This window comes from Streptomyces sp. DvalAA-14, from assembly GCF_900091855.1.
Classification (GTDB): Bacteria; Actinomycetota; Actinomycetes; order Streptomycetales; family Streptomycetaceae; genus Actinacidiphila.
Map to the genome: position 1 here is coordinate 1 of NZ_FMCH01000490.1, position 43,747 is coordinate 43,747.

Below are 43,747 nucleotides of genomic sequence, written 5' to 3' on the forward strand. Positions count from 1 at the left end.
GCGGACGAGGACAGGGGTGCGGGCACGCCGGGGCCCGCGGTGGTCGGCCAGGCGCCGGGGCGGGGGGCGGCCGTGATGCGGCGCCGCGGGGTGCTCGGGTGCGGCGGAGTGGTCCGGTGTGGCGGTGGGCGGGGTGGTGGTCGGGGTCGGTGAGGGCGACGCTTCCGAGGAAATGGGGGAGGCCGGGGCTGAAGGGTTCGGCGCGGAGGAATGCGCACCGCCGCCCTGGGGCACCGGCCAGGCCCCCGGGCGAGCAGCGGCCGGGGCTTCGCCGACCGGCGGGGCGGCAGGGGGAGCCGGCGGTTGAAGGGGATTGTGCGGTGCCGGGGCCGGAGCCTGGACAGGAGCTGGGGCCGGGGCCTGGCCCGCGGCCGATGAGTGGCCTTCCACCCGGCCGGTATCCGGAGCCGTACGGCCCAGCGCCGCCCGTGCGGCTGCGGCCCCACCCGGTCCGGCGGGAATCCCGCCCATGTCCGCGCCGGCATGCGGCGGCGCGGTGAGCCCGATCGCGCCCGAGGCGATCCCACGCTCCAGCCGCTCCAGCCGTGCCTGCGTCGACCGCTCGTCGTCGTAGGCCGCCGGCAACAGCACGCGCGCACAGATCAGTTCCAGCTGGAGTCGTGGCGAGGTGGCGCCGCGCATCTCCGTCAAGCCGGTGTTGACCAGGTCGGCGGCCCGGCTCAGCTCCGCGGCCCCGAAGACCGAGGCCTGGACCGCCATCCGTTCCACCACTTCGCGCGGGGCATCGATGAGCCCCTTCTCCACGGCGTCGGGGACAGCCGCGATGATCACCAGATCCCGTAGCCGTTCCAGCAGGTCGGCGACGAACCGGCGCGGGTCGTGCCCGCCCTCGATCACCCGGTCCACCATTTCGAAGACCGCCGCCCCGTCGCCGGCCGCGAACCCGTCCACCACATCGTCCAGCAGTGCCGCGTCCGTATAACCGAGCAGCGCGGTGGCCATCGCGTACGTCACACCGTCGGCGCCCGCACCGGCCAGCAGCTGGTCCATGACGGACATGGAGTCCCGCACCGAACCGGCGCCGGCCCGCACCACCAGCGGATACACCCCGTCCTCGACCCGGATCGCCTCGCGCTCGCACACCGCCATGAGGTGATCACGGAGCGTACCGGGCGGGACCAGCCGGAAGGGATAGTGGTGGGTACGCGACCGGATGGTGCCGATGACCTTCTCGGGCTCGGTGGTGGCGAAGATGAACTTCAGGTGCTCGGGCGGCTCCTCGACCACCTTCAGCAGGGCGTTGAACCCCGCCGAGGTGACCATGTGCGCCTCGTCGATGATGTAGATCTTGTACCGGCTGCCGGCCGGTCCGAAGAACGCCTTCTCCCGCAGGTCACGGGCGTCGTCCACACCGCCGTGGGAGGCCGCGTCGATCTCGATCACATCGATCGAACCCGGGCCGTTCCTGGCCAGGTCCCGGCACGACTGGCACTCGCCGCACGGCGTCGGCGTCGGCCCCTGCTCGCAGTTCAGGCAGCGCGCCAGAATCCGCGCGCTCGTCGTCTTCCCGCACCCGCGCGGCCCGCTGAACAGGTACGCGTGATTGACCCGGTTGTTCCGCAGCGCCTGCTGCAGCGGGTCCGTGACGTGCTCCTGCCCGATGACCTCGGCGAAGGTCTCGGGACGATAGCGGCGATACAGAGCGAGGGACACGCCTACGACCATATCCGGGCCCACTGACATCCGACCCCGCGTCCGCCTCCCCCACCGCCCCCGGGGCCGCTCCCCCGCAGCCGCACCGCCGAAGCCTTCCTCCGCCCGCCCGGCCCTCCACCACCCTGGGTCGGGAGCGGCACGCACCTTCCCCCGAGCACGCAAAGACCCCTCACGCACCCGCCAGAGCCCACCTACCCTTGCTGCCTTCCGGCCCTGGGGGAGTTCAGCGAGATAGCGCCACGTGAGGGGCTGACGCCAACCCTACCCGATCCGATCACCCCGGATCGAGTTCGCACCCACCCCCTCCCGTCTTGTACTCTCTCCCACGGAGGATTCGCCTAGTGGCCTAGGGCGCACGCTTGGAAAGCGTGTTGGGGGCAACCCCTCACGAGTTCGAATCTCGTATCCTCCGCACCCGCCCACCAGGGCAGACGAAGCCCCCGACCGCAGCGCGGTTGGGGGCTTCGTTGTCCCATGGTCTCAGTTTTGGTCTCAATTCGAGCCTTGGGCCGCGCAGAACCCGCTCGGCACCACCCCGCGGTCGACGGAGCAGCGGGCAGGCCCAGGGCTGTCATTGGAATCTCCATCGCCCAGAGCAGCCCCATGCCTGCGTTGGCGGCAAGAGCGCGAAAGGCCGCAACGCTGTGGGCAAGGAGTTCGCGCACGTACAGGTGGCCCGCTCGCTCGAGCATGCCCCACGAGTCGAACTCAAGCGCCGGGAGCACCGCCGTTTGGGCACAGGGAGCTGACCAGCTCGCGCCTCAGCCCACCGCCTGCGGCGCCGCCGTCAGGCTGGCCTGCCCCACAGAGTGCACTGACGGGACTGCCATCTCCAGCTTCGGATCGCCGGGAAACGCAGGCGCCACGGCAAGTCCGGACGACTGGCGTGCCCCGCAGCCGCCTGCATGGAGTGCTGTTGGAGGCAGGCGCAACAAAAGCGTGCCGTGGCTGTTGATGTGTCGCGTCATACTGGCGCATCAGGCCGTCAGGCCGCCTGCTGAACGGCCAGGGCAACGTCGCCCAGGGAAGGAGCGCCCATGCTGGTGCTGTCCCTAGCCCTGCCAGTTGCGGGCACGAGGCCATCACCCGATTGGTGGCCACGCTGAAAGAGTTCGCCGACTCCGATCCCGACCGCGCCAAAGCAGCGCGTGTTCTCGAGACCCTGCCGCCGGATGCCCGGCTGCTCTCCGCGCTGCGCAGCGAGGCCCCCATGCGGCGGATCCCGGCCTGGCTGGCTGAGGCCGGCCACCGGACTCACGAGACTCTCGCCGCCGACCCTGTCGACTTCATCGACCCGGAGGTGGCCCACGCCCACCACACTCTGGTCGAAGCCCTCGATGAGCTGGGGGAACGCTTCGGTGACACTTTTCCGCCGTTGAGCGGGGACGACATCTCCTACACCGAGGTGCCACCGGAGTGGAGACGCAAGGATTCCGACCGGTACTACGAAACCCTGCGAAACCTGTCCACAGCACGGCAGGGTGTCCTGAACGCATACAAGGAGCTGATCAACGCCATGAACACAAGGGGCCACCTGCCCACCCCGTCGTCACCCGACGACCAGCCTTCCGGGCAGCACGTCCGCATCACCTCCGGGGACAACTCCCCGGTCACCGTCAACGCGTCCAGCGCACACGCGTCCGGCAGCTCAACGAGCACCGCGAACACGCACCAGCCCCCGCCTTTATCGCCGGCGCCATCTCCGAGCCCGCCCACGCCCTGGTACCGGAGCGCCACGTGGTGGACCGCCCTGGGTGCGATCGCCGCAGTCGCGGCAGCGGTCGCCGGCTTCCTGGCCCTGAAGTGAGCTGATCAGATGCGACGATCCCACCCCCTCGAGCGGCTGGAGCGCGACGTCCTGGACGACTCCGTGCCGCTCGCCTCGGTGCTGCGCCAGGTTCTCGTGATCGGCGGTCACGCTTCCTCGCAGCCCCTGCGCACATGGGCACTGCAGGAACTGCACGGCTACACCAACGCAGAGGTCGAGTTGCCCGACTACCGCAAGGGTTACGCGCCGATGCGTGCGGACGCCAGATCGGTTGCCTGGCAGATCAAGGGCGAGACGATCACCAAGTATGAACTCCCCGAGTTCGCGCGCGAGTACTACTCGGAGGAGGTGCCCATCCCATTCGGCGTAGGCAAGATCGAGGCCATGATCGCCCGCACGGCGCCGGATGAGCCGCTTCGGCTGAGCCCGCCCGGGGCGGCCGAGCTGGCGAGGTTCATGACCTACGACCGGCGGGACCGCAGGATCGTGATTGAGGCCGTGTACTGGGCAGTTGACGTCTCGGTTCTCCAAGATGTCCTTGATCAGGTCCGCACACGCCTGACGCAGTTCGTGGCCGAGCTCCGCGACGTGATGCCGGCGGGAGAGAGCGACCCCACGCCCGAACAGGTGCACAGAGCCGTCCAGAGCATCCACATCACAGCCGGCGACAACTCCCCCGTGAATCTCACGGCACCAATGGCCTACGCCGACGGCGACTCTTCTGCTACGGCCTCGGCAGGCGAGAAGAGGTCTCGGTGGTGGCGTCGGAAGTAGCAGTCCCCGACGGCTCCGCCAACGCCGCGGCTGTTGAGGCCGGTGCCCCTGTCGTGGCGGGACGGCTCCCGGTTGTCGCGGATGGCGGTGGGTGTTCGGTGAGCCAGCGGCGTTCGACTGTCAGGTGCGGGGGCAAAGTGGGGTACTCGAGCGCGTACATCGGGGCGGGGTGGTCTTTGCCGTCCCAGGGGGTGGGCTGACGGGGGCCGGATGGCTTCCAGTGGTGCCATGGGTCGTGCCGGGGGTGGTGGATGACCAAGGCGTCGGCCACGTCGTAGGCGACTTGCACAAGGGCGATTCCCACTGCCCCGCTGATCTTCATGCGGTGGTCAACGCGTTTGTTCGGGTCATCGGCCTGCAAGGTGCTGTTCGGCATGAAGAGCAGCCGGTGCGGGTCGAGCGGGAGCATGATGTTGTAGACATCGGCAGCTGCGAGTTGGTCGTCGGCATCATGACCGTTGAACAGCACCACGGGAACGTCACTGGTGAGCAGGCACATGTCCGTGAAAGCCAGTCCCCACGGACGCCTGTAGAGAATGCACGCGAGCGGCGACAGGTTCTCCGCGATGTACGCCACGTGTGGGTTGTTGGCCACGAACAGGGATAGTTCGTGGGGCACCTCCAGGCGATCGCCACTGCTGACATGCTCCAGACGCTTCCGTTGGCGCTTAGTCCGAAGAATCTGGGCGGCCATCCACCAGGCCATGATGATCCGCTCACGGGATGAAAGAGGCCATTGGGCAGGAAGCGCTCCCTCGGGCGCGTCCAACACAGCCTTCATCACAGGAGCCGCTGCGGTCTCAAGGGTTGTGAGCAGTTCCTCGGCGAGGTGGTGAGGGATGCCGTCGGAAGTCGTGCCCCAATAGAATCCTCGTTCGAGAAGTATGTTGTTGGGCGCGACGGGGAAGGTTTCGTCGACATCCGCGATTCGACGGGCAACGAGCTCGTAGTTCCGGCGACCGCGGTGTTCGGCGAAGTTCCGCAAGTACATCTGCGGCACGGTGTGGTCCCGGGTCCGGCCAGCCTCTCGTGCGTCCTTTTTTCCACGCGACGCCCTGCCCATACACCCTCCCGTGATCTTTACGTCACTGTAGAGGGCGAGCTCCGGGCGGAGGAGCGATTTTCCAGTACAGGGCGATCGTCCCCCATACCGTGGCCCTAAGACCCGCCAGGAGGTGCCGATGAGCGCACAGCCCGACCGCGTAGCCGTCACGCCCTACGCCCCCGCCGCGGGAGTTCCGGCCGAACTGCTCGCCCAGCTGCGCGCGGACCGGCGCGCGGGGTGCCGGCGTTCGAGCAGCAGTGGGCGGGAGCGCTGGAGGAATCCCGCGCCACGTTCTCCCTCGCGCCGCTGGTCGTCCAGGACTGGCAGGCCCGCCTAGCCCACGCCCCGGCGGTCGACGCGTTCATCGCCTCCGGCTACGACGACAGCGAGGCCACCAACATGGCGGAGCTGCGGGGAAGACGCCGGTGACCGCACAGCCGTACGCGGTCCGCTTCTCGCCGCCGGCCGCGAAGGTCCTTGACACCTTGCCCAAGCATGTCGAAGACACCGTGTGGGACGTCCTGGACGCCGCCGCCGGCGCCGTGGGGCTTCCGGCAGTGGAACGCCGACGACCCGAGGGCGAAGAGGTCCGCTACGCGGCTGTCAACCGGCCGCTGCGCCGCCTGACCGTCCGGAACATCGTCTGGCTCGGCTGAGCGTCGCATCTTAGCCACCTGGGCCGCAGAGCCGGGTAGCGTGCCGGAGACTGATCCGGACCCGGGGCTGGGAGTGGCGATGCGGTTTGCACAGTTCGATGAGCGCGGCCCGCTGACGACGACCGAGCTGGGGGCGATGCGGTCGTTGAACTCGGCGTTCTTGACCGCACGCTACGAGTTGCAGTCGGCGAGCGCTCTGTGGGACCGCCTCACAGGCGGGAGCGACTTGGCCGATGTGCACGAGGCGAGCACGACGTTCCCGTTCTACGGGCAGGCCGTCCAGGAGATCGCGCACGGCGCGACCGCGTACGAGCGCCACGTGGCACTGGTCGCCTGGCGCTACGCGGCCGCGGCGGTCGTCCTGGGCGTCACAGTTCAGCAGCGCGTCGCGGAGGCGAAGCCGCCCTTGACGGCTGCGGCGGTGGAGGAGCTGTGTCAGGAGCCGACGTTGGGCCGGCTGCACCAGGCGCTGTCGGTGCCGGTGGCCGACCTTCTGCCGGAGCGTGAACACGACCCCGGCGATGAGCGCACGCGTGCAGCACAGCGGTGGACCCAGGTGCGCGACGGCGTGGACGACGCGATCGACCTTGTCCTGGAGATCGCCGCGGACGTGGACGCCCCATTCCCCCGCACCAAGGAGGAAGCTGGCGACTGTCTGATGACCGAACACTGCCCGCCCTACACCGACCCCGTGTACGAGCACGTTCTGGAGCCGTTGTTCCACCTGGCGGAGGAAGTCCCGTTCGACATCAGCCGGATCATCACCAAGGGCTGAGCCCGATGCGGCTCAAGCCTGCGGCGGCGGCGCGCCGGGCAGCTGCCCGGCGAAGTCCCACCACTGCTGGATGGTCCACACGGCGAAGCTGGAGCGGTCGGTGGACATCCGCAGCCACACCTCATCACCGCCGGGCATCAGAGCCACCTCCAGGTGCGGCTGCTCCCACGTCCCGAGCGGGTACATCCACTCGATGCCATCGGGCCAGGTCCGCATCGCCACCGTCTGTACGCTCATCGCCGCGGCGAAGGCGTCCAGCGCGGCCCGCGGGATCCGCACCTCCGCCGGCTCACGTTCGATCCCCACTACCCGCGCCCCCTCCTGCGGCGACACACGGCAGGTCCCCGCGCACCCCAGCTTGCCAGGCCGCGAACGGCCGCAGGTGGAGGCGAGCAGCCGCAGCCTGTGAGGTCCTATCAGGCTCACGAGCCGTTTCCCCAGGTGGACGCTGTGGTCTGTGAAGGTGTGAGGCGGAGCTCGCGCACCGCGCTTCGTACGCCCTGGCTCCGCTCGTCGGCCCGGAGGACGAAGGAATCGGGGGCGAGCCCAACGAAGGCCAGGAGCAGGACCTGGCCGAGGCCGCCCGCGCCGCCGCGGTGAGCGCTTTCGACATCCGCGGCGCCGCCGACCTGGACGTACTGACCCGTCTGCCGCGGCCCTCGTCGACGCAGAGGGCCGGTCGACTCACTCGCTGATGAGCCGACCGGCTGTGAAGCGTCAGTCGTCGGTTACCGGTGGCGCTACCGTAAGTCCACTCCAGAGTAGGCCGTCGATCTTCCTCCCAACGTCGCTTAGCATCGGGTCCGTCACGTGCTGGTAGCGCTTAGCCATGGACGCCGAGGACCAGCCCATGATCGACATCACGATCCGCTCGGGGACGCCCAGGAGCAGGAGGACGGTGGAGGCGGTGTGGCGGGCGTCGTGGAGGCGGGCGTCGCGGACGCCGGCTTCCTGGAGCAGCTCCTTCCAGTGGTGGTAATCGGTGTTGGGGATCAGCGGCTCGCCGGTGGGTGAGGTGAAGACGTAGCCCTTTTCCGTCCAGAGCTGCCGGGCCGCCGCGCGCTCCCGCGCCTGGACTTCCCGGTGCTGGTGGAGCAGCTTGGTCAGCTCGTCCGGAAGGCCGATCGTGCGTTTGCCCGCGCGGGACTTGGTGTCCTTGGTCTCCCGGCGGATCTGGGTGCGCTGGCGGCAGTAGCCCGGCTTTCGGCCGCACTCCCCGCCGCAGCCGTGGGCGTACTTCGGGCGTAGCCGTCCGCGCCGGACACGGATCACGCCGCCGTCGAGGTTGACGTCCGTCCACTGGAGGCCGAGAACCTCGCCCTGCCGGAGGCCGAGCGCCAAGGCAATGACCCAGCGGGCCGCGTTGCGCCGCTTCCCGGCCGCCAGCAGGATGCGCTGCACCTCCTCCACCGAGTACGGCTCGATCTCCTCCTCTTCGAGACGGGGCGCCTTGGCGATCTTGGCAACGTTCACGGTGAGGTGGCCCCGTCGGACAGCTTCGCCCAGCGCCACCCGCAGGGTCCGGTGGGCCTGGTGGGCAGTGGCGGGCTTGCTGCCACTGTCCTGCATCTTCTTGTAGAAGCGCTCCAGATGCTCCGGCTCCAGCTTGATGAGCCGGTGGGCACCCAACCCAGGTACGAGGTGGACGCGGACGGCGACCTCGTAGCCGGCGATGGTGTTCTCGGAGACGCTGATCGGCGCGATGTTCTCGATCCAGTGGGTGAGCCACGCCCTGACCGTCCATGCCTGGCCAGGCTTGCGGACGGTGCCGGCGTCACGCTGCCTCTCCAGTTCGCGGACGAGCTTGGTGACCTCAGCTCGGGTCTTGCGGGAGACGTGGCGGCGGTCCGGGGTGCCGTCGTCCTTGATGCCGACGGTCACGCGACCGTGCCACCGGCCGTCGTTCCCCTGATAGATGGACGAGGCGCCGTTGGGCTGGCGGGAGTTGGCCATGTCCGTCTCCCTCAGGCGGCGGTGGTGAAGTCGGAGGCGCCGCCGCCCTGCCGGGCAAGGAAGGCTGCCAACGCCTCAGCAGGTATGCGGCGGAGGCTGCCGATCTTCACGGACGGGATCTGGCCCGAGGAGACGTACTCGTACATCTTGGTGCGGCTGATGCCGATGCGGCGGGCGGCTTCGGCGACGGTGAGGGCGACGAGGGTGGGGTCGCCGTGGGAGCCGTTGCGGGCGGCGATGAGCGTGCGCAGATCGTCCTCGGGGACGCCGAGGAGGCGGGCGATCTGGGCGACCGGAAGGTCGTTGGAGTGCAAGGCGGAAACCTCTCTTGGCGAGGTGTCGGGGCGGCAACCCCGGCCTCGCCGGTCATGATCGTTCGTGGGTACGGGCGGTTGTGCTGTTGGTGCGGGAGGGCGTAGCTGTTCCGCCGGTGTTCGTAGCACCGGCGGAGGCAGGGATCCTGCGGCTACGAGGCGCTGTCCTGGTCCGGGGCGCGGAGCCAGCTCTGCAGTTTGGGGCGGGCACCGAGGTGGTGGCGGAACTCGCCGTTGGACGCGACGGCCATCTCGTGGGTGAGCAGGGCCTTCACCAGGTCGTCCTGGTCGGGATGGGCCTCGGTGTACTCGCGGAGTTCGGCCTGGATGGCGTCCATGGCCTTGCCCAAGGCTCGCCACTGCTTCCACTGCTCGACGTACTCGCCGACGAGTCTGCGGACCTTCGGGTTGGCGACGTGGCCGGGCGCGGCGGTGAGGTCGTCGAGGGTGATGTCGAAGACCTTGCAGAAGCCCAGCGCCTCATCGAGGTTGACCCGGCGGCGGGGCTTGCCGCTCTCGATACGCCAGATCGCGGACTGGTTGATCGGGTGGCCGGCCGCGGTCATGCGCTCGGCCAGGGTGACCGTGCTCCAGCCCCGCACCTCGCGTTCGGTCTTGATGCGCTGCGCGACGTAATCCTCCGCGAGGGGGCGTTCGGGCCCGGCAGATCGGGCCGCTCCTTCCTCGGCCATCGCGTCCACCTCCTTCGTCTCGGGCCGTCGGGCGACGGCACGGGCGGGGCCTCAAGTAGTAAAGCTCATTCGGGAGCAGAATGCAAGTTAGTCATTCTGCAATGCGCCTGGTACACTCGTAAGGCCCCCGGACACCGACGAACACGCAGGAGAGAACGAAGAAGCCCCCGGCGCTACGAACGCCGGGGGCTGAAGCAGAAACCTCAACAACCGCCCGTACCCACGAACGATCAAGACCGGCTGGGCTGGGATTGCCGTCCCGCTGCCCGCCAGGTGAGGAGTTTCCGTGTATCAGCGTACGGCCTCGGAGCCGAATACGCCATCACGGCCGTCGGCAGCCGCCCCGGCCGTGAACGAACCCCCGAACGACCTCGTCGCCGAGCAGGCCGTCCTCGGCGCGGGCATGTTCCGGCACCAGGCCGTGGACGAGGTGCGCGCCGTCCTCGTCCCCGAGGACTTCTACCGCCCTGCGCACGAGACCATCTGGCGGGCGATCCTCGCCCTGCGCGCCGAAGACGCCCCGACCGACCCGATCGTGCTGGGCGACTACCTCCTCGGCCGTGGCGACCTCAACCGGGTCGGCGGTACGACCTACCTCCATGTGCTGGCCAGCGCGCCGCCGACCGTCGCCAACGCCGCGCACTACGCCGGGATCGTCCGCCGCAAGGCCGACCTGCGCCGCCTGCGGGAGAACGGCATCCGCACCGTGCAACTGGCCGGCGAACCGGGCGCCGACCCCGACGAGATACGCAGCGCCGCCGAGGCGGAACTGCGGGCCGAACGCGAACGAGCCCTGGCTTCCGGGAGCGGTCGGCTGTCCCGCTACCTGGTCGACGGCTGGCGCTTCGTCACCGAGACCGGCGCCGACACCGACCCGCTGTGGGGCACCCGCGAGCAGACCGCCTGGTCCTCAGGTGAGAGCCTGATGATCGTCGGCCCGCCCGGCGTCGGCAAGACCACGCTCGCCCACCAGGTGATCCTCGCGCGCCTCGGCCTCCAGGACACCGTCCTGGACATGCCCGTCTCCCCCAGCGAGCGGGTGCTGTACCTGGCCATGGACCGCCCCAAGCAGATCGCGCACGCCATGGCCCGCCGCGTCCAGCCGCAGCACGAAGCGGTCCTGCGCGACCGGCTCGCCGTCTGGCAGGGACCGCTGCCCGCCACCCTGGACAAGGAGCCCGACCTCCTGGCCGACCTCGCCGCCGCCCACCAGGCCGACACCATCGTGATCGACAGCCTGAAAGACGCGGTCAGCACCCTTGTGGACGATGCCCTCGCGGTCGCCTTCCACAACGCCCGGATGCGCGCGCTGCGCAACGGCGTCGAGATCATGGAGCTCCACCACCAGCGCAAGGCCCTCGCCGACACCCCGCGCGGCCAGCGACCCACGCTCGACCGCGTCTACGGCTCCACGTGGATCACCTCCGGTGCGGGCAGCGTCCTGTTCATCGCCGGAGAGGCGGGCGACCTCGCCGTCACGGTCCACCACCTCAAGACCCCGACCGGCGAGATCGGCCCGCTCCAGGTCATCCACGACCACGTGAACGGCACCACGACGATTGAGCCCACGTTCGACCCGGTCGCCATCCTGCGCGCCCATCCGGACGGGCTCACCACCCGCGACCTCGCCGCGATCCTCAGCGGACAGGCCAACCCGGACCGCGCGGCCGTGGAGAAGGCCAGGCGCCATCTGGACCGCCTCACCAAGGCCGGCATGGCCACGAAGACCGAAGGTGCGGCAGGCGGCACCGGAGGCGGCCAACAGGCCCACTACCGGGTCTCCCACCTGCATATCGCCGTCGGCTGACCGCCCCCTCGTCGCCGCGCCCGGACCGTACACGGGGGCGTACACGCGGCCCTGTCCGCGCCGGGCCACACGAACCGTGCCCAGGCGTCCACGCGCGACACGAACCCGCAGGTCAGACGATCACGCGACCGTACACGGCGCACACGCCGCCAGGCGTACACGCGCGGACCCCTCTTTAGAAGGGGGTTCGCGTGTACGCCCCGCCATGACGGCTGTGATCGCGCCCGCCATCACCCCTGGAGAACCCCCGCATGACCAAGCACACCGCCGAGCGGTACGCGCTCGCCGCCGCCGGAGCCGTCATCGTCGTCCTCACCGCCGGCGGATTCTGGCTCTCGTACGCACACCTCGCCGAGGTCGCCGGACAACACGGACTTCGGAACTCACCGCTCCGCCAATGGACCTGGCCCGCAACGCTGGACGCCTTCATCGTCGCCGGCGAACTGCTGATGCTCCGCGCGGGGCTGCGCAACGAGGCCGACTGGTGGGCCATCGGCCTGACCGCCGCCGGATCGGTCGGATCCATAGCGCTCAACGTCGCCGGGGTGAGCGGAACGGGCAATGCCGCCGCCGTCCCCCTCCTCGACTACATCGTCGCCGCGGTTCCCCCGACCGCCGCCCTCCTGGCCTTCGGCGTGCTGATGCGGCAGATCCACCGGCTCGTCACCGAGCCCGGCGGCACCGTTGCGTCGATATCCGCACAGCCGACGGAACCGCCGTCCGGAGATCCGGCGCCCCCAGCCCGCAAGGGCCGCCCGGCGGACGCCACGGTCGAGGAACTCGTCGAGATCGGGCGCATCGCCGTCGCCGAACAAGGACGCGCATCCCGCGCCGTCGTCCAGCAAGCCATCCGCGACGAGGGCCTCAAGGTCGGCGGCCAACGGCTGACCCAGGCCATGCACATCCTGCGGTCGGAACTCAGCACAGGCCAGGGCGACGAATGACCGTTCCGGTCACCGGAGCAGACCGGGGTGGTCGGAACCGTTCCGACCACCCCGACCCTGTGACCCCCGCCCTTTGCCCGCCGCCGCTCGGACCTGGCGACGAGCGTGAATCGCAACCACCGCCCGCCGACTGGTCGGCCGGCATTACGCCCACTCGTCCCGTAGCCTCCGGAGCGCTATCCGTGAACCACACCGAACACCCCGTCGAAGCCGCGTACGACGAGCCCGAACCCATGACGAAGTCGCATACGCTGAGGACCCGTTGGCAGCGCGCGTTCGGAAAGACGGCCCCTGGCGGAGCCAGTAGTACCCCGAGTCCGACTCGCGGCCGGTCTCGGGGGGTCTCCGCCCCGGGGGTGGCGGAGGAGGCCCGGCGCGAGGGCGCGCCGGACCGGGAAGGCGGGGCCGGCCCCGACCCGGACACCCTCCAAAACGCCCAGCGAGCCGTCCTCGACAACGTGTCCGCCGCTCCTGCCGTGCAGAGCGTCCAGCCGACGATCCGCCGCTTCACTGGCGACAAGCGCACCGTCCGCGTCGGCCCGCTGCGCTTCACCCCCGACGAGCACACCAGCCTCCAGGAAGCCGCCGCCGAACACGGCTACAAAGGCGAATCCGGCTTCGCCGCCGACATCGTCCTCGCCTTCATCACGGGCCGGTTCACCGCCAACCTGCCGCTGTCGGAAGACCGGCGCCGCTTGCACATGTTCCGCGCCCAGGTCCTGCGCGCCCTCAACCGCATCGGCGTCAACATCAACCAGATCGCCCGCGCCCTCAACAGCGCCTCCACCCCACCAGACATCCGCGAACGCCTCGACGAACTGCACCACCTGCTCACCACGATCGCCGAAGCCCTACGCCAGCCCACCGACCCGACGGAGGTCTGACGACCGTGATCGCCGCCATCAAACCCGCAGGCGCCAACACCCGCGGACTGCTCGGCTACCTCTACGGACCCGGCACCCACGACGAGCACCTCGACCCGCATATCGTGGCCGGCTTCGCCATGCTCGGCATGCCCGACCCGGGCCGCGACGAGAACGCCACCCTGAGCGAACTCGGCCACCACCTCGACGAGCCCGTCGCCTTGCGCAACAGCGAGTTCGGCAAACAGGTAACCGACCACGTCTGGCACTGCCCGGTCCGCGCCGCCCCCGAGGACCGCTATCTCTCCGACACCGAGTGGGCGCAGATCGCCCAGCGCATCGTCGCCGCGGCGGGCATCGCCCCCGAGGGCGACGACCTGGCCTGTCGGTGGATCGCGGTGCGCCACGCCGACGACCACATCCACATCCTCGCCACCACCGTCCGCGAAGACGGCCGCCGCCCCAAACTCCACGACAGCGGCATCCGCGTCGGCAACGAATGCCGCCAGATCGAAAAGGACTACGGCCTGCGCCGCCTCAACAAGGGCGACCGCACCGCCACCCGCGCCCCCACCCAGGCCGAGATGCACAAGGCGGCCCGCCTGGGCTGGGAGCAGACCAGCCGCGCCTGGCTCCAGGACCGCATCCGCGCTGCCATCCCCCATGCCACCACCGTGGACGGACTCCTCGCCTACCTCGAAGCCGACGGCGTCGAGGTAAAACCCCGGCGGGCACCCTCCGGCGACCTCACCGGCTATTCCGTCGGCCGTCCCGGCGACCTCAACAAGGACGGCGAGCAGATCTACCACCCCGGCGGGAAGATCGCCCCCGACCTCACCCTGCCGAAACTGCAAGCCCGCCTCGGTACCAGCACGCCCGAGGAACACCCCACCGCCCGCCGCAACCGCCCGGCCACCCCCTGGCAGCAGGCAACCGAAGCCCTCGACGCACTCCCCGGCCAGCTCATCGACACCGAAACGAACCGGGGCCGAGAGGGTGCGGGCCAGGCCCAGATCGCCGCGCTCGGCGAACTCATCGAAGCCACCGCCCAAACCGCCCCCGCAGAACTCCGCGCCGAACTCAAGGCGGCATCGCGGGCATTCGCCCGAGCCCAGCGCTCCCAGATCCGCGCCGAGCACAGCGCCGCCGCCGGCCTGCGCACCGCAGCCCGCGACCTCGTCAACGCGGGCACCGGCAACGACGGCAGCGCCCTCGCCGTCCTGATCGCCGCCCTCATCTGGTCCGCCATCCTCGCCGACCGCTGGCACCAGGCCCGGGGCCACGCCCAACAAGCAGCCGCCGCCCGCCAAGCCGTCCAGTACCTGGAAGCCGCCTACGACCAGGCCGCCGCCCCGCAGCTCGCCGCACTCACCCGGCGCCAGCCCAACCCGGACACCCGCGCCACCCTCGCCCACGACGTACAGGCCGCCGTCCCCGACCACGCCACCCGCATCCTCGCCGACCCGAACTGGCCCGCCCTCGCCACCGTCCTCGCCGACGCCGAAGCCGGCGGCCACCAGCCCGTCCAGCTCCTCAAAGAAGCCGCCGAGCAACGCGAACTCCACTCTGCTCGCAATCCCGCCCGCGTCCTCGTCGGCCGCATCCAGCACACCAGCCGCAACCCCGCACCCAACCGACGAGCCGAAGCAGCCCGCCTCCGCTCCCCCTCGGCCGGTAACCTCTCCGGCCGGCGGACGCCGTACAGTTCGCCCACCACCGGTCGAGCCGCCACCCCCACAACCGACCCCCAACAGGGTCACGGGCGCTGACGCAACGTCGCGCCCGAAGCAGTATCAGCTACCACCAGTGAGAGAACACAGGACCCGGTAGATTGCCGCTGGTGATACTGCCTACGGGAGCTGGGAAGGGGCGTGATGGCGGGCCGCATTAGGCGAAGCTACCGAAGAGTTAATGAGGATCGGGCAGTCCTCGCCGCGCTGGTTGCCGCCATCGGCACTGCAATCGTGGCTTCCACGCTTCCCGATTTCCTCATCATGATTCCAGGCGGCAGGCGTACTGAGATTTTCATTTCAGTCGTGGGATTTCTTATCCTCGCCGTTAGCTGGATTAGCCTTCACGGGCGCTCCGGAGTCGGAGTCGCCGTATTTCTGCAACCAGAACCAACTTCTGGGTGGTCAGACGCAAGGCTTCTGGAGTACGCCGCAGAGGCAAAAGGTAGACATATCAGCTTTTTCTATGTCAATGCCGACGAACTGCATCCAGGCCCTGGAGTAGACCGAAAGAGCCTAACGCAGAAAGTAATCGAGGCCCGACTAAAAGAGGAAAATCCTCGAAAGTCGAGCCAAATTTCCTTTTATCTCACCTGCGGCCTTGGGAACTCATTCCATCTCGGTCGGGAGATATTCAACAGCATGCAGGGGGCATCCCTGAGAGTTCGCGACTTTCAGGAGATCGCTGTACACCAGGTTTCCAACTCGGGCGCAGTAGGGACCCTTCCTCCTCTTCAACTCGTAGGCACGCCCGCAGGGCCACGTACATCGGAAGCCAACTACCCTCTGCCTGCTTCAGTGCGGATGCAGACCGTAGCCCTGAATCCCGGGCATATAAACAGGCACGCGCTCATAGTTTGCATCTCCCAAAATTCCGCAAGCCGCGCCGTAGACGCCCAAGATGCGGCCCAATCAGGTACTCATGCCCGCTACCAGGTGACAGCGCACGATGTCTGCAGTACAGCACTCGTAATCGAGTGTCCGAACTTCCCCAACGATCATCGCGCATACAACGAATTACTAAAACGCACCCTGCACACTTGGGCGGGTCACCTTTCCTCTATGAATGCGTCTCAGGGATCAATTCCGGAAGGACGACTATTTATTTCAGCCCCAACGTCGCTTGCCTTCGCGCTCGGCGCCCTCTTGCCCTCTACTCCAAGAACCCAAATTATTGACTACATATAGTTCGACAGCCCCCGAGCAATGGAGCCGCGTTGTCCTATTTGATCATAGACGGTGACGACATCGGGAATAGAGTAGAGGCACACCTTCTATCAAACGACGTCGACTCCTTCACAACATCATCTAAGGAGATCTCCTCATCGATTGACGAGCTGGTTGATTCACTGAATAAGATTCCAGGCGTCTACGTCGTATCGACAGGAGGCGATAGCATATTGGCGCGAATTGACAGCGCTCACATCGGTTCTATCGGTGATCTTCTTTCGAACCTCCAACGCCCAGGCCGATTTACATTCTCAGCCGGGATCGGCGATACGTTGCGTGAAAGTTTCGTCGCACTACGAATGGCCAAGGCCACAGGAAAGCGCCGCACGGTGACTTATCCGCGCGACTGCTGACAATTAGCTGAAAGCCATGGGCCTGCCCAGCGACCGAGGCCACTAGCGTTACAACTCGTAAACCTTTACGGCTGCGGGGCAGTCCTATTGGCTAGCAGCACGGAGTTCGTCGAACGCGGCGTTCACGCCGGAAGGTCCGTACGCGGCGAGTGCCCACAGCGCGGGCATCATCGCCACTACTGACCACAGGTCCATGAAGGGACGTCGGTCGAGTTATCGCATGCAGCCTGTGCCGTTGAGGTAGCCGATCCCACGCCCAGCCGCCGTAACCGCCGACCATCGGCCGAGCGAGTCCGCCCATGCCCTTGCAGGTACCGTCGGAGCCGTCGGCGTGAGCGCGCCGCCGCAGTACCGGCGTCGAGCAGCTGCCGACGGCGCGGCGTCGGATGAGCCTTGGGAGTGGTCGCGGAATGCCGTCGTCCGGTGCGGCGCCTGGGCGGGGAGGATTCACCTCTGCTCGCGCCTATCAGGTGATGGCTGAGGCATGTCGGGCGGTGGGCTTGGACGCCGACGGCGCGCGCATGATCCGGCTCGGTGAAAACGCGCTGTTCCGGCTGGAACGCCAGCCGGTGATCGTACGGATCGCCCGCTCGATGGAGTACCTGGACGCTGCGCGGTTGGAAGTCCGTGTCTCGCGGTGGCTCGCGGCCGAGGAGTTCCCCGCGTCGCGGGTCGTGGAGGAGATCGAACAGGCCGTCGTGGTGTCCGGCCACCCAGTGACGTTCTGGCACCTCATCGAGGAGGGCGACCGGGAGGCTACCTACGGTGAACTCGGCGCGGTGCTCCACGACCTGCACGCCCTGCGAATGCCAGACAGCCTGGATCTGCCCCCGTTCGACCCACTGAGCCGGTCAGCGCTGCGGATCGAGAAGGCGGTCGGCATCCCAGCGGAAGATCGGGCCTTCCTGCGCAAGCGCCACGCCGAATTGAGCGGCCGACTGCCGGAGTTGCGGTTCGCGCTGCCGCTCGGACCGGTCCACGGAGACGCCCACACGAACAACCTCATGGTCGACCGGCGGGGCCTGCTCCACTTGATCGACTTTGAGACCTTCTGCCGCGACCACGGGGAGTGGGACCTCATGGTGGCCGCTCACGAGTACGACCGGCTGGGGTGGGTTTCGGATGAGCAGTACGCGGCGTTCAGCGGCGCGTACGGTCGAGACCTGCGGGAGTGGACCGGCTTCGACACGTTGTGTGCCGTGCAGGAGTTCAAGATGACCACCTGGCTCATGCAGAACGTCGGCGAGAGCAGCACGACGCGCGAGGAGTACGCCCGGCGGATCGCCTCCCTGCGGGATGACCGCGCACCGCGAAACTGGCAGCCGGGGTGAGGTGGCTCCCTACTCGTCGTCGGGGTCGGCGAGCGCGACCCGCACGTGCTCGTTGAAGTCCCGTACCGCGGGACTGGACGCATGCGGCGAAACCTGGCGCTGGAAGTCGGAGACGTAGCGCCGGAAACGGGCCGACTGCACGGACACCCCTTCCCGTACGGCAGTGGTCGCGGTGGCGACGGCAGCCTCCACGTCACCGTGCAGGTACTGACTCTGCGCGAGGACCATGCGGCAGAAGGCAAGAGTCCGGGCGTACTGGGGCTCGGTCTTGCCGACCGCGAGTTCCGCGAACCGCAGTGACTCGGTGGGGCGTTGGAGATCGCGGAAGCAGTGCGAGAACTCGCCGATCAGTTCCGCCTCGTCGAAGTAGGCCAGCCACTCCGGGTCCGTGGCGGAATCCGCGCGCTCGAAGTGGCGTTCGGCCTCGTTCATGGCGCGCGAGGCCCCGACAAGATCGTGCGCGTTCGACAGCGCTCGGGCTTCGTGGGCGGCGAACATGGCCTGGGCTCGCGGCGTGGTCCTGCCCCGGCCGCCTTCGACGGCCGCTCGCGCCAGCCGTGCCGCACGTGGCACATCACCCAAGTAGTTCGCCTGGTGGCTCATGTTGGCGAGGATGGCCGCGCCCATCATCCGGTCGTCGGTGATCTGGGTGAGGCGGAGCGCGGCCAGGAGATAGCGGTTCGCCAAGTGGTGGTTTCCGACGTCGTAGGCCGTCCACGCCAGGACTTCGCCCATCTCGGCCGCCGCGGTGAAAAGTGCCTGGCCCACCTTCTCCGAGTAGCTGGCGCTCAGCAGTGGCAGAACCTCGTGGCGGAAGTAGTGCCGCAGCGCCGCGTGTCCGTGTCCGCCACCGAAGAGGAAGTCCAGCCGCATGAACATCGCGTTGGCAGTCCTCACCGCCGCGACATCCCGCATCCCGATCTGCCGGGACGATCCTCGGTCGGTGGGCAGACCGTCCGGACGCGCGACGAGCCAGGACAGGACGGCTGAGTTGACCTCGTTGTCGTGCAGCAGCTCGTCGGTGGACGGCTCGTCCTCGGGGCGCAGTTGGGTCAGTCCCTCCAGGACGCCGAGGGCTTCGGCCAGGGATGCCGCGTAACTCGTTCCGATCGGCGCGGGGTTGATCGTGACCCCGGAGAAGCCGAGGTCGGACGCAGTGATCCGGCGGCGCAACTTCTCGCTCAGGGCTTCGGCTACGTAGGCCGCGTTGTCCGCCTGGATGCCGGCGCCGTCGAGCCAGCGCTGCACCGACACGTGCGTGGTGCCGACACGGACGCCGTGCCGCAGAGCCACATCGCGCACACGGCGGGCCAGACCCTTGTTGGATGCCCCGGCTTCGGCCACCAGCGCGGCGAGACGGTGATTGGGCTCTCTGCTCATGCTCCCCCTGCCGTCGGTCGATGACGGTAAGTGGCAATCCTGTCACCCTCTGATCTCTTCCGGCAGGGGGTTCATGAGCGAACCCCCTCGACAGACGGCGAACCTTCCGTGCACACGAACTCCCTTGTGAACTCTGCCGTCGGGCCTCGGCGATCCGTTGACTTGCTGCACACCCGCCGGAGCAGCCGGCACGGGCTTGGCCCGCTGCCGGTCCGGTCACGTGCAACCACGTGGCCGGTACGGCTCTGGTATCCGTCATAGCAAGGAAGTGAAGCGATGGTTTCGGGAGCGGCGGATCTCCGCAGCCGACTGGACCTGGCGTGCGAGCCCGGCGCCGTTCGGCACGCCCGATCCCACACCCGCGACGTTCTCCGTGAATGGGGCGTGCCCACCGAGGTGTTGTACGACGCGCTCACCATCGTGGCGGAACTCGCGACCAACGCGGTCCGGCACGGCGGAACCGAGCCGGGACCGCGCGCCCTGGAAGGGGATGCGATGGTGCCGCCCGTCTGCGCTCTGGACCTGCGCACCCACAACGACCGCCTCTACGTGGCCATGTACGACGAGAGCCGGCGGGCCCCGGTCCTCCGACCGCCGTCCGACGACGCGGAGAACGGCCGAGGACTGTGGCTCGTCGCCGGCCTGAGCGACGGTGCGTGGGGCTTCGTCTACACCACGGACCGCCCCGGGAAGCTGGTTTGGGCGCGCCTGCCGTTGCCGGTGGCGGGCGAGCCACCCGAGCCATCGCCCGCCGACCGAACCGCCCCCGCCCAGGCCAGTGTCGGCCAACACCCGTCACCTGCTGTCGCGACAGCCGCCTCTCCACAGACGGCAAGCGACGACGTAGCCGCCTCAGAACGCATCCATACAGAGAATCCACCCGCCATGACTCCGTTGCTCGTCTGCGGCGAGACCGCGCGCCTCCCGGCGTCCCTGATCCAGCGGGCTTTCCGCCTCGCAGCACCGCACGGGACACCGGACGACGCCGACGTGGACCGGGACTTGCGGTGCCACCTCCAAGTACACGGTGCCGAAGACCACTTCGCACACGTACTGAATTTGCCCGGCGAGGCCACGGGCGCGCTATGGACCCGCTGGGCTGACGGCGACGCTCCCACCGCCCTGGACGTCCTTCGGGACTGCGCGTCAATCGACCCCGAAACACGTGAGCCCTGTTGTGAGTTCGCGGATCACCCTGGGGCGCACAGCTACCACCTCATGGCCGCCGCGATCAATCCGTCCTAAACCCAATCCCCCTCGTCCGCCGACCACACTCGACGCTGTCCACGGTCGATGACAGCTGACGTTGATCGCGCGTCCGATATTGCGATTCACAGCACCAATAAATCCTCTCCAACCCGCCATCTCAGAAAGGGGGCACACTTCATGACCATCGCCTCAATAGGTGCCAGGCCCGCCAGCGTCGCGGCGCCCGCCCAGGAACCACCGACCGAAGAAACCGCCTCCCGCAGCCGAACCTGGTCCATCGACACCACAGGCGGAATCACCCTCACCGGCTACCTTCCGCCCTGGGCCGAAGGGGATCCCAGCGAATCGGACCTCCCCCTGGAAAAGCTTTCCGTCGAACTGAGCGACTTGTCCCACTGGCAGCCCTTCGACGGACAGCCGATGCGCATCCACCACCCCGCCTACGCGGATGGTGACGGCAAGGCGGGCGAGAGCGAGGAGATCGTTTTCAACGGCAACATCACCTGCTACCCCTACAGCGAGAACCTGCGAGAACGGACTCCGTTCGCCAATATCCATGTCGTCGACGCCTTCTGGATGAACAACCTCGTCCCCGAAGAAATCGCCAGCCTCGCCGCCAAGCTCCGTGCCCAAGCCGATTACCTCGAAAAGAGCGTCGTCTCGGCCCTCGTAGCGGCCCGCAACGACTGGGACGCCCACCAGATCTCGTGCGCGAACCACATCCTCCAGTAACTCCCATGAAGAAGATCGCCAAGGCAGTGAGCTGGCCCGATCCTCAGCTGGCGAGCACCATTCTGCGTTTCCGGCCGTTCGGAAATCTGCCTCAAGCGGTAGGTCAGGGAACAGAGCAACGATTCCGGCCTCGGGGCAAGCGGCACGCACGCAACCGGGCTGTGGGGCGCTACGCCTGGGGCCGGCGATCAGGAAGCGCTTCTGCTGCGTGACCGTCTCAATCCGCCACGCAGCTAAGCACCTGTCGGCAGTACCACCTGTAATTCACATCCACGAAGAGGAGTTGGTATGAGTCCCACCATCACGCACACCACGAAGTCGAACCCGGCAAGCGCCGGCACCACCGCGCTGGATGGCTTCGACCTCGACGTGACCCTGGTCGAGGTCGGCGACATCGCCGGCCTGGTCAGCCTGACGGACGACGGCTGCGGCGAGACCTGCGGCGCCTGCACCACCAACGTGGCCTGACCGCAGGCGCACGGTATCCGGGCCGGTGTTTTCGTGACCCGAAGTGCGAAGGCACCGGCCGCCCGCCTGGACCAGGAGGTTGTGATGGCTTCGAGCAAGATGTTCCGTGCCGGTAGGACGGCGCTCGTCCGTGCGGTAGCTCGGCCGGAACTCCCTGTCCCCCCGGTCCCTGATCTCGACGACCCTTCCCCTCATGCCTCGGCCTTTCGACTCGCTTGGTTGCGGAAGGTCTGGTCCGAGGGGGACGTTGCCGAGGCGCTGGAGCACGCCAGTCCGGTACTCGCCTCCCAAGTGCGGGCGTTGTGCTCCTCCGGTGCTCCGGACGAGCGTGATGTGCGCCGCGCCACTGCCTCGGTGACCCGTTACGTATTGCGTGCCGAGCAGCGGGCGACTCCCTTCGGTCTGTTCGCCGGCGTTGCTCCGGCCACCTTCGGACCAGGGGCAGGCACGACATGGGGTTCGGACCCTACGGTCATCGCGCAGGCGAGCGCGGAGTGGCTGACGGCCGTTGTGGAACGGCTGGAGTCCTGCCCCGAGCTGCTGGAGCGCCTTCCGGTGATGCTCAACAACACCGCGCAGGTACGCGGCGGACAACTGGTCGTGCCGTACAACTCCGACACCCACAGCGACCGGCGCCGTGCGGTCGAGGCATCCATGGCCCTGACCGAACCACTGCGGATGATCCTGGACGCAGCCCGGGAACCCATCTGTGTGGGCGTCCTCGCCGACAAGCTGGCCGCGGACTTCCCCGGGGCAGGTCCGGGAAGGGCGCAGCGGCTCGTGCGGGACTTGGTCCGCAACCACGTGTTGATCACCAGCCTGAACGCACCGAGCACCGAGACCGACGCTCTGGACTACCTGCTGGAACAACTCGACGCTGTGGACGCCGATACGGTCGCTCCGGTCGCCGACACGGTCCGCGAATTGCGGGCCGTACGAACCGACCTGCGGGGCTGTGGCTCCCCCGTCGGCCGGGCTCGCGCCGCCTCGCGGATGCGGGCTGTGGTCCCAGGGCTGCGCCGCCATCCCCTCGCCCTCGACTTGCGCCTGGACGCCGAGATCAAGCTGCCGGAACAGGTCGCCCGCGAGGTCGAGCGCGCCGCCGACATCCTGACTCGGATCAGCGCCCTGCCGTACGGGACCGCGGCGTGGAAGGCGTACCAGCGCCGGTTCTACGAGAAGTACGGCATCGGCACGATGGTGCCGCTCGCCGAGATCGTCGCCGACAGCGGCACCGCCTTCCCCGACGGGTATCCGGGCGCCCCGGCTGACGGCCAGCGCTCCCGCATTTCGGTGCGGGACGACACTCTGGTCCGGCTGGCGCAGGCCGCTGTCCTCGACGGCCGCAACGAAGTGGTCCTCACCGACGAACTGATCGCCGCGATGAACCTGGGGCCGGAACGCCCCAGGGTGCCACCGCACCTGGAGTTCAGCGTTCGGGTACATGCTGCCAGCGCCGAAGAACTGCAACGCGGTCAGTTCCGGCTGGAAGTGGCAAGCGTCTCCCGGGGCGTCGGTATCACCACCGGCCGGTTCCTCAGCGTCCTGGCCCCCGAGGACCGCGAACGGCTGACAGCAGAACTGACCGACCTGCCGGCCGCCGACGCCGGCACCATCGCCGCCCAGTTGTCCTTCCCGCCGCTGCATCCCACGAGCGCCCACGTCACACGCGCTCCGCAGGTGCTGCCCACCGTGATCAGCGTCCAGGAGCACCGCGCCACGAACGGCGACGTGCTCACCCCGGCCGACTTGGCGGTGGCCTGCGACGGCCGACGGATGTACCTGGCCGCGCCCGCACGCGGGCAGCGGATCGAGGCCGTGGGCATGCACGCGCTGAACCTCAAAGAGCACACGCCGCCGCTGGTCCGGTTCCTCACCGAACTGTCCCGCGCCCAGTGCGCGCAGGTCACCCTGTTCGACTGGGGCGCCGCGAACGCGATGCCGTTCCTACCGCGGCTGCGCTACGGCGGTACCGTGCTCGCCCCGGCCCGGTGGCGGCTGGAAGCCGCCGAGCTGCCCGGCCGCGACCACCCGCAAGCCCACTGGGAAGACGCCCTTAAGGACTGGCGGAACCGGCGGCGGATGCCACAACGGGTCCACCTGGCCGAAGGCGATCAACGCCTCCTCCTCGACCTCAACCACGCCACGCACCGGACCCTGCTGCGCCAGCACCTGAACCGCGCGCCCTTGGCGGTCCTCGTGGAAGCCGCAGACGCCGACGCGTACGGCTGGTGTGACGGCCGCGCGCACGAGGTCGTCATCCCGCTCAAGGCGACCCGGCCCCCGGCCTGGCCCACGCTGCCGACCCCCACTCCAGACCGGACCTTCTCCCCGGCGCAGATCCAGACCCCGGGGCTCTCTTCGCTGCTGCTGGCAACGCTCTACGGCGACCGGCGCCGACAGGACGTCCTCCTCGCCGCGTACATCCCTGACCTGCTGGACCGGCTCGGCAGCCGGCCCTGGTGGTTCATCCGCTTCCGCGACCCCGAGCACCACCTGCGGCTGCGGATCGCCCTGCCCGATCCCGACGCCTTCGCCGAAACCGCCCGTACAGTCGGCACCTGGGCCAATGAGCTGCGCGCGACCGGACTGCTGTCGGACCTGCGCTTCCCCACCTCCTACCGCGAGATGGGCCGTTGGGGCTCCGGCCAGGCCTGGGACGCCGCCGAGGAAGTGTTCCGTGCCGACTCGGGGGCGGTCGTCACCCAACTCGCCCAGCGCCAACGTCCGCCCCAGCGCGCACTGGTGGCCGCGCACACCATCGCCATCGCCACCGCGTTCCTCGGTAGCACCGAGGCCGCGATGCGCTGGCTGATCACCCACATCGCCTCCACCGCGCCCGCCCCGGTGCCACGTCGGCAGTTCAGTGAGGCCGTACGGCTGGCCGACCCGTCCAACGACTGGGCGGCGCTGCGCGACGTACCCGGTGGCCAGGCCATCGTGGAGGCGTGGGCCGACCGGGACACGGCACTCGCCGCCTACCGCCCCCACCTTCCCGGCCCGGACACCCAGGGCATCCGCGTGGACGACGTCCTGTCCTCGCTGCTGCACGTCCACTTCGTGAGGCACGTCGCGGTCGACTTCCCCGAGGAAGAGGTCTGCCTCTACCTCACCCGCGCTGCCGCCCTGGCCTGGATGTCCCGGAGGTCACAGTGACTGATCCCCACGCGCTGAAGGTGGCGGACGCCGTCGCCGACCTCTTGGCCGACCCCAAAACTGCTCCGACCAGCCCGCGCGTCACAACCACCGACCGGCAGCAACTCGCCTACGGGCCGCTGGGGATCGCGCTGCTGCACATCGAACGCGCAGCAGCCGGTCTGGGCCCGTGGCATCGCGCCCACGCCTGGCTCGCCGCCGCCACCCGGGAGCCGTTCACCAGCGGCCCCGACAGCCACCCCTTCTACGGCGCCCCGGCCCTCGCCCAAGCCGTGGCCTGCGCAGCCGAGCACCAGCCCGGTCCCTACCAGCGCGCCCTTCTCAACCTCGACGCGCAGATCAACCGCGATGTCCATCGGCGCGTCGACGCCGCGCACCGCCGCATCGACGCCGGCGCCCTGCCTGAGCTGGCCGAGTTCGACCTAATCAGAGGACTTACCGGCTACGGCGCCTACCTGCTGCACCGCGACCCCCTCAACCCCACCCTGAGCGAAGTCCTCCACTATTGCGTCCACCTCACCGAACCGGTCAGCCACAACGGCGAGACTCTGCCCGGCTGGTGGACGACCTCCGGTCCCTCCGGCCGCCCGGACGAACGGTTCCCCGGTGGGCACGCCAACGGCGGCATGGCGCACGGCATCGGCGGAGTGCTCGCGCTGCTGGCCCTCACTGCCCGGTACGGCACCACCATCGGCGGCCACCGCGAAGCGATCCGAACGATCCTGGCCTGGCTCGACCGCTGGCAAGAGGACACCAGCAACGGCGTCGCTTGGCCGTACTGGGTCACCCGCGCCCAACTCCGCGAAGCGCGTCTCGCCCCATCCGCACCGCACCGCCCCTCCTGGTGCTATGGCACCGCCGGCCTCGCCCGCGCCCAGCAACTCGCAGCCATCGCCGTCGGCGACACCCGTCGTCAAGCCGAGGCGGAAAACGCGCTCGTGGCCGCCCTCACCGACCCCGCGCAGCTCAAGGCCACCACGGACAACGGCCTGTGCCACGGTTTCGCGGGGCTCGCCCACCTCGCGGCCCGCACCGCCACCGACGCGCACCCTTCGACCGCCGGGCAGCTCCGCGCTGCGATCCCGGGCCTCCTTCGCGCTGTCTGCCCGCCGCACACCGACCCCTCCACGGTGGCCGCGGCGTTGATACAGGGCGAGCAAGCCGGGCCCGGGTTCCTCGACGGCGCCGCTGGCATCGCCCTCGGGCTACTTTTCCCCGCGACCGCCACCCCGCCCAATTCCACCTGGGACTCCTGCCTGCTCCTCGCCTGACCCCGCCGATCGAAGGACCCCCATGGACCCTGACCACTGGCACCAGCACAACGTCATCTTCACCGACCGCGAGAGCGGCAAGCGCGCCATCACCGAACGCCTCGGCCCCTCCCTGCTCGCAGCAGAAGAGACCGGGCAGCTCGACGGCTGGTGGTTCATGAACAAGCAGCCCTGGCCGCTGCGGTATCGCGCCGCGCGGCCGTCGCCGCTGGTCCAGTCGGTCCTGAGCGAACTCGTCGACGATGGCACAGTGAAGTCCTGGCTGCCTGGCATCTACGAGCCGGAATCCACCGCCTTCGGCGGCGCCCTCGCAATGGACGCCACCCACGACCTGTTTCACGAGGACAGCCGGCACCTGCTCACCTACCATCCCGGCCAGGGACACTTGGGGCGCCGAGAGACCGCCGTCCTCCTGATCAGCGCCATGCTGCGTGCCGCCAACCAGGACTGGTTCGAGCAGGGCGACGTCTGGGCGAAGGCCGCCGAACTCCGACCGGCCACCGAATCCCTCACCCCAGAACGAGCCGCCGTCCTGATACCGGCGATGCGAACCCTGATGACCGTCGACGCCCACAGCCTGTGCCACCAGGACCGCCCGCTCGACGGACACGCCGAGTGGGTGGCCGCCTTCGAGCGGGCCGGGACGACGTTGGCCAACCTCGCTACTGGGGGCGGGCTCTCGCGTGGTCTGCGCGCGATCATCGCCCACCACGTGATCTTCCACGCCAACCGCGCCGGTCTCCTCCCGGAGGACCAAAGCGCCCTGTTGACCATCGCACGAGAGGCAGTCATGGGATCGAGTGACAACCCCGCGTCGTCCGCCGAGGACAGGCCGGAAACCACTAGCTTCGGGGCGGTGACCACCGACACCATCGCCCCCAACGGGGCCGAGGCCGCACGACTCCGCGACAGCCTCGTCGACCAGATCCGCGAGTACGGATACGCCCGCCTGCCCGCCGTCGAAGCAGCGCTGCGTGCCGTCCCCCGCCACCTGTTCGTGCCCGATGCGCCGCTCGAAGACGCGTACGCCAACGCCACAGTCGCCATCAAGCAGGACACCGACGGCACCGTGATCTCCTGCGCCTCCCAGCCCAGCGTCGTCGCCGCCATGCTGGACCAGTTGGAGGCCCAGCCCGGCAACCGGATCCTCGAACTCGGCGCTGGCACCGGATACAACGCCGCACTGCTTGCGCATCTCGTCGGCGACGCCGGCTACATCACCACCATCGACGTCGATGAAGACCTTGTGGAAGGCGCCCGCGCGCACCTTGCCGCCGCTGGCTTCACCAACGTCGACGTGCTGACTCGCGACGGGGCACTCGGCCACGCCGAGGGCGGCCCCTATGACCGGATCATCGCCACCGTCGGCGCCCACGGCGTCCCCCACACCTGGCTCGACCAACTCGCCCCCGGCGGACGGCTCGTCGTTCCCCAGCGGCTCAAGGGCAGCGTGTCCCGCTCCATCGCCTACGAACAACACGACGGCCGCTGGACCAGCGTCAGCAGCAAGATGAACACCTTCATGCCCCTGCGGCGTGGCATCGCCGACGACGACCGTCGTGTCATTCCCCTCAGCATCGACGGCACCGTACGACTCCAGGCTCCCGCCGGCCAGTCCATCGATGCCGACGCCCTGGCCGGAGTCCTAGACCAGCCGCGCACCGAGGAATGGACCGGCATGACGGTCCAGGCCATGGAAAATCCGGAGTGGATGGAGCTGTTCGTCGCCTGCTACCTGCCCAGCGGCCTGATCCGGATGCCGTTCCCGGCCGGCGCCAAGGGCGCGCTGCTCACCGACGATCCCTACCCCTCGTCCACGGCGGCGGTCGACAAGGGCGCCCTCACGTACCTCGCCCGCCGCGTGTCGGAGCAGACGACCCCCGAGGGCGACAAGCTCTGGGAGTTCGGCGTCATCGGCCACGGCCCCAGCAGCAACGAACTAACCGCGAGGGTCGCCGACGCGATCCGCACCTGGGACCGCGACTTCCGCGCACGCGAAGCGTCCTTCGAGATCCAGCGTCTCGACGCCCCTGCGATCGAGCAGCGGCCCGGCCTCTTCGCCGTCGGCACCCCACTGAACCGCATCATCATCGACTGGCAGTAGGGCTAACCGACCGGTTGGAGGTGGAGCCCGCGGGCGCAGCCGACGGGCTCCACCGGTCCCCACCCGCATCGTCACCCCAAGGGGGGCACATGGACCCGCACGGCCCGATAGCCCGTCGTTTCCCGCTCGTCGCCCGGTTCCGTCCCGCCTGCCTGCCGCTGCCCGACCGCGTGGGAGCCCTGGCCGACTTGGCCAACCGGGCCGCGGAGCAGAACGATCAGGGCTTGGCCTCCACCGTCTTCAACCAGGCCGCCCTCCTCGCCTCCGACGTCGGCCTTCCCAACCTCGCCCGATCGATGTGCCACCGCCACGCCCAGGCGTACCTGACCGCAGGCCCGCTGCCCGCCATGAGCGCCATCCGCGGCCTCGAACCCCTGGTCAACCTCGCCCGCTTACAGATCCGCGCCGGCCACCCCGACGACGCCCGCCGACGCCTCCTCGACCTCTACGAAGCCGTCGCCACCGGCAGCCCCGCCACCTTCGAGGGCGTCACCGTCCCAGCCGACCTCACCCGCACCGACGAAGACCGCCACGAAGTCCACGCCTGGCTCTGGCGCGTCCTCCTAGCCGACGGCGCCCGCACCCTCACCACCACCGGCCGCTGGACCGAAGCCCTGGCGCACATCGAGCAACACCACGGCATCGGCACCCGCATGCTCGACGGCCGCCAAGTCGCCATCGTCGCAGCCCTCACCGAAGGCGATACCGACCGTGCCGCCGAGCTGCTCGCCACCACAGCACCGGGCGAACCGTGGGAGCAGCTCGTCACAGCCTGCCTGAGAGTGCTTTGCAGCCGAGACGCCGACCAGCCAGTCGACCGCCAAGTCGCGGACCTCGTCAACGCCTACCTCAGCCACGAAGCAAGGCCGGGCCTCACCGTCTTCGACATCCGTCTCGGCCTCACCGTCCTGGATTCGGTTGGGGCTCAAGCGCCTCTGGATGCGCGCCACCTCGTCGAGAACATCGTCCACCGAACCGCAAATGCCCGTGACGGATACGCGGCCCACGACCTCCTAGCGCATCCGCTGGCCGCCATGCTCATTACCGACCGGCAGGCCCAGGACTGTCGTCAACTGGTCGAAGGCTGCGCCCTAGAATTCAGCACCCTTCCCAATGACCTCAACGCCGACCTTTCATCCGTGCTCGACACCGCCGAGGCTGCGCTCACGCGGTTTTTCTCTTCATCGAAGTCGTGAGTGCTGTGTTTCCGTCCAGCGCGGTCGCTGCCGGATCAGGAATGGCCGGCGAGTGTATGACCTGGTCGACCTAGGCGGGACGGCGGCACTGACCGTGAGTCAGCCGCTGATGGTGGTGTCGGGGCAGGCTACGGCTCCCGACGCAGATCGCCCCGCCGGGCGCATGGCCGGCTTGATGGGGAGGGTCGGGGCGCCAGCCGACAACGCGGCCATGGAGTCCTTCTTCGGTCTGCCGCGGAAGAACGTCCTCGACCGCCGGCAGTGGACCACCCGCCAGGAGCTACGGATCGCGATCGTGACCTGGATCGAGAGAACCTACCACCGCCGCCGCTGACAAGCCTCCCTCGGCTCCGGCCTCCTCACCCCCATCGAATACGAAACCGTCATGACCACACCGGCCCTCCAGGCCGCGTGACCAAACCCGTCACCCAAACCTGCACCAGACCCCCCTGCGTCTTCGGCCAGATTCGCGGGCGCAGTCAGCCTGCGCTGCTCTGATGACGTCGGGGAAAGGCCTCGCCGACCGGCCAGAGTTCGGGTAGACCGAGGACAGCATGGACGGAGCAAGCCGCCGGCTGGCGTTCGACTTGGACGTCCACCAGCTGTGCGGTTGCCCAGCTAGAGAGGACTGGGGCGGGAAGCGAGCTGGGGTCGGGGCTTTGCCAGAGGACGGGTGTGTTCTTCGCCCAGGTCCAGGGCGCCGGGTTGTGGACAGTGAGCACGCCGCTGACCCTGCCGTGGCCATTGCCGCGGGTTGCAGTCCAGTAGCCGTCGGGTTTGCGGCCGAAGGTCGGTGTGCCAGCGTGGGCATACTCGGCTGAGGTCCCGTAAAGCGCCGTCTCGGTGTCCTCGTCTCCAGGGAAGAAGGCCGCATGGCCAACAGCCACGATGAATGGCAGCGCCAGATCGCCGTACTTCCCGCCTTTCCTCTTGACCGCGTCAAGCACCCGATCCGGCTGGTCGTCGAGCCCATCCGACATGGGATGGATGCCGATCGTCCTGCTCGTTGGGTCACCCCGCGCGCCTGGGTCGCGGGGGAAAGCCTGGAACGTGACGCTCCAGTCGGCGTCCTGCCAAGTGTGCTTGTGCAGTGGCATCTTGCGCTGGCGCTCAGCGGTGATCTGGTCGGGGTCCAGGCTTGCGAGCCACCGCGTCAACCCGGCCTTGAGTCGCTTCTGCGACGGCGTCGCCGACCCGGCCCTGTCAAGCTCGTAGGACACGATGAAGTTGGGGCTCGGCACGCGATCGATGGCATCAACCAACTGAGGCGGGAGCGGGTTGGACGCGGAGTCGCTCAGTCGCTGGGCCGTCCAGATCGCCTCGATGACAAACTGCTCGCTGTCGCGGGTGACCAGGAAATCAGGGTTCTTTCCACGGGTGCCTATGGTGGGCTCGATCTCTACGGTACATCCGGAACCGAGCAGCATCTCGTGTAGGTACAACTCCCACAGCGCGGAGAAGACGTTCGTGTCGGAGTTTCGGTCCAACAGCCGGCTGCGCACACTGGGCTGAGCATGGTCCGGGAGGTGTGACCACCACTCGTTGATCATATCCCGAACCTGGTCCCAAAAAGGACCAGCGATCCTCCCGAAGAACTCGGCGTGCGTCTCCATCGCTCGTTTCGGCGACGCATCTGTACGATCAGAGCCCGTGTATACGATCATGAACGACGATTGTAGACCGTTCCGCCGACAACTCGCATAGATTTTCCCTGCGGCGTAGCAGGCCACATGGAGTCGGGGGGCATAGTTGGTTCGTCGACCAGATGGCCTGGAAGGCTACCGGTCCGAACTCTGCAGGCCCGGCCTACGGCATCGGCCGGGCAGCCGCCGCTTAAAAGCCAGCCCAACGTGATCTCCAGCAGTGTCTTCCCGGGGACGGGCAAGACCCGCCTTTCAGCGGCGCTGAGATTTCACTTTCGCTCAATCCATGAGCCAGTGCCACAGGTGATGGCTCGGCGTTCCGCAGTTCTAGCACGACGGATAAGCGATGCCCGAGCGTTCCGAGGAAAGAGTCAAGGGCTACTTCTTGCGTCGGGCCTTCTTGCGACCCTTCTGCCGACGAGAAGCGCGAGGCCATGAGAGGGCCGGGGACATATTTTCCGTCCAGGGGACGATGGCGGCCGCGATCTGACCCTGGGCGCAGCCCATTCGGAACGCCTCCGCAGCAGCCTGCGGCACGGCTAGAAGCTGTCGGCTAATAGATACATCGGCGAGGTTGAAAGCGAAGCCGTACATTACCCATACGGTGCCCCGGACCCGCGCGGCCTCGCGCCACGCACGACTCAGCAGCACGCTGGCACGGGCCAGCACAACTCCCTGACTGTCTTCGAGGACCAAAGTTGACCCGTCGGGACGCAGTCTCAGCTCCGTGGCGACGGGGACAACAGGGTGCGATTCTCGCAGAAGGTGGAACCCGCGTCCACACAACTTGTGTAGGTGCGCTTCGATTATCTCGTCCTCGGGAGAGTGGACGAGAAGCATCGTCTCTGGTTCGAGGAGCACGATCGCCCGCGGTCCCATGAGGGCGGGGATCTTATGGGCGAGGAAGTCGAGATTGCTGGTCATCCCGCCCGCGAAAGCAGAGTCGGTAGATAGCGCAAGATGCGCCAGCGCCCGTTCGTCGCGAACTGCTTCCTGCAGATCGACTGCCATGCTGGCAGGCAGCGCGTCAATCGCTGCCTGCCCTTGTGCTTGGCTCGCTTCATGCCCCTTCCGAGTGAGTTGGGCACCGATACGTACGGGGAGACCGAGGAGGATGACATCCCAGGCGGACTGCTGCTCGGGATTGGCCGAGAGCTCTTGGCCCTCCAATTTCTCCATCAAGTGGAGGAAATCGTTCACCCCCTCTGCAGCAAGGGAATCGTTTTGGAGCGCCCGCGCAGCGCTGTGGACCGCGTGCAGCAGCGTGAACCGAGTCCTCTCGAAGTCGTCATCGGCGAGCTGGTCCAGATACGGGCTAACGTCGTCGATCATGCGGTGCAGCAGTTGGGCTGCCGCCGCGTTGTCAACGAGCACCCACTGCATGGCACACGCAAGTCCGACGTTGTGCACCAGATGGTTGACCGAGAACCGGTATAGGCTCTGCGGTCCCAAGTAGTCCCGGAACAAGGTGTACTGCGAGTTGGCCTCAGTCCACTTGTCCTGGACGGCCAGTGCCTCGATCAAAAATCGTCGTGCGTCAGCCGCTGTGTCCGACCATAGATGATCTTCCAGGTGAGTGAGCGTATCGGTGGCGACCTGCTCAGCCTCGGGGGCCTGGCCCTCCGCGAGAAGTTTACCGACCTCATGGGTCTGGTAGCGCGTGCGCAGATACGGGCTGAGCGGCAGACGGCTTGCCAGGGCTCGAAACTGGTCCAGCAGGTTGTCGACTCCCCCATGCCCTGGGGAGCGGCTGGAACGGACCTGGAGGATCAGCACACTATCGGTGACGTGCCGCGCCGCACCTCCTGGATCCTCGCCTGCGTAGCTCTCCAGGAAGGCCAGGACCGGGGTCAAGTGGCGAACGATGTGGTCACACACTTCTGCGGGAGCCGTGGCATTGATCAGGGAGGCAAGTTGAATTCTGCACTGAGCCGTAATCAAGGGGTTGGCGGACGGAGATTCGACCTGCCAGCGGAGTTCCCGCTCCAGCAGTTCACGAGCTATGCCGTGCTGGCCGTGCCGGCTGTGGAAGCCGGCGAGGTTGCCCAGCAAGGCAGCGGTAGCGGTGCTGATGAGTTCCAGTTCCTGAACGTGTTCCGCCAGGGCCGAAGCGTGCTGGGACAGCTCCCAGGCCCACTCGCTCAGGCCGTGGTCTAGCGCGTGGAGCAGCCAGCTGTTGGTGTGAGCGCCAGCGCACACGAGCGCCTGGTCCGGGGCGGAGCGTTGGGCGAACATGCGGCGCAGAATCAGCTGCAGAACTGAATTAATAGACAGGCTGTCCCTGATGCCGGGGATCCGCGCCAACCCGTCGTCGGTAGGCAGCGGTAGTGGGGCGTCTAGTCGAACGAATGAGATGTCGAACAGCTCCCGCAACATCTCCCGCAGCGGGCTCGAAGTTTCATCGAGAGCCAGGACACCCCCCCTTGGCGGGATGTGCTCGACGGGGATGAAGACGCAGGCAGCGGAAAGGTGAAGAGGTATCCGCTGGGGCGCGAGATAGCACATGACTCGCAGCAGGGCCACAGATCCCCCTGCTACCTCGGGGTGGCCCTCCGCACGGGTGTACAGCCGATCCAGGCTCAGCCGGACCGCACCCACCAGCGTCTTGGGATACCCGGGCGGCAGCGAACGGTCGTCATCCAGTGCAGCCGACAGGAGCCGGGATCGGTAAGCATCCAGGTGAGCTGGATTGATACCGCAGGTCAACAGATAGCCGGCCGCCAGCTCGATCGCCAGCGGCCAGCGGCCCAGTGCTTCCGACAAGTCGCTCAAAGCGTCCAGATGCGTCTGCACTGTCTGCCCGTCAAGCTCCAACCTGAGCTTCAGTAGTTCCAGCGCCTGCTCCCGCGGCAGCGGCTCCACCTCAACACGCCTGTGGACCTTGCGCCAGGACCTCGCGAGGGAGGTCACCAGCACATGGCCCCGCCCCTGCCGAGGCAGCCAGGCATCCGCCTGTGCCGGGCTCGCATCGTCAAACACCAGCAACCACGGCCCCGGCAAGCCCTGAAGCTGCGCGTGAACGCGCTCACGCACAAGGGTCGGGTCTGTCAGTGCATCGTCACCGCCGCCGAGGTGCGCCAGTAGCCGCTGGAACGAGCCCGCCAGCGACTCGGGTGTGGAAGCGTCCAGCCAGAAGACCAAGTCGTAGCGGTAGGCATGCTGGGCGACATACGACGCAGCCAGGCTGGACTTCCCGATCCCCGATAGGCCGCTGACCACGCACACAGGCACTGCGGGCGTCGTCCCGCTGAAAGCCGCCGCCACCTGCTCCACCAAATCAGGCCGTTCGATCTCGGGCACGGGGGGAAACGGCCCCACGACGACGCCGAAGTCCTGACGGCCCAGCGCCGTGCACAGCACATCTTCGTCAACCAGAAGGCAATGGTTGAAGTCCGTCAGCGACCAGGAAGCGGCCCCCGGATCAGCGGCTCGGCGAAGCACCTCGGCCACCAGGAACCCAAGCACCAAACCGCCCGAGCGCCAGGAGAGCCCACGCCCGGTACGCCCCCGCAAAAGGCGCAGCCGAAGGTTCAGCTCCTCGCGCAGTTGGGCGTCGTCGCGACCGTCGAAGTCGATCCGCGTCCGGGCCAGCCTCACCCACTGGTCCGGGGACAGGGCCCTGATCCGCGAAAGCGTCGCTGGAGCCTTTGCGAACAACTCCTCCAGTTCGCCTCGCATCACCTGCGGTTGCCCCCCGAACTCGGACAAGACAGCCGCCAGGCGCTCGCACCGCACGTCCGGGACGGCATTGGTCACCAGTTCGTAGCGTCGCGACGAGAACTTGGAGACTAGGTCCAGCAGGACCTCCAGCGCTCGGGGAGCGCGCATCTCCCGGCCCGCAGCAGCACTCTTGACCTGAACCGCCACCACCGAGACGCCCTCGGCATCCACCAGGTCGAAGTCGACTGCGTCGACGTTGTCCAGCGCGATGGCTGCTTGCACCGGGCCCTCAATCCGGCAGGCCACCACCGATCCCTCACCCGAGGAGGCGAGCAGCGCTTCCAGCGTCCGCAGGTATTGGTATTGAAAACCCCGGGCAGCGATCCGCCCGCCGTCGGCACCCATGGGCGCCCCCTTTCGCACAGACCCATCAATGTAGATGCCAACACTGACAAGTCAGCCCAAGATCAGATATGACGTACCGCATGCCGATCTCACACAGCAAGCGATCGGCAGCGAGCGCGGGTGAGTGCCACGTAGAGCTTGCGGTGATCCTCGTTGTCCCGGTCCAGCCCGCTGTACAGGGCACGCGTATCGCTGGCCTCGAGTCGCACGGCGACGGAGTCCCACTCTCGCCCTTTTGCCTGATGAGTGGTCAGGCCGAGTACGAGATCATCGAAGGGGTGGAGGAGGCGGGTGCGCAACTGCTGCAGACGTTGGATGTGTTGTGGGTGCCTGCCAGGGATCGTGACTGACGACTCGGTGGCAATGGCGGCCGTGAGGACCGCGAGAGCGCCAGCCAGGTCCTCTTCGTCGGCGAGTTGCGCAAGGATCGCGTCTAAGCGGGGTTCCAGTCGAGCGCGGGCGTCCTCGTCCAACCGCAGGGTGGCGGCAGCATCGGCCGCATAGGTGGCGTGCTCACCGAAAGCACTGCGGGTGAGCTGGTTGAGCAGCAGCGTGGAGGCCGCTTCTTGCGTGTTGCCGGTGGCGGAGCGAAACGCGAGGGGTAGTACGCGGGGGTGCGTATTCCACAGGGGTTTCCATTCGCGGGCCAAAACGACGTCGACGCCGTCCAGCGCGGCGCTGGGTACAGTAGTGGATTCGCTTCGCCGCAGGGCCGCGGCAAGGAGTCTTTGGCCAGGAGTACGCCAGCGGAAGGACTCCGTCAGCTGGAGAGTGACCATCCCGGCGCGGTCAATAAGCACGGGTACGAGGTCGGGGCGGGCACCTCGGAAGCCGTATAGGGCCTGCCAGGGGTCACCGACGACGGTGACATGCAGCCCGGCTTGGGCAGCGAGTTCGACTACGGCCAGGTCGAGGCTGTTGGCGTCAAAGATTTCGTCGACGATCAGAACGCGCGTCGTGGTGGCGAAGTAGTCGATCAGACAGTCGGATATCTCCGAGTCGGCCAGAGCCTGTTCGAGGATCGCGCGAACGTTGTCGTGGGTGCATCGACCATCATTCACGGCAGCGTCGAAGTCGGGCTGGGCAAGGTGGTTGCCCTTGGTGTGACGGTAGGTGTGAGCAGTAACGATCTGGCGGTCTTTGAGCTCGACGACAGGTTCCCGGGCCGTATAACGGGTCGCGTAGTGGGCCTTCCACGTATCCAGGACCTCAAGGTCGGTGTGGCCGCCTGGCCATTGGAGGGCCTTGGTGTGAAGGAGATGGGCCAACAGGTCGTAGATGACTGTGTCGAGGGTAACGATGCGGTGTGGTGGGTTGATCGCGGCACGGCCCCAGGTCGCACGCACGCGTGCGCGTAGTTCCGCAGTTGCGGAGCGAGTGAAGCTGACGGCGACCACCGCGCGCGGGTCGCTGGCCAGAGCAAAGCGCTGCGCGCCGAAGCGGTACGCGGAAACCGTGGTCTTTCCGGAACCGGGGGCGGCTTCGATGTAGAGGCGCGGGACGGCTGTCCCGGCGGCGATGAGCTGCTCGCGAGTCAGCCTGTCTAGGACAGCTTCAGCCACTGGGCTTGACCCCACCAGTGACGTCGGGTGCCGGACTGAACCAGGGGTCAACCGCAGGAGGGAAGGGGTCACCTGAGTCGTCAAGGGCATCCAGAAGGTCGCTGTCGTTCTCATCCGGCTGGATATCCGGCTCAATGGCGGCGGGTGGTGCCGGGTACAGGAAGCCGAACATCGCCTGCAGGTGCTCTGGGACCACCGGGTGGTTCAATGCTTCGTTGGCATCGGCGAGTTGCTGGGCGAGTGCGAGCGCGAACTCCGCCTTGCGTTTTGCCCCCGCGCCGGCGGCCGTGGCGGGTTTGCCGTCCCTGGCCTTGCGGGCGCTGCGAAACAGAGCGTGGACTGACTCGGGATTCAGTGGGTTGGGCACGGACAGGCGCAAGTCGTCCAGAGCGTGGGCGATTAGCTTCTCGTTGCCTTCGGTGACTGCGGGCTCGAGAGTGGGATGACTGATGAAAGCCTGGGCGACGTCGGGGTTGTGTTCGGTGATCCAGGTCGGATCGGTAGGGACAGTGCCGAAGTCCAGGTCACTGTCGCGGACGATCGCGATCTTGGTGCACAGTTCAGCATCCTTGGTCGCCAGCAGCCGCACCGCCCATGCCCCTACCTTGGTGCCCATGGGCACAATACTCAGGGCTTCGACGAAGGCTTGCTTGTCCGCGTCCTTGGCGGCCCAGGCGCGGCCGAACTCCCGCAGTACGGCTACCTCAGTGACGCCTTCGACCAATACCAGACGTTCAGCGAACAGTGCGGAGGAGCGGCTGGTGTCCAGATGGAGCCGCGTCATGCGCAGCGTCTCGTCGCGCTTTGCCATCGGCAGGGTGGCTATAGAACGGCAGACCCGGCGGCCGGCGGCAGTCCGGCGCAACACCACAATCTCCTCTGGACGGCAGGAGGTGATGACGTCGGTGGCGTGGCTGGACAGGACGATCTGCAGTTCCGGTCGCCGAGCGGTGACGCCGCGCAGATAGCGGACCAGGGCGTGCTGAAGCTGCGGGTGTAGGTGGGCCTCGGGCTCCTCAATGACCACCGTGGCGTGAAAGGGGTCTGGCGGGAAGAACGAGTCCTCCGCGGACTCGGCCTCGGCCTGCGCCTGCAGGAGCTGCTCGCGGGCCTGGCGGGCAGCCTCCTCTACGTCATCGGGGCCGGGCGCTGGCCCGGTACCGGGGTCGGGCATGCCTGTGGCGCGCTTAGCTGGGTCAGGGATTGCGGCCAGCGTGACGGCGATATGGAGGAGGTTGACGTATCCCAGGCCGGAGACCTCCAGTGGGCGCGCCTGGCCCCGGCCCTCGATTACAGCGAGCATCAGCTCCAGGACACGCGCCAGATAGGTGTCGTCGATGACCGGTCCTCGTACATAGGGCCACCGCGGACTCACGCCCGCCGACATCGCCGACAGATGCGCGCCGATACGCTCCTCAACGGCTTCGATGATGCCGTCCTTGGCCAGGCCCTCCAGCAGTTGCGAAGCCCGTGCCCGCAGCGATACCAAACTGCGGCGTCCATCCAGGCGCTCCTGCTGAGCGCGCAGCAACTCGATCAGGATGCGGACTTCGCGCCGGGCAAGCTCGTCTAGCGGATGACGCCAGGCAGGCAGATAGAGGAGCTTGAAGGGGTCGAGCGTGTCGAGTGGCCCCTGTCGCTGGCCCGCTTGCGCCTGGACACTGCCCAGGCTCCGGGTCAAGTTCGTGCTCCAGCGTTGCGCGACTGTGCCGGGCGGACTGTGATGGATGGCATGGAGCTGGTGTCCCAGAGCCCCTTCGGTGTGCGAGTCAGCGTCCAGGGTGTACTGGACCGAAATGCTGCGCTCGCCTCCGCCCAGCACGGCCGCACTCGGGCGCGGCAGGCTGGGGAACCGGCTGGGATGGGCAAGGTAGAGGGCATCGGTGACGGTGGTCTTCCCGACCCCATTCGCACCGATCAGGACGCTGAACCGGCCGGGAAGATCGCAGACAATCTCCGACTCGGCGCTCGCGCGCAGCCCTTTGACTTCCACCCGGCTCAGATGCACGCGCGCCGCCCCCACTCCGCAGTCCAACAGCCCTGTCCTATCATCACCCCGCACACGGACGCGGTGCATCTCCCAAGATCGCTCCGCTGAAGGCCATGCAATCGGTTCGTGTCACGAGCGAACTTGGCCAACGTCCGCCCAAGCCTGGTGACGACGGGACGACGTGCCAGAGGCCGTTGGGCAGGTCCACCTCCGAACCTGGCCTGGCTCCCTACATCGACCGTTCATGATCAAGCTATGGCCAACTAACCAGCGTCGAGGGCTGCAGTTTGGGTTGCATTCAGCCCCGGTCAGGGGTGTCCGGAAGGCCTGCTAGCTGGTGAGCCATCGCAGCTCAGAACGGTGACGAACCTGCTCGAACCCCGGACGATCAGTTGGAAGCATGTTGGGGGCAACCCCTCACGAATTCGAATCTCGTATCCTCCGCCAGTGCCTCACCGGGCACGACGTCGATGGCCCCGCTGCTCGCAGCGGGGCCACCGACGTTCGAGGTTGCAGCAGCGGCGCGGCCATGTCCGGGCGGGCGCCCGTCGGTCCACTTCCGGGGCGGCCTTTCTGCCCGTACGGTGCGGATGTGATCGTTTCCCCGCCGCGGCCCATCCTCTTCCTTGACGTGGACGGACCCCTCATCCCGTTCGGGGCGACGAAAGAGCAGTACCCGAATGGCTACCCCACCTTCTCGACGGTTGAGGTCGGAGCGAATCCGCTGCTGGCAAGGGTCGATCCCGCCCTCGGGTCCAAGTTGCTGGCTCTTCCGTGCGATCTGGTGTGGGCCACCACGTGGGAGTCCGAGGCCAACGAGTGCCTCGCGCCGCTCCTGGGTCTGCCGCAGCTCCCCGTAGTCACGTGGCCGGAGCCGTCCGAGGAGCCCGAACCGTGCGCCCTGCACTGGAAGACCCGTACTCTTCTCGGCTGGGCTGCCGGGCGCCCCTTCGCCTGGCTCGACGACGAGATCACCGACGCCGACCGCACCTGGGCCGAGGCCCACCACCCCTCCCGAACCTTCCTGCACCGCGTCGACCACCGCCACGGCCTCACCGCCCCGGATTTCGCTGCTCTTGAGAAGTGGCTGCGCGGCGCATAGCGGTGCTCACCGGATCGCCGCCGGCAGGGCCGCCAAGCTCTGGCCGAATCCCGGCCTGCGCCCCCTCGTGCGTACTTGCTTGCGCTCCCCCGCCCCGTCCTACCGTCCTCCGGCTCACACCACACGACTTCGACGGAAGGGCTGCTGGTGAACGAGGACGAATCCAAGGCCGTCACCGAGATCCTCCAAGAGCTGAGCACTACCTCCAACGTCCAGGTCCGCTCGTCCAACGAACTCGCCGCCCAGATCACCAAGGCAGCAGCGGAGGAGGATGAGAAGCGGATAGAGGACGGGCGAGGCCCGTTGCGCCGACGCACCGACTACCGAGCCGTCCGGACAGCACCGCGATCATTGACACTCACGCCTTGGCAGGTCATCCATGCCATTGGCCTCGGCGCTGCTGCAGCCCGCCAGGGCGCGGGGCGAGGACTCGCCGAGCACTGGGGCAGTCTGCGCTACAGCCAGGCACTGGAAGCCAATCGAGGCGGTTACCTGCAGTTATCGTCCGAGGGGCGTGATCTCCTGCGCTTCTACAAGGCCACACAGTCCGGAGAAATCGGCACCGGCTTCGCCTCGCTGCTGGCCGAGAACATCGTCAGGTCCCGATACCCCGACCACTCGGTCTCCGTGATCCCGGCGGACGTTGCCCTGAGGGCCGGCTGGACCCTGAGCGGCTCCGGTACCGGCGCTCGCCCAGAGCCATTACAGCGACGGCCCCACTTCTTCGTCGAAGCCTGGCAACCAGGGCAGCCGTCCAAGGTCCTGCTCCTTTCCTCGAAAGGCACCCACAGCAGCGTTCATCAGGTACAGAAGCAGCTCGGTACGGCCAGCGCCCACGTGGAGTCCGTGCACATCGGGCCCTACGGCACAGTCCCGTACCTGCTCATCGGCACCGAGATCCCCACAACGGAGAGCCTCGCCGTGCACGCCTTGGAGGCGCCAGGCACGACCGTTCTTCGCTCATCTGGAGAGACGTCGGGGGCAGACCTGAACCTCTTCCTGGAACAGGAGAATCGCGTGGCCGACGCTGTGCGGCCCACGGACCGCGGAGAGACAACAGTCCCCGGATTCCAGGTACCGCCCGACTCCTTCGCCTGGTTCAGCGTTGTGCTGGCACGGACGGAAGCAGCCGCGCTCACGGCCTTCACCGGCGGGGGCAAGCCCACCGCCCAGTACCTGACCAAGGAACAAGGGCGACGCCACTTCGAGCACGACGCCCACGGCAACACGGCAAGACTGCGGGATGCAGAGCACCGCATCCACGGCATCGACTTCGTCGGCACCGACCACATCTACCGCCTCAATGGCACCCGGGTAGAGGCTTTTTCCGGGCTCAGGAGGGATCTGTACACGCACCTCCACCATGGGCGTGTCAACGAATACCGACGCGAGGTACACGCCCTCCGCGGGCAGTGGCCGGATCGCAGCACATCGGAGCAGTGGAACGCAGTGTCCATCCGCGCCGACGGGACCGTGATGGCGATCCGTCTCCGGGACGAGTGACCCAGGGAGCAGAGGCAGCTGCTGACCGGTCCTGGTGCCGTCTACTCGGAGGCGCGCAAAGCTGAAGCGGCGCTGGTCAGAAGCAGCAGTGGCGACTGGGCAGCCTCGGCTGCGCGGTCGCGGTGGTCTCAATTTTGGTCTCGTTCGCCCCTGTCCGGCCCCGTCCGAAGCAGCCCCCAACAATCACTGCACTCCAGGTCAGAACGTCTCCGCCTCCTCTTGTACAGCATCGTGCGCAGTTGGAAAGCGTGTTGGGGGCAACCCCTCACGAGTTCGAATCTCGTATCCTCCGCACCCCGCCTGACCAGGCGAAACGAGGTGCCGAACCGCCCCTGCGGTTCGGCACCTCGTTGTGTTTGGGTTGCAGTTTGGGTTGCGTTTATATCGCAATAATTAGGACATTTTAAACCGCTTTCGGCGTCCAGTCTCGCCATCACACAAGCTGTGGCCGCAGGTTCGACCATTCGTCCAGTCGCGCAGCCTGCAGAGGATCCCGAAGGCGGCTGCGGTGTTGTTCGGCAGCTCGGATGAGATTCTTGGCGTGGCGCGAGCAGAGCAACTCGGCGCGGGAGCAAGAGTGGAGGTCGCAGCGGCGGGCGAGATCCGCCGCAGTGCCAGCGATCGCTTCCAGGCAGTCGCGGACCAGAGTGTCGGCCTCCGGGGGCACGGTCCGATCGGGCAGTGGGGCGTACCGGTCATAGAACGCCGCGATGAACTAGGTCCTGTCTGGAGTCCAGATCATGAATGCGGTGCGATGCTGCGAAGCCAGGTCGTGTGAGAGCGATCGGCGGGCGTAGCGCGCGGCCGCGCGAGGACCGTTGCGTAGGCTGGCCGTCTCATCCGACGCACCGCGACGAGGATCACCCCATGCACGGCAGCACCAGGATCCGCCTGATCGAGCCCACCGACGCGGCCCCGATCACAGCACATCGGGTGCGGGACGTCGAGGCCTTTCGGCCATGGGAACCGGTCCAGCCAGACGGCTTCTTCACCCCGGAGGGCCAGGCGGAGCGGATCGACAGGCTGCTGGCCGGATACCGGGCCGGCACGGTCTGGCCGGGCGTGGTACTTGCCGACGACCAGGTGATCGGTCAGGTCACTGTCGGAGGCATCCTGCCGCAGGCGCACCTGCGCCGCGGCTCCGTCGGATACTGGATCGCCAGTGTCGCCCAGAATCAAGGCCACGCCGGGCGCGCCGTCGGGCTCGTACTCCAAGTGATGGCCGACAAACTCGGGTTGCACCGCGCCGAGGCGTCCACCAATCTGGAGAATCTGCCGTCGCAGCGGGTTTTGCGCCGCAACGGGTTCAGCCCGTACGGCGTCGCGCACTCCTCGATCTTTCTCGACGGGCGCTGGCAGGACGGGCTGCTATGGGAGCGGCTCCTCGGTAACTAGGGTCGGTGGATCACCTGCGCGCGGACGCTCGGTTTTGATAAGCCGTCAGTCATGGCGCGAGGCGATCTCACCGACGAGCAATGGACTCTGATCGAGCCCCATCTTCCGATCGCCGCGGTCGGGCCTATCCCTGACCTGCGAAAACACTTCAACGCGGTGATGTGGCGCTTCCGCGTCGGCAGCCCCTGGCGTGACCTGCCTGCCGAGTTCGGGCCTTGGCAGAGCGCGTACGACCGGTTCCGAATCTGGGCGAAGCAGAGTGTCTTCCAGCAGCTGATGGAAGCGGTGATCGCCGAGGCCGCAGCCCGTGGCGAAACCGACCTGGGCCTGGTAAGCGTGGACTCGGCGACCGCGCGGGCCCACCACCACGCCGCCGGGATGGCCTTGGACTCTGAGCAGTTGGTAGCCCTGGAGGCTGCCATCGAGGCCGAAAAAGGGGCGACACGAGGGGACAACAGCCGCAAGACGTACAGGGCGAGGATGACTCGCGCGTCGAGCGGCGACGGGTCCGCCGACGGCATCGAGCCCGCTTGAAGGGCGCTGAGCTGGGGCGTTCCCGAGGCGGGCTGACCAGCAAGATTCATCTGGCGGCCGACCGACGCTGCCGCCCCCTGGCGTTCGTTCTCACGCCGGGACAGGCCGGGGACAGCCCGCAGTTCGTGCCGGTCCTGGAGCGGGTCAAGGTGCGGGGACCGGTCGGGCGCCCGCGGACCCGACCGGACGCGGTGGCCGCAGACAAGGCGTACTCGTCTCGGCGTAACCGTCGCTACCTGCGGCGACGCGGAGTCAAAGTGGTGATCCCGGAGAAGGCCGACCAAGCCGCGAACCGCAAGAAGCGCGGCGCTGCCGGTGGCCGGCCGGTATCGCACGACGCGGCACTGTACAGGGAGCGCAACACCGTGGAACGGTGCATCAACCGACTGCGGAACTGGCGCGGAATCGCGTTCCGCTTCGACAAGACCCCGGAGAGCTACGAGGCCGGACTGCATCTGTGCGGTGCGATGCTCTGGCTCCGCAGCATCGCACCGCGTTGATGATCTGGACTCCAGACAGGACCTA

Annotated in this window: 31 protein-coding genes, 1 tRNA gene, 1 other RNA gene and 3 pseudogenes; 24 read left to right on the top strand and 12 right to left on the bottom strand. The window is 67.8% G+C overall.

Annotation, left to right across the window (positions count from 1 at the left end):
- Nucleotides 1-1,674, bottom strand: a 1,674-nt coding sequence (locus GA0115240_RS25915) for a DNA polymerase III subunit gamma and tau (protein WP_256069984.1), incomplete at its 3' end; no start/stop codon positions are given.
- A gap of 163 nt (nt 1,675-1,837) precedes the next feature.
- Nucleotides 1,838-1,928, bottom strand: an RNA gene (gene ffs / locus GA0115240_RS25920) — signal recognition particle sRNA small type.
- Nucleotides 1,929-2,004: 76 nt separating this feature from the next.
- Between ffs and GA0115240_RS25925 the strand changes: the two genes are divergently transcribed.
- The 3 genes from GA0115240_RS25925 to GA0115240_RS25935 all read left to right on the top strand — a co-directional run bounded on the left by GA0115240_RS25925 (nt 2,005) and on the right by GA0115240_RS25935 (nt 4,219).
- Nucleotides 2,005-2,089: transfer RNA gene (locus tag GA0115240_RS25925), tRNA-Ser, on the top strand.
- Between the two features lie 681 nt (nt 2,090-2,770).
- Complete coding sequence (locus GA0115240_RS25930; RefSeq protein ID WP_141708964.1) at nt 2,771-3,484, top strand: hypothetical protein; 714 nt, start codon at nt 2,771-2,773, stop codon at nt 3,482-3,484.
- 9 nt (nt 3,485-3,493) lie between these two features.
- Entirely contained in the window at nt 3,494-4,219 is a 726-nt protein-coding gene (locus GA0115240_RS25935; protein WP_093740206.1) for an AbiTii domain-containing protein, read from the top strand.
- Here GA0115240_RS25935 and GA0115240_RS25940 read toward each other — a convergent pair.
- Nucleotides 4,170-5,282: a DUF4238 domain-containing protein gene (locus tag GA0115240_RS25940; protein ID WP_093740208.1), complete on the bottom strand. Its 1,113-nt coding sequence runs from the start codon at nt 5,280-5,282 to the stop codon at nt 4,170-4,172. The two genes, GA0115240_RS25935 and GA0115240_RS25940, sit on opposite strands and share 50 nt — an antisense overlap.
- Before the next feature lie 118 nt (nt 5,283-5,400).
- Between GA0115240_RS25940 and GA0115240_RS25945 the strand changes: the two are divergent.
- The 3 genes and pseudogenes from GA0115240_RS25945 (at nt 5,401) to GA0115240_RS25955 (ending at nt 6,695) form a co-directional block, all read left to right on the top strand.
- Nucleotides 5,401-5,693, top strand: a pseudogene (locus GA0115240_RS25945) (DUF6247 family protein).
- Nucleotides 5,690-5,920 (top strand): hypothetical protein, encoded by a 231-nt coding sequence (locus GA0115240_RS25950; protein ID WP_202451750.1) that lies wholly within the window; start codon nt 5,690-5,692, stop codon nt 5,918-5,920. Before GA0115240_RS25945 ends, GA0115240_RS25950 begins: the two are co-directional and overlap by 4 nt.
- A 79-nt stretch (nt 5,921-5,999) precedes the next feature.
- Complete coding sequence (locus tag GA0115240_RS25955; protein ID WP_141708965.1) at nt 6,000-6,695, top strand: hypothetical protein; 696 nt, start codon at nt 6,000-6,002, stop codon at nt 6,693-6,695.
- Between the two features lie 12 nt (nt 6,696-6,707).
- Here the strand turns inward: GA0115240_RS25955 and GA0115240_RS25960 are convergent, their stop codons facing one another.
- From GA0115240_RS25960 to GA0115240_RS25975, 4 genes are all read right to left on the bottom strand, one after another.
- Entirely contained in the window at nt 6,708-7,001 is a 294-nt protein-coding gene (locus GA0115240_RS25960) for a hypothetical protein (RefSeq protein ID WP_256069985.1), read from the bottom strand.
- A 411-nt stretch (nt 7,002-7,412) separates the two neighbouring features.
- Nucleotides 7,413-8,648 carry a tyrosine-type recombinase/integrase gene (locus GA0115240_RS25965; RefSeq protein ID WP_093740214.1) on the bottom strand — a complete coding sequence of 412 codons (1,236 nt, stop codon included), beginning with the start codon at nt 8,646-8,648 and terminating at the stop codon, nt 7,413-7,415.
- A gap of 11 nt (nt 8,649-8,659) precedes the next feature.
- Nucleotides 8,660-8,962, bottom strand: a complete 303-nt coding sequence (locus GA0115240_RS25970) for a helix-turn-helix domain-containing protein (RefSeq protein WP_093740216.1) — start codon at nt 8,960-8,962, stop codon at nt 8,660-8,662.
- Nucleotides 8,963-9,114: 152 nt separating this feature from the next.
- Nucleotides 9,115-9,654, bottom strand: a complete 540-nt coding sequence (locus GA0115240_RS25975; RefSeq protein ID WP_093740218.1) for a helix-turn-helix domain-containing protein — start codon at nt 9,652-9,654, stop codon at nt 9,115-9,117.
- Nucleotides 9,655-9,940: 286 nt separating this feature from the next.
- Here GA0115240_RS25975 and GA0115240_RS25980 point away from each other — a divergent pair, with 286 nt between their 5' ends.
- The 6 genes from GA0115240_RS25980 (at nt 9,941) to GA0115240_RS26000 (ending at nt 17,912) form a co-directional block, all read left to right on the top strand.
- Nucleotides 9,941-11,461, top strand: coding sequence for a DnaB-like helicase N-terminal domain-containing protein (locus GA0115240_RS25980; RefSeq protein ID WP_370673376.1), 1,521 nt, complete (start codon nt 9,941-9,943; stop codon nt 11,459-11,461).
- Nucleotides 11,462-11,712: 251 nt separating this feature from the next.
- The gene (locus GA0115240_RS25985) at nt 11,713-12,405 is read left to right on the top strand and encodes a DUF2637 domain-containing protein (protein ID WP_093740220.1); all 693 of its coding nucleotides are present in this window, start codon (nt 11,713-11,715) and stop codon (nt 12,403-12,405) included.
- Nucleotides 12,406-12,761: 356 nt separating this feature from the next.
- Complete coding sequence (mobC, locus tag GA0115240_RS25990) at nt 12,762-13,289, top strand: plasmid mobilization relaxosome protein MobC (RefSeq protein ID WP_093740222.1); 528 nt, start codon at nt 12,762-12,764, stop codon at nt 13,287-13,289.
- Nucleotides 13,290-13,294: 5 nt separating this feature from the next.
- Complete coding sequence (locus GA0115240_RS25995; RefSeq protein WP_093740224.1) at nt 13,295-15,037, top strand: relaxase/mobilization nuclease domain-containing protein; 1,743 nt, start codon at nt 13,295-13,297, stop codon at nt 15,035-15,037.
- A gap of 1,187 nt (nt 15,038-16,224) precedes the next feature.
- On the top strand, nt 16,225-16,581 hold the full coding sequence (locus GA0115240_RS39410) for a mCpol domain-containing protein (RefSeq protein WP_370673377.1): 357 nt from the start codon (nt 16,225-16,227) through the stop codon (nt 16,579-16,581).
- 494 nt (nt 16,582-17,075) lie between these two features.
- Entirely contained in the window at nt 17,076-17,912 is an 837-nt protein-coding gene (locus GA0115240_RS26000; protein WP_346267984.1) for a phosphotransferase enzyme family protein, read from the top strand.
- 9 nt (nt 17,913-17,921) lie between these two features.
- On the opposite strand, the gene GA0115240_RS26005 is transcribed toward GA0115240_RS26000, so the two are convergent.
- A complete protein-coding gene (locus GA0115240_RS26005) occupies nt 17,922-19,292 on the bottom strand; it encodes a sporulation protein (protein ID WP_093740228.1) in 1,371 nt (456 codons plus the stop codon).
- A 276-nt stretch (nt 19,293-19,568) separates the two neighbouring features.
- Between GA0115240_RS26005 and GA0115240_RS26010 the strand changes: the two genes are divergently transcribed.
- The 8 genes and pseudogenes from GA0115240_RS26010 to GA0115240_RS26045 all read left to right on the top strand — a co-directional run.
- A complete protein-coding gene (locus tag GA0115240_RS26010) occupies nt 19,569-20,537 on the top strand; it encodes an ATP-binding protein (protein ID WP_093740230.1) in 969 nt (322 codons plus the stop codon).
- Nucleotides 20,538-20,678: 141 nt separating this feature from the next.
- Entirely contained in the window at nt 20,679-21,233 is a 555-nt protein-coding gene (locus tag GA0115240_RS26015; protein ID WP_093740232.1) for a DUF6907 domain-containing protein, read from the top strand.
- Between the two features lie 288 nt (nt 21,234-21,521).
- Nucleotides 21,522-21,701 (top strand): FxLD family lanthipeptide, encoded by a 180-nt coding sequence (locus GA0115240_RS26020; RefSeq protein WP_093740234.1) that lies wholly within the window; start codon nt 21,522-21,524, stop codon nt 21,699-21,701.
- Between the two features lie 84 nt (nt 21,702-21,785).
- Nucleotides 21,786-24,857 (top strand): lantibiotic dehydratase, encoded by a 3,072-nt coding sequence (locus tag GA0115240_RS26025; protein ID WP_237555212.1) that lies wholly within the window; start codon nt 21,786-21,788, stop codon nt 24,855-24,857.
- Nucleotides 24,854-26,128: a lanthionine synthetase C family protein gene (locus GA0115240_RS26030; RefSeq protein WP_093740236.1), complete on the top strand. Its 1,275-nt coding sequence runs from the start codon at nt 24,854-24,856 to the stop codon at nt 26,126-26,128. Before GA0115240_RS26025 ends, GA0115240_RS26030 begins: the two co-directional genes overlap by 4 nt.
- 22 nt (nt 26,129-26,150) lie before the next feature.
- Nucleotides 26,151-28,232 carry a methyltransferase, FxLD system gene (gene fxlM / locus GA0115240_RS26035; RefSeq protein ID WP_093740238.1) on the top strand — a complete coding sequence of 694 codons (2,082 nt, stop codon included), beginning with the start codon at nt 26,151-26,153 and terminating at the stop codon, nt 28,230-28,232.
- 89 nt (nt 28,233-28,321) lie between these two features.
- On the top strand, nt 28,322-29,428 hold the full coding sequence (locus GA0115240_RS26040) for a hypothetical protein (RefSeq protein WP_237555213.1): 1,107 nt from the start codon (nt 28,322-28,324) through the stop codon (nt 29,426-29,428).
- A gap of 163 nt (nt 29,429-29,591) precedes the next feature.
- Nucleotides 29,592-29,843, top strand: a pseudogene (locus GA0115240_RS26045) (integrase core domain-containing protein); the annotation flags it as partial.
- A gap of 64 nt (nt 29,844-29,907) precedes the next feature.
- Here GA0115240_RS26045 and GA0115240_RS26050 read toward each other — a convergent pair.
- The 4 genes from GA0115240_RS26050 to GA0115240_RS35790 form a co-directional block, all read right to left on the bottom strand.
- A complete protein-coding gene (locus GA0115240_RS26050) occupies nt 29,908-31,092 on the bottom strand; it encodes a hypothetical protein (protein ID WP_237555214.1) in 1,185 nt (394 codons plus the stop codon).
- Between the two features lie 357 nt (nt 31,093-31,449).
- A complete protein-coding gene (locus GA0115240_RS26055) occupies nt 31,450-35,136 on the bottom strand; it encodes an ATP-binding protein (RefSeq protein WP_093740240.1) in 3,687 nt (1,228 codons plus the stop codon).
- Between the two features lie 89 nt (nt 35,137-35,225).
- Nucleotides 35,226-36,698 (bottom strand): UvrD-helicase domain-containing protein, encoded by a 1,473-nt coding sequence (locus GA0115240_RS26060; RefSeq protein ID WP_161302449.1) that lies wholly within the window; start codon nt 36,696-36,698, stop codon nt 35,226-35,228.
- Nucleotides 36,691-38,733 carry an ATP-dependent nuclease gene (locus GA0115240_RS35790; RefSeq protein WP_161302451.1) on the bottom strand — a complete coding sequence of 681 codons (2,043 nt, stop codon included), beginning with the start codon at nt 38,731-38,733 and terminating at the stop codon, nt 36,691-36,693. The genes GA0115240_RS26060 and GA0115240_RS35790 overlap by 8 nt, the downstream gene beginning before the upstream one ends.
- Before the next feature lie 547 nt (nt 38,734-39,280).
- Here GA0115240_RS35790 and GA0115240_RS26065 point away from each other — a divergent pair.
- From GA0115240_RS26065 to GA0115240_RS26080, 4 genes and pseudogenes are all read left to right on the top strand, one after another.
- The gene (locus GA0115240_RS26065) at nt 39,281-39,790 is read left to right on the top strand and encodes an HAD domain-containing protein (protein WP_093740243.1); all 510 of its coding nucleotides are present in this window, start codon (nt 39,281-39,283) and stop codon (nt 39,788-39,790) included.
- Between the two features lie 147 nt (nt 39,791-39,937).
- Nucleotides 39,938-41,293: a hypothetical protein gene (locus GA0115240_RS26070; protein ID WP_093740245.1), complete on the top strand. Its 1,356-nt coding sequence runs from the start codon at nt 39,938-39,940 to the stop codon at nt 41,291-41,293.
- A gap of 867 nt (nt 41,294-42,160) precedes the next feature.
- A complete protein-coding gene (locus tag GA0115240_RS26075) occupies nt 42,161-42,688 on the top strand; it encodes a GNAT family N-acetyltransferase (protein ID WP_093740247.1) in 528 nt (175 codons plus the stop codon).
- Between the two features lie 51 nt (nt 42,689-42,739).
- A pseudogene (locus GA0115240_RS26080) lies at nt 42,740-43,722 on the top strand (IS5 family transposase).
- Nucleotides 43,723-43,747: the final 25 nt, after the last annotated feature.

Excerpts from the sequence above, each read along its gene's own strand:
- GA0115240_RS26020 (WP_093740234.1), top strand. The coding sequence starts at position 21,522 with ATGAGTCCCACCATCACGCACACCACGAAGTCGAACCCGGCAAGCGCC.
- GA0115240_RS25975 (WP_093740218.1), bottom strand. The coding sequence starts at position 9,654 with ATGGCCGAGGAAGGAGCGGCCCGATCTGCCGGGCCCGAACGCCCCCTC.
- GA0115240_RS25955 (WP_141708965.1), top strand. The coding sequence starts at position 6,000 with ATGCGGTTTGCACAGTTCGATGAGCGCGGCCCGCTGACGACGACCGAG.
- GA0115240_RS26005 (WP_093740228.1), bottom strand. The coding sequence starts at position 19,292 with ATGAGCAGAGAGCCCAATCACCGTCTCGCCGCGCTGGTGGCCGAAGCC.
- GA0115240_RS26025 (WP_237555212.1), top strand. The coding sequence starts at position 21,786 with ATGGCTTCGAGCAAGATGTTCCGTGCCGGTAGGACGGCGCTCGTCCGT.
- GA0115240_RS25965 (WP_093740214.1), bottom strand. The coding sequence starts at position 8,648 with ATGGCCAACTCCCGCCAGCCCAACGGCGCCTCGTCCATCTATCAGGGG.
- GA0115240_RS25940 (WP_093740208.1), bottom strand. The coding sequence starts at position 5,282 with ATGGGCAGGGCGTCGCGTGGAAAAAAGGACGCACGAGAGGCTGGCCGG.
- GA0115240_RS26055 (WP_093740240.1), bottom strand. The coding sequence starts at position 35,136 with ATGGGTGCCGACGGCGGGCGGATCGCTGCCCGGGGTTTTCAATACCAA.
- GA0115240_RS26010 (WP_093740230.1), top strand. The coding sequence starts at position 19,569 with ATGGTTTCGGGAGCGGCGGATCTCCGCAGCCGACTGGACCTGGCGTGC.
- GA0115240_RS26075 (WP_093740247.1), top strand. The coding sequence starts at position 42,161 with ATGCACGGCAGCACCAGGATCCGCCTGATCGAGCCCACCGACGCGGCC.
- GA0115240_RS26040 (WP_237555213.1), top strand. The coding sequence starts at position 28,322 with ATGGACCCGCACGGCCCGATAGCCCGTCGTTTCCCGCTCGTCGCCCGG.
- GA0115240_RS26050 (WP_237555214.1), bottom strand. The coding sequence starts at position 31,092 with ATGATCGTATACACGGGCTCTGATCGTACAGATGCGTCGCCGAAACGA.
- GA0115240_RS25935 (WP_093740206.1), top strand. The coding sequence starts at position 3,494 with ATGCGACGATCCCACCCCCTCGAGCGGCTGGAGCGCGACGTCCTGGAC.
- GA0115240_RS26015 (WP_093740232.1), top strand. The coding sequence starts at position 20,679 with ATGACCATCGCCTCAATAGGTGCCAGGCCCGCCAGCGTCGCGGCGCCC.
- fxlM (WP_093740238.1), top strand. The coding sequence starts at position 26,151 with ATGGACCCTGACCACTGGCACCAGCACAACGTCATCTTCACCGACCGC.
- GA0115240_RS25985 (WP_093740220.1), top strand. The coding sequence starts at position 11,713 with ATGACCAAGCACACCGCCGAGCGGTACGCGCTCGCCGCCGCCGGAGCC.